This window comes from Sphingomonas sp. GM_Shp_2 (genome assembly GCF_026540875.1).
GTDB classification, from domain to species: domain Bacteria; phylum Pseudomonadota; class Alphaproteobacteria; order Sphingomonadales; family Sphingomonadaceae; genus Sphingomonas; species Sphingomonas carotinifaciens.
In genome coordinates, this window is sequence record NZ_JALNUQ010000025.1 from 1 (window position 1) to 50,151 (window position 50,151).

Genomic DNA, 50,151 nt, shown 5'->3' on the forward strand with positions numbered 1-50,151 from the left:
GGCCGGTGGCAAACGGGAAGCTGACGGGCAGGCGGCCCGACGGCTCGGCGCGGCCGAACAGGATATCGGCAACCGCGTGGCCCGTCTGGGCCCCCAGAAACCAGGTAGCAAGGATCGTAGGGGCATCGCGCACCGCGCCCTCGAGCGCCAGCGCGCGGCCGTGACGCAGCAGGATGACGAGCGGTTTGCCGGTGGCGGCCACCGCTTCGGCCAAGGCCTGTTGCGCAGACGGCACGGTGATCGCGACGCGGCTGTTGCCCTCGCCCGACATGTCCGCGCCCTCGCCGATGGCGAGCAGCACCACGTCCGCCGCGCGCGCCGCCGCCACGGCGCGGTCGATACCGCCGGGCAGGGGATGGTGAATGCCACTGCCCGGCTCGACGGCAAAGGGGCGGATCGCGGTGGCGAGGTCGACCCCGTCCTCCGCGCGACCGGCGAACGACCAGGGGCCGTTCAGATGCGCGCGATCGGCCCCGAACGGACCGATCAGCGCGACGCGGGTGGCGGGGGCGAGTGGCAGTACCGCGCCCGCATTGCGCAGCAGAACGATGCTGCGCGTCGCCGCCTCGCGCGCAAGGGCGGTGGGCGGCGGGGCGGCGGGCTCGCGGAGCCCGCGAAAGGGATCGTCGAACAGGCCGAACGCGTCCTTCAACGCCAGCACGCGGGCGACGGCGCGGTCGACCACGGCAACCGGCACCGCGCCGCTTGCCACCAGGGCGGGGAGGTGACGCTGGAACAGTCCGCTCTGCATCGACATGTCGATGCCCGCCAGGATGGCGAGGCGCACGGCATCCGCTTCGTCCGCGGCGACACCGTGCGCGATCAGCTCGCGGTCGGCGTCATAATCGGACACGCAGACGCCGGTGAAGCCCAGATCCTCGCGCAGGATGTCGGTCAGCAGGTGGCGATTGGCGGTGGCGGGAATGCCGTTGAAGGCGGTGAACGCGGCCATCGTCGCCGCGGCCCCGGCGCGAAAGGCGGCGGCGAAGGGCGGCAACACCACCTCGCGCAGATGCGCGTCGCTCATGTCGACCGCGCCATATTCCATGCCGCCGCGCACCTCCGCATAGCCGGCGAAATGCTTGGGCGTGGCGGCAAGCGCATCGGCGCGGGCAAGGCCGGCGCCCTGGAAGCCGCGGACGCGCGCCACCGCCAGTGCGACGTTCAGCGCCACATCCTCGCCCGCGCCCTCCGCGACCCGACCCCAGCGCTGGTCACGCGCGACATCGACCACCGGGGCGAAGGTCCAGTGGATCCCCGCCGCGCGCGCCTCCACCGCGACGGCGCGGGCGACGCGCCGCGACAGGTCGACATCGAAGGCGGCGGCTTCGCCGAGCGGAATGGGGAAAATGGTGCGGCAGCCATGGATGAGGTCGGCGGCGAACAGCAGCGGGATGCGCAACCGGCTGGCCAGTGCCGCCTCCTGCGCGCGGATCGCCCCTTGCGCGCCATAGCCGTTGAACAGCATGCCGATGCGTCCGGCGCGGATGTCGGCGAGTTGCGCCGCGGCCCCTTGCGCATTCACCACCGGGTTGAACACCGCGCCCACGGGGCGGATCTCGTCGTTGAAGCAGGAAAGCTGCCCCGCCTTCTCTTCGATCGTCATGCGGGCGATAAGCGCGGCAATGCGGGTCGCGGCGGCGCCGGCGGGGCGGGGGACCGCGGCGGCGGCGGCGAGCAGCCCGGCGCGGGCGAGCAGGGTGCGGCGATCGAGCACCCGCGCCGCGGTCACGGTGCCGGCGGCTGCAGCGCGAGGAACACCGTGCTCCACAGTTGCGCGGCGTTGGATTCGTCCGCGTCCCCCGACTGCGCGCCGAACGGGGCGACGCGGTAGCCGCCGTCCCGGTAAGCCCAGGACCAGAGTTCGGAGGTGCGCACCTCGCCCGCCGACTGGATGGCGCGCCAGAGTTGCGCTCGCGCTGCCAGCGCCTTGGTGCGGACGGCGGCGGGCAGGTCGGTGCGCGCGATCTGGCGGTTCAGCCCTGCGGCCAGCACCGCCTGTTGCCAGGACCAGACGACCGTGCCGTGATAGGCGCCGGCGCCGAAACGCGCCTGCACGTCGCGCGTGGCAAAGGCGGGGTTGGCGACGAGCAGGCCGACCGGCGTCATCAACCCGGCGGGGAAGGGGCGCATCATTGCGGTCAGCGAGCGGTCGAGCGCCGCGGCATCGGGATCGGTGAAAAGCAGCGCAAAGCCGTCATCCGAATGCAGCACCGGCACGGGCCTGCCATCCGCCATCAGCGACAGGGCGTTGAACGTCACCGGCGCGGTCCCGAGCGCGGCAAGCGCGTCCTGCGCGGGGACGCCCACCTGTCCGGCATAGTCGCCCACCGCCTTGGCGGCACGGTCCGCAGGGATCGTGACCGCGAACAGCGGGGGCGCGGCGCGGTGCCATGCCGCGGCCTGCGCACCTGCCCTGCCGATGGTGGCGCGCTGGGCGGGGGTGCCGAAGGACTTGAGCAGCCCGGCGCGGTCGATCGCGGCGATCGCATCCAGCGCAGCGGGCACCCATACCGCATTCACGTCATAGGCGTAGCGGCCACGCCCCAGACCTTCCTCGCTGTCGCGCCATTGCCCGGTCAGGCGGTCGCCCTTCAATCCGACAAGGCGGTCGACACCGGGCGATGCGGCAAAGGCGGCGGTACGCTCCACCACCCAGGCGAAGTTCGCCACCAGCCGGTCGCCTTGCGTCCGGCCGGCGGCATCGCGGCCGTTCAGAAAGCTCGCCGCACGCGGGGCGCCGCGCCCGAGCAGCCAGGCACTGGCGACGGGGGCGAGCATGAAGTCGTCATCGACCATCGCATAGTCGTAGATCGGCGTCGCGACGCGCCCGCGGCCTTCGCGCATGTTGCGCAGCACGGCGAACTCGCCGATATCCTCCTCATGCGCGACCTCGCCATTGGCGGCGAGGCGGGCGAGCACCGCGCCCAGCCCGGCCTCCACGGCGGCGGGTTGCAGCACCGGCATCAGCAGGCGCAGGCTCATCAGCGTGTCGCGGCCGAAATAGGTGTCGAACCGCCATGATCCCGCCAGATATTTCTCGCGATAGGACAGGAATTGCAGCGCGTTGCGCGCGCGCATGTCGCTGCCCGCCTGTGCGTTCAGGAGGGCGGAGCCGGCGAGCGGGGTCAGCGGCGTCTCGCCGGTGGCGGCGGTGATCGCCAGCGTGATGCGGCCATCGGGGCCGGCTTTCACCCGGTCCCCCTCGATCCTGGTGCCGCGCAGGCCCGATACCGACAGCGCATAGCCGGGGGCGCCGTCCAGCCGGTCCCGCGCCCATGTGCCCGCGCGGCCGGCGACCAGTATCTCCGCAGGCGCCTTGCCCAGCGCCTCATAGTCGCGCAGCACGCGTACCGATGACAGCACCGCCTGCCGGAAGCGCAGTTCCGGGGCATCGATGCTCGCCACCGCCCGCAGGCCGTGAAGCCTCGCCGATGAATACGGGGTCGGCGCCTGATCGAGCCGCCATGTCACGGGCTTGGCGGTCTTCTCGAACCACAGGCCGGTGCCGCTGTTGCCGGCGGGAAAGGCGACGAGGATGCGCGGATCGCTGCCCGAGCGGAGCAGCAGATGCGCCGCCACCGGCCCCTGGCGCAGGAACGCGTTGATGTTGCGCCCTTCGTCGATGCGAAACGCCAGGGGGGCTTGCTGCGCGACCGCGGTGGCGGCGGTGATGGCAAGCGTGGCGGCGAGCACGAGGCGGATCATCAGGCGTCCTTTTACAGCTTTGCCCTCTCCCCGGTGGGGAGAGGGATATGGCGGCCCCCCCTGAAGGGGAGGGGAGGAGACATCAGAAATCGAACCGCAGGCTGGCGACCGCGTTCCGCCCGTTGATCGGCCGCGCGAAATAGAAGTTCGATCCCGTATTCTCGTTGAACCCGCCGCGCGGATTGCCCTCGGTCAGGCCGACGGCGTTGCCGATATTCTCCACCGAGGCGTTGAAGGTGACGCCCGGCGCGACATTGACCATCACGCCGGCCGAAAACAGGCTGTAGCCGGGCAGTTCGAGCTGGTTTGAGATATCGGCATAGATGCGCCCGATCCGCCGCCAGCTGCCGTAGATCTCGCCCAGACCGTTGGGCAGCACGATGGCGGGGGTGACCGCGACGTTGATCGCGGGCGTCCGCTCCGGCTTGTTGCCGTCGAACCCTTCCACCTGGGTGCGCAGGCCTTGCGCGATCTGGTTGATGTCGATCGGGTTGCCGCCCTGGAAGGCAGAGAGCGAGCGGATGTCGATCTTCGACTCCTGGATCACGCCCACCGCCTGGACGCGGAACCAGTCGACCGGCCGCACGGTCACGTCGAACTCGCCGCCCCAGACCTTGATGCCGGAATTGGCGGTAAGCTGCTGCGTCACCGTCACGCCGTTCACCGTCGTCTGCACGTCGCGCGATTGCGGGTAATCGAGGAAGTTGGTGTAGAAACCGGTCACCGATGCCTGCACCAGCCGGCTGGAATAGCGCAGGCCCGCTTCGGCGAAGCGTAGGTCGGTCGGACGGTTCTGTTCCTGCGCCTGGAAGCCGGTGGCGTAGCGGCCATAGACGGCGAAACGGTCGGTGATCAGATAGTTGGCGCCCAGCGTCCAGGCGATCTTGTTGAACTCGCGACGCTGGCGCGAGTAGGTGCCGTCGAAGCTGCCGCCGCCATATTGGGCGATGTAGTTGTTGGCGATGATGGTGTCGTTGTCGGTGATCAGCACGCCACCGGGGGTGAAGACGCCTGCACCCGCCACCGGCACCTGTCCGACCGTGTTGCCGCCCAGCCGGTTGAACACGAAATGTTCGAAGCGGATGCCGCCGTCGATCCTGAGCTTGTCCCACAGCGTCAACTGGTCGGTGGCATAGGCGGAGATCGAGGTGAACTTGGCGCGGCTCGGCCCTTCGCCGAAGGTGCCGTAGTTGAGGAAGCCGTTTTCGGTCAGCGAGCCGACCACGCCGTTGGCGGCATTGAGGGCCACCACGTCGACGCGGCGCGCGCGGTTGCGCACGTCGGTCAGGAAGGTGGCGGCGCCCACCGCGTCGTTATACCGGCTGGAGCGGGTGAAGAGCCCGCCGATGGTCAGTGAGTTGGTCGGCGTCTGCCAGGTGATGCCGGTGTCGCTGTTGAATTCCTTCACCGACGCGCGGTTGTTGCCGATCACGCTTTCGGCGATCAGGCCGTTGCCGTTGAGCGCGTTGAGCGCGGCATCGCCGCGGACGATCTGCCCGGTATCGACATAGCGCAGGCCGAGGCCCGTGGCGCCCGCCGGCGCGAAGCGGGTGAGCGTCTGCACGCTGGTCGCATTCAGCCCGGTGCCGGTGGTGCGCAGCCGTTCGGAGGCGAGTTGCAGCGCGGAATTGTCGTAGGAGAAGATCGAATTGAAGTCGGTGCCGAAGCGCGTGTAGCGGCCACGCGCGAAGAAGTTGAAGTCGCGTCCGAAATCCTGGGTCAGGTCGTAGCCATAGGACTGCGCCCTGGTATGCACGCCGTCCGTCAGGTCGATGTCCTTGAACGACGCGCCCGTGGTCGGCGTGGTGCGCACCCGGACCTGGCCGAAGTCGCGGCTTTGCAACAGGCCGTGGGTGGCGGACAGGCCGGGGATCGACTGCGGATCGCCGACACCGGTCACCGGGATCGGCACGTAGAAGATGTTATGGTCGTCCACCACCTTGGCGGACAGGGTCAGCCGGCCGCTGTCCCAGCGCTGCGAGATGGCGGCGCGGAACAGGAAGCCCTGATTGGCGTCATAGCCGGGATCGCGGATGCCGTCGTCGCGGCGGTAGAAGCCGCCGATCGCGATCGCGGTGTTCTCGGCGATCGGCTTGGTCATGAAGGCGTCGACGCGCGCGGTGGCAAAGCTCGACGTGGTAAGCTGAAAGGTGCCGCCCGCCTTGTCGAAATCGGGCTTGCGGGTGATGAAGTTGATGGTGGCGCCGGCGCCGTTGACGGTCAGGATGCCGGACGCGCCCGAGCGCACCGCCTCCAGCCGGTCGATATAGACTTCCTGCTTCAGGATCGTGTCGGACAGCGCATTGATGTAGAAGACGGGCAGGCCGTCCTCCTGCAACTGTACGAATTGCTGCCCGCCGCCGGCGAGGCCTCGTACCGAGAAGTTGTTCGACACTTCGCCGCCCGATCCTTCGACAAAGATGCCGGGAACCAGTTCCAGCGCCTGTGCGGTCGATCGCGGTGCCTTGCGGTCCAGATCCTCGCGCGTGGCGACGGTGATCGCGGAGGAGGAGGTCAGCACCGTCTGGCCGCGGGTGCGCGTGCCGGTGACGATGATCGCGTCCAGCTCGTTGTCCGCCTGCTGCGTCGGGGCCTCGCCGGGCTGGTTGACGGTGTCGGCCTGCGGGGCGCCGGGGGTGGCGGTGCGGGGGGCGGCGAGGATGGCGGTGCGTCCGTCGAACGAGGCGACGGCGAGGCCGGCCGACCCGGCGACGCGGCGGAGCGCCTGCGGTACGGCGTAGCTGCCGCGCACCGCGGCGATGCGGCGGCCGCGCGTCGCTTCCTCGGGCGCGAGCACCTGGATGCCGGCCTGCCGCGCAAAGGCGACGATGCCGCTGGCGGCGGGCTGCGCGGCGATGTCGAAACGCCTGGTCTGCGCCGCGGCGGCGGCCGGGCTGGCGACGACGATGGCCATCAGCGATGCGGCGGTGAAGGTGGCACGAAGCGGCATGTGAAGATCCTCCCCTCTGGTCTGGCGACGCATCTGCGTGCGTCTCGCGAGGGTAGATGGACGGCCGGGCGATTTCCGTCCGGACCGGATCGAATTAATTCGGATCAGTTCCCCCGGAGCAGCCGGATCGCCTCCCCGTCCCGCTCGACGCGCGCATCGGTCATCGCCGCGGCGGAGCGGGCAAAGCCGTCAACATCGTCGGTGCGGAACCAGCCGACGATGCGGCGATCGGCCAGTCCGGCCTCCACCGACAATTGCTGACGGTTGTATCGGTTGAACTCGGCCGCGGCATCGCCCAGCGTCATGCCGTCCAGCACGATCTCGCCGCGGCGCCAAGCCAATGCCTCGTCGATGCGCGCGGGCGCCACCTGCGCCTCGTCCGCGCCGCGATCGTCGCGAACGACGGCGCGCGACCCGGCGGTCAGGTTGAGGAAGCGCGCCGGCGCGTCCACCGACCAGACGCGCACCCGCCCCTCGTTCACCACCACCTGCGCCCGTCCCGCCAGCCGGCGCACGGAAAAGGCCGTGCCCACCGCCTGCACCCGCACCGCCCCCGCCTCCACCACGAAGGGGCGCGTGGTGTCGTGCGCCACCTGGAACCAGGCCTCGCCGCTGTCCAGCATCACCCGGCGCGCATCGCCCGCGATCGCCACGCGCGACCGGCTGTCGGTGTTGAGCAGCATCGTCGACCCATCCGCCAACCGCGCCGGGCGCCGCTCGCCGATCGCGGTCGCGAATGCCTGCGCCGGATCATGCTGTATCCACCAGCCGAACCCGGCAATGCCCGCCGCCGCCAGCCCCGCCGCGCCCGCCAGCCAGCGACGGCGCGACATGGCCGGCAGTTGGGCCGGCGGTTCGGCCGCGGCGGCGGGCAGGCCGGACAGCGACGTCCACAGCGCCTGCGCACGGATCAGCGCCCCGCGGTGGCGCGGGTCGGCGGCCAGCCACGCGTCCAGCCCCGCATCCGGCCCGCCGCGGTCCAACCGCGCGACCCATGCAGCGGCGGCGGCGTCAATGGCGGCGGCGGAGGGGCGTTCGTCCATGTCTCATCCGTTGGCGCGTCGGCAGTTCGGCGCGCTCGTCCTCGCTCAACCCCGCCAGCACGGTGCGCAGGCTGCGGGCCAGGTCATTCTCCACGATCGTCTCGGTCACGCCCATCCGCTCGGCGATCTCGCGCTGCGACAGGCCGTCCAGCTTGCGCAGCCGCAGGATCGCGCGCGCCCGGTCCGGCAGCGCACCGATCAGCGCCTCGACATGACCGAGCAGCCCGCGCCCCGAAACGATCCGCTCCGGATCCAGCTCGTCCGCGATCAGGGCGGGCTCGATATCCGCCAGCGTTCCCGCCGCCTCGATCCGCACCACGCGCGTCCGGCGGATCTCGGCCAGCACGACGTTGCGTGCGGTCTGGAACAGATAGCGTCGCGGGTCGGCGATATGGGCGAACCCGTCCAGTTCGGCGAGGCGGCAATAGCTTTCCTGTATCACGTCGTCCGCCTGATGTTGGGGAAAGGCACCGCGCAGCCATCGACGCAGCGCCGGTTCGTGCGGCAGCACCTCCTGCGCGATCCATAGCAGCAATGGCGTGTTCGCCCGGCGCATCGTCCCCCTCGTCCATCCCACGATGCATGGGCGGTCCGTTTCCGTCGCAAGCGCCGCAAAATAGGGGCAACCGGGCGCAGGGCAAAGGTCCGTTCCGGCGGGCGACGCGTTGGGGCCAGGTTTTCAGGAGGATGCCCATGACCCGCAACCATCCGACCAAGGTCGTCATCACCGGCGCGTCGAGCGGGATCGGCGCCGCAACGGCAGAAGCCTTTGCCGCGCGCGGTGCGCAGCTGGTGCTGGCGGCGCGCAACAAGGGCGCGCTGGATCTGGTGGCCGAGCGATGCCGTGCGGCGGGGGGCGAGGCGCTGGTGATCCCGACCGACGTCACCGATGCCGCGGCGGTGCAGGCGCTGGCGGCGCGGGCGCGCGAGCATCTGGGCGGTATCGACCTGTGGTTCAGCAATGTCGGGATCGGCGCGGTCGGCCAATATCACGCGGTGCCGATGGAAGCGCACCGGCAGGTGATCGAGGCCAATCTGATCGGTCACATGCACGATGCGCATGCGGTCCTGCCCATCTTTCTGGAGCAGAAGCGCGGCATTTTCGTCAACATGATCTCGATAGGCGGGTTCCTGGCCGCACCCTGGGCCGCGGCCTATGCGGCGAGCAAGTTCGGGCTGCGCGGCTTTTCCGAAGCGCTGCGCGGCGAAGTCTCGGGATATCGCCACATCCATATCTGCGACGTGTATCCGACCTTTGTCGATACGCCCGCGATCGCGCATGCAGGCAATTACACGGGCGGCAAGACATCGGTGCCGCCGGGCGTGCTCGATCCGCGCACCGTGGCGAAGGCGGTGGTGCGCCTTGCCGACCGGCCGCGCAACACGACGGCGGTGGGCGCGCCGGCGGCCTTCATGAAGATCACGCAGTTCGCCACGCCGAACCTGAGCGCGGCGATGATGAACGGTTTCATGGGGCGGTATTTCGCCAAGGCCGATCCGGTGCCCGTGACCGGCGGCAATCTGTTCGCGCCGCCAGCGGACGACGGCGCGGTCGATGGCGGTTTCCGCCGGCCGGACCAGCGCCGCGCCGGGATGGTGGTGGCCGGTGCCGGCGTGGCGCTGCTCGCCGGCTGGCTGGTCGCGCGGCGTGGCTCCGGGGGCGAGAGGACGTAGCAGTCACCACTCCCCCGAAGGGGAGGGGCTTTGCGGATCACCGGACGGTAAAGGCACCCACCTCCGCCACGGTCAGCTTGCCCGCGGGCACGGCGGTGGCGGCAAAGGACAGGCGCAGGAAACGCGCCCGGCGCGCCGTGTCGAAGGTCACGCGCTGGGTGGCGAGCGCATAGGCGATATTGCCGAACTCGCCCGCCGCACCGGGCGTCCACGTCTTGCCGTCCATGCTCGTCTCGCAGACATAGCCGCGCGGCGGTGCGGTGTCCTTGGCGACGGTGCGCGACGGCGTCAGGCTGAAGCCGGCGAGCATCTGCGTGGCGCCCAGGTCGATCGTCACCTGCGCCGGGGCCGCCGCGCTGGGGGCGGGGACGGTCCAGCGCGTCGCCGCCTCGTTGTCGATCAACGCCTCCGCACCCGTCCCCGATGCGGCGACGATGCGCCAGCCCTGCTTGGCAAGGATCGTCGGATCGGACGAGCGCACCGGCGCGACCGGTACCGGCGCCGCCTGTCGGAACAGGGCGATCTCGCTGATCGCGGGGCAGGCGGGGGCCTCCACGATGCGCAGGCGCAGGCGCCGCGCGGTGACGGGCTTGGGCAGGCGGATGATGCGCTGGGCGGAGATGCACTCGTGCTCCGCCACCTGGCGCCAGCCCTGGCCCTCGTCCAGATCGACCGCAAAGCGCGTCACGCGGACGCCGAGCGGCAGATATTCGCGCAGGCGGATCACGTCGAACGGCTTGCCCGGCGGCAGGTCCAGCGTCAGGCTGGGCGTGGTCACGCCGTCCGGCGACGACCAATAGGTGTCGCGGTTGCCGTCCAGCACGCGGGCCGCGGCAAAGGCCGCACCGCGCTCATGACTGGCGCGCGCGACGGCGCCTTGCGCGAGGTTCGTCGCATAGGTCCTGGCCTGCGCGTCGCCGAAGCTTTTCAGCACCGCGACATCGTGTGCGTGCAGTTGGCCGGTGCGGTCGGGTGGCAGGTTGAGGTTCAGGTTCGTGCCGCGGCCGACCGATTCGTCGTACAGGCGCAGCAGACGCTGAGGATCCTTGACCTTGGCATCCTCGTCGGCGTGGTAGAACCAGCCCGGCCGGATCGACACGTCGGTTTCCGCCGGCCACCATAGCGGCGCGCCGCGCACGCCCGAATTGCCCTCCAACTGGACATAAGGGTGGTTGGGCATGGTCGGCCAGCAGGGATCGCCCGCAATGCCGTCCTCATTGCCCACCCAGCGCACATCGGCGCCAAGCGGATCGAAGGTGCAGGCCATCGGCTGATGCTGGTGAACGAGCGCGATCATGCTGGGCCAGTTGTAATAGGCCGGCGCGTCGATCTTGCGCGTCTCGCGCGCGCCGCCGTAATAGCCGTCGCCGCCATTGGCCCCGTCGAACCAGAATTCGAACAGTTCGCCGTAGCGCGTGCAAAGCTCGACGATCTGCGCACGAAAATAGTCGATATAGCCCTGCCGGCCATAGTCGGGATGGTTGCGGTCCCAGGGCGAGAGATACAGGCCGAAGGCGAGGCCGGCACGCCGCGTCGCCCGCTCCATCTCGCCGACGATGTCGCCCCGGCCGTTCTTGTACGGGCTGTTGCGGATGCAATGTTCGGTCAGCTTCGTCGGCCACAGGCAGAAGCCGTCATGATGCTTGGCGGTCAGGATGATGCCGCGCATGCCGCCCGCCTTGGCCGCGGCGACAATCTGGTCGGGATCGAAGTCGCTGGGGTTGAACAGCGTCGGGCTCTCGTCGCCGTAACCCCATTCGCGATCGGTGAAGGTGTTGATCGAGAAATGGACGAAAGCGTACTGCTCGCGCGCATGCCAGGCGAGCTGGCGCTTCGACGGCGTCGCCCCCCAGGGCTTGGGCGCGCCTGCCGGCGTCTGCGCAAAGGCGGGCGTCAAGGCGGGCAGGGCCGCCCCGGCGGCACCGGCGGCGATCAGCGAGCGGCGGGTGAGATCGGTCATGCGAGGCTCCGGCATCAGGCGGGGGTGCGGCCGAACGAGGGCGGCCGGTCGGCAAGCGCGCGACCGAAGCCGGGTTCGGGCGTCGCGCTCATCGTAAAGGTCAGGCGGCCGCCCTTCACCAGATCGGCATGGGAAATCCAGCTTTTGGTCCAGGGGCGGCCGTTCCACTGCACCGATTTCACATAGGGCGTCGTCGGCCCGTTGCCCGGCGCCTCGACCACCAGCTTTCGGCGGCCGGGCAGCGTCAGCGTCGCGCGTTCGAACAGGGGCGAGCCGAAGACATAGACCGCCTCGACCGGATCGACCGGGTAGAAGCCGAGCGCGGACAGCACGAACCATGCGCTCATCTGTCCGCAATCGTCGTTGCCGATGATGCCGTCGGGATCGTTCTTGTACATTTCGGTCAGCAGGCGGCGGACCATGCCCTGCGTCTTCCACGGTGCGCCGACATAGGCATAGAGATAGGCGGCATGCTGGTCCGGCTCGTTGCCATGCGCATATTGGCCGACCAGCCCGGAAATGTCGGGCGGCGCGTTCTTGGGCAGCGTGGAGGGCGCGTTGAACAGCGCATCCAGCTTCGCCTCGAACGCGCGCTCGCCGCCCATGTGCGCGATCAGGCCATAGACGTCGTGCTGGTTCAGGAAGGTCGCCTGCCAGCCATTTGCCTCGGTATAGTCGCGCCACCAGGGTTTGGGCATGTGGCCGAGCTGGATCGGATCATAGTCCTTCCACCATGTGCCGTCGTCGAAGCGGGGGCGGGCAAAGCCGATCGCGGGATCGATGACGTTGCGCCAGTTGCCCGACCGCTTGAGCAGGCGGTCCGCCTCCGCCGTCCGGCCGGCGGCACGCGCGATTTTGGAGGATGCCCAGTCGTCATAGGCATATTCCTGCGTGCGGCTGACGCTTTCGAACCATTTGTCGGCGGGCACATAGCCCTTGGCGTCATACAGGTCGCGGCCCTTGGAATTGTCGAGGTCGCGCATGGTGAAGTCGAACGATCGTTTGGCGATGTTGGGCCAGGCGGCGGCGTAATCGGCCTTGATCCCCTTGGCCTGCGCCTCGGCCAGCACCGGCACCGCATGCCAGCCGATCATCGTCCCCGTCTCCACGCCCTGAAGCGGCCAGACGAGCGGCCCGAGCGGGCTTTGGGCGGTCTGGCGGATCATGTCGGAGACCAGGCTCTGCACCCGGTCGGGCGCGACGATGGTCAGGAGCGGATGCAGCGCGCGGTAGGTGTCCCACAGCGAATAGGTCGAATAGGCGCGCTCGCCCGCGGGCAGCGTGTGGACCTGCCGGTCCATGCCGACATAGCGGCCGTCGACGTCGGAGAAGAGGGTGGGGGCGAGCAGCGCGTGGTAGAGCGCCGAGGTCATGATCGTGCGCTGGTCGGGCGTGCCGCCCTCCACCGCGACCGCGTCCAGCTCGCGCGCCCAGGTCTTGGCGGCATCGCGGCGTACCGTGTCGAAGTTCCAGTGCCGCGCCTCGGCGGCCAGATTGCGGCGCGCGCCGTCCACATCGACGCCGGAGATGCCGCAGCGGATCAGCACCGGCTTCGCGCCGGCATCGTCATAATGCAGCACCGCCTTCACCCGCTTGCCCTGCACCCCGGCGGCGCCGGCCGGCTGCTCGGCATCATTGTCGCCGTAGAAGGTGATGCGGTCGGGCTTGCGCGACAGCTGCATCGCGAAATGGATGCGCCGGCCCTTGGCCCAGCGATGGACGCGGCGGCCGCCGGTCAGCGTGCCGTCCGCATCGACCGCAAGGCTGGCCTCGTCGATCAGGGGCGCGGCGTCGGACTTGTCGAGGATCAGGTGCGACAGGTCGACCAGGATATGCCCGGCGCCGGCCGGGAAGGTGTAGCGGTGCCAGCCGGTCCGCTCGGTCACGGTCAGCTCGGCCCGCACGCCCGATTCCAGCGCGACCCGGTAATAGCCGGGTTCGGCATGCTCCGCCGAGAAGCGCTGTCGATAGCCGGCATCGGGGTTGCCGAGCGGGCCGGGGAGCAGCTGCACGGGCCCGCGCGTCGGCACCACCAGCACGTCCAGCATGTCGCCGATGCCGGTGCCCGACAGGTGCGTATGGCTGAACCCCATGATCGAGCCGTCGCCATGATGATAGCCCGAGCAGGTGTCCCAGCGCTCCACATCGGTATCGGGCGACAATTGCACCATGCCCGACGGCAGGGTGGCGCCGGGATAGGTGTGGCCGTCGCCGCCAGTGCCGATGAACAGGTTCGCGCGGGGCCGCGCCGGCCGCGCGGCAAGGGCGGGCAGGGGCATACCCAGCGCCGCGGCGGAGGCGAGCAGGCTGCGGCGGGAGACGGTGCCGGGCTTGGTCATCATCGATGGTCCTGCTGATGAAGGAAAAGGGCGCAGGCGATCACAGCGCTTCGCTCAGGATCGCGGGGTTGGTGCGGGCCAGCGTCACGATCAACTGGCCGAACAGGCCGTTGGTCCAGGCGAACCAGTGGCGGGTGAACTTCGAGGGATCGTCCTGAAAGAACGCCTCGTGCATGAAGCCGGTGTTCGCATCGGTATCGCGCAGCGTCTTCAGGCAGGCGCGGATGGTCGCTGCGTCGTTCGTCGACATGGCGCGCATGATCAGCGACATGGGCCAGATCCAGCCAAGCCCGACATGCGGCCCGCCAATGCCTTCCCCGGCCGTGCCGCGGAAGAAATAAGGGTTGGCATCGCTCCACGCCGCCGCCTCGGTCCGCCGCCACAGCGGATCGTCCATCGGCACGCAGCCGAGATAGCCGAGCGCGGACAGCGAAGGGACGTTGGCATCGTCCATGAAAAGCGCGTTGCCGAAGCCATCGACCTCATACGCCCAGACCTCCGACCCGTCGCGCAGGCGCATCGTGCCCCACTGACGCAGCGCCGCCTCCACCTCGTCGGCGAGCGCGGTGGCGTCACGGGCGAGCGCGGCGTCGCCGCGCGCCTCGTTCGCGACCACCGCCATTTCGCGCAAGGTCGTCACCGCGAACCAGTTGGACGGGATCAGGAAGAGATATTGGGTCGCATCGTCCGACGGGCGGAAGCCCGAGGCGATCAGGCCGACCGGGCGCATCGGGTTGCCCCAGCCCTCCAGCGGCATCGTCTCGGTATTGCGGTCGGAGGTGCGCAGGAAGCTGTACGGCCCGCGATTGTCCTTGCGCTGTTGTTCGCGAAAGGTGCGGATCGTGGCGCGTGCGCCCTCGCTCCAGGTCGCGTCGAACGGGCGCTTGTCGCGGGTCGCCTGCCAATATTCATAGGCGAGGCGCATCGGGTAGCAGAGCGAGTCGATCTCCCACTTCCGCTCTGCCACGCCCGGCTTCATCTCGGTCCGGTCCTTTTGCGACCATTCGAGGTTGGACGGTGCGGTCGGGTCCTCCATGAACGCATTGGCATAGGGATCGATCAGGATGCAGCGCGCCTGTCGCGCGATCAGGCCGCGGAACAGTTCGGCCAGCTTCGCATCCTCGCGCGCCAGATGCAGATAGGGACGCACCTGTGCCGAGGAATCGCGCAGCCACAGCGCGTTGATGTCGCCGGTGATGACGAACGCGTCGGGGCCGCCGTTCGCGGTGCCCATCTTCACCGTAGTGTCGAGCGTGTTCGGGTAGCAGTTGCCGAACATCCAGCGCAGCTTGGGATCGCCGATCCGCTTCGACACGCGCGCAATCTCGCGCTCGACCGCGGGGCTGGTGAAGCGACGCTGGCCCGGCGCGGGGCGCTTGGACGGCAGCGCAGGCGCGGCGGCGAAGGCGGGTGCGGCGGCGAGCGCGCCCGCGCCCGCGACGAACTGGCGACGGTCGACGATCACTTGGGCAACTCCGTGTCCGCACCCGTTACGCTGAACGACACCCACTGGCCGGGCGCCTTTTCGGGCTGACCACCACCGATCCACAGGCGATAGTCGCCCGGCACGACATGGCGGCGCCCGTCGCGGTCGACCACGCTCATCGCGCGCGGATCGAGCGTGAAGCGCGCGGTGACCGTCTTGCCGGCCTTGGGCGCGACGCGGGTGAAGCCGACGAGCTGGCGTTGCAGCACCGGCGCGGTCATCGATCCCGGCCTTTGTGCGGGCGGCACCAGATAGGCCTGCACCACCTCCTCGCCGTCGCGCGCGCCAGCATTGGTGACGCGCGCGGTGACGGTCAGGTCCTGACCCGCAGCGACGCTGGCCGGCGCCTGCACGCCGTCATAGCCGAAGCGGGTATAGGACAGGCCGTGGCCGAAGCCCCAGAGCGGCGTGCCCGTGAAGTAGCGATAGGTGCGCTCCTTCATCCCGTAATCGACGAATGCGGGCAGGTCGGTGGTCGTCTTGTAGACGGTGACGGGCAGGCGGCCCGACGGGTTGGTGGCGCCCGTCAGCACCTCGGCCAGCGCGGTGCCACCGGCCTCGCCCGGATACCAGACGGTCAGCACCGATGCCGCCAGCGTCGGGTCCACCGCGACCGCGCTGCCGCTGGCCAGCACCAGCACGATCGGCTTGCCCGTCGCCTTCAGCGCGGCGAGCAGCCGTTGCTGCGCCGGCGGGATCATGATGTCGGTACGGTCCCCGCCGACAAAGCCCGGCACCTGCACCTGAAGCGCCTCGCCCTCCAGATCGGGGGACAGGCCGCCGACCACCACCGCGACGTCCGCGCTCTCGGCCGCCTTCACGGCCTCGGCGATCATCGGTGCCTCGGGCGGCAGCCAGAGCAGGCGGAAGCTCTCGTCCTCGCTGGCGTGGTCCAGCACCAGATCGAAGGGCTGCGGGCTGCCGTCGCTGTCCCAGGCGATCTCGACGCGCCCCTTGGGAACCGCGCCATCATGCAGCACGCGCCCGCCGATCGACAGGCGCGCGGTGTCGTGCGTCCTGCAATCCTTCCAGCACTGCGCCTGATCCAGCATCAGCCGATACGCACCCGGCCCCGGCGGAGTGATCGTCCCCGTCCAGCGGCCGACCCAGCCGGTCGCCGGCAGGCCTTCGACCGGGGGCACGCGGGTGATGTCCAGGTCGACCTTGCGCGCGTGCTCCGTCTTCACCACGCGGCCGCCGACGCTGTAGGTCGCGGTCAGGTCCTTCAGCGCGGTTTCGGGCAGCACCACCGGCGCGCCGTCCGCCAGCACCGACCCTTGCGCATAGGCGACCTGGCGGAACCTGGCGCGAATACCCTCCAGCGGGGTGACGGGATGCGCCGTGGTGCCGTGATAATTGGCCTGCAGCACGCCCAGATCGTCGGCATTGGCGCCGATCACCGCCAGTCTGGTGTCGGGCTTCAGCGGCAGGCGATCGCCCTCGTTCTTGAGCAGCACGATGCTCTTGCGCGCCGCCTCCAGCGCCAGCGCGCGGTGGGCGGGGGTGCCGATCTCGCTCGGCTTGATCCGGCTCCATGGGCTGGTCGCGCCGAGCGCGATGCCGAGCGCGCGGCGGGCCTCCAGCGCGCGGGTGAGCGCGGTATCGACCTCCGCCTCGGTGACGAGGCCGCGGCGGACCGCCTCGGGCAGCGCGGCATAGGCGTTGCCGCAGTTCAGGTCGTTGCCGCCCTTGATCGCCGCCGCCGATGCACCGGCGCCGTCCAGGCGGTAATGGTGGAACATGTGGATGTTGGCCACCGCGTCGCAATCCGACACGGTGAAGCCCCGGAACCCCCAGTCGCGGCGCACCCGCACGTTCAACAGGTCGTCACTCGCGCAGGCCGGCGTGCCGTGGATCGAGTTGTACGCGCACATCAGCGAGCGTGCCTTGCCGTCGATCACCGCCATGCGGAAGGCGGGCAGATAGGTCGCCTCGACATCCTGCGGGGAGGGGTCGACATCGAAACCGTCGCGCCCGGCCTCCGGGCCGCTGTGCACCGCCAGATGCTTGGGCGTGGCGATCACCTTGGGATGGACGGGGTCCGGTCCCTGCAACCCTTGCACGAAGGCGACGCCCAGCCTGCCCGTCAGATACGGGTCCTCGCCGTACGTTTCCTGCCCGCGGCCCCAGCGCGGATCGCGGAAGATGTTGATGTTGGGCGACCAGATGGTCAGCCCTTCATAGATGCGGCGATCGGCCCCGGCGGGCCTGGCGTTGAACTTCGCGCGCGCCTCGGTCGCCACCACGTCGCCGATCCTGTTCACCAGCGCGGTGTCCCAGGTCGCGGCCATGCCGATCGCCTGCGGAAAGACGGTGGCATGGCCGTTGCGCGCCAGTCCGTGCAGCCCCTCGTTCCACCAGTCATAGGCGGGCAACCCGGCCTCGGCATCGGCGGGCGCGGTGCTTTGCAACTGCGCGGCCTTTTCCTCGATCGACATCGTCGCGATCGCGGTCGCGACGGGGTCTGCGGTTGCGAGCAGCAGCCAGATCATTTGCGGTTCCCCAGAGTGCGCAGCGTGAGCGCCTTTTTCAGTGTGGCGGGCGAGGCATCGGACGCGACGGTCAGCGTGCGGCTTTCCCCCGGCAACAGGTCGAACCCGTCATCGGACGGCTGGGCCGCCACCGCGCCGAAATCGAGCATCACCGCGCGGGCGAGATTGGTGGCGGTGATCGTCACCTCGCGCCCCTGCCAGCGGATGGAAAGGCCCGGATCGGGCCAGGCGATCGCCTTGGGCTGCACCCGCTCGACGATGCGGCGGCTGACCACCTGATCGCCGACCAGCAGTTCGGCAACGCCGTAGCTCGCCTCGGGCGCAGCACCCGCGAACAGGTCGGCATCCGGCACCACCGCGGCCTCGGCCGCCGAGAGCGGGGCCAGCGTCGCGTCTCCGGTCCGCTCGCCCAGCATGCGCCCGTCCAGCCCGAAGCCGCGCACCCGCCAGCGTGCCGCAATCGGGGTGGTGGCGTCGGAGACGAGCGCGATGCGGGTGGCCGCGTCCTTGCGCTCGGCCACGATCGCCTGTGGTGCGAAGAAGCGCTTCGCCTCGTGATGCAGCAGCTTCCACTGGCCGTTATAGTCGATGCTGGACCAGGACACGACCGGCCATACATCGTTCAACTGCCAGTATAGCGAACCCATCGTCACCGGCCGGCAGGCGCGGTGATGAAGCGCGGCCATCGCGATCGCCTGCGCCTGATTGACCTGTGCCAGATAGGCGAAGTCGGCAAAGTTCTTCGGCTCGCCCAGACGCTCGCGGATATAATGCATCAGGCGGGCATTGCCCTCGCCCGCCAGGAACTTCTGGTGCGCCTTCATCACCGGGCTGTCGAACGTCAGGTCCAGCGTGCCGGCGAAATCCTTGATCGTCGACAGGTCGGGCGTGCCCTGAAACCCATATTCGGACATGAAGCGCGGGCAACTGTCCAGATACCGCTCGACCGGCTTCGACCCCGACCACACGTCCCAGAAATGCCGGTCGCCATCGGCATCGGTATCCACCGGACCCTCGTAATCGGTGGAGGGCGAACCCGGCCAATAGGGCACGCCGGGATCGAAATCGCGCACCGCCTGACGCAGCACGCGGTCGAACAGCACCGCCATGCCCGCGCCGATCCGTTCCTGTTCGTCCGGGCCGACCCGCTTCTTGAACGCCTTGCGGTCGGACCAGTTCTCCCAGCCGGCCAGCACCTCGTTGCCGCCCGCCCACAGCACGATGGAGGGATGGCCGGACACGCGCGCGACCTGCTCCTCCGCCTCGATCCGCACGCTTTCGCGGAATTCCTTGTCCGGCGGCGTCACCGACCCGCCGAACATGAAGTCGGACCAGATCATCAGGCCGAGCTCGTCGGCGGCGTCGAAGAACGCATCGGGCAGGTAATAGCCGCCACCCCAGATGCGGATCATGTTCATGTTGACCGCCTTGGCGTCGGCCAGCATCCGGCGCATGCCCTCGGCGGTCACGCGCGAGGGGAAGCTGTCGAACGGGATCAGGTTCGCGCCCTTGGCAAAGATCGGCGTGCCGTTCACCTTGAAACCGAAGCTGCCGTCCTTGCGGATCAGTTCCACAGTGCGCAGGCCGATGCGGCGCTGGGCGCTGTCGCTGGCCTGTCCGTTTTCCACCAGCGTGCCGGTGACGCGGTACAGGGCCTGTGCGCCATATCCCACCGGTTGCCAGCGCTGCGGGTTGGCGATGGTCAGCGGCACGCTGATCCGGTTGGTGCCGGGGGCCAGCGTCACCACCTGTTCGGCATTGACGGCCGCGCCGTTCGGCCCGGTCAGGCTGGCGCGCACCGTGGCGGGGCCGGCGGTGTCCGCCACCACCTCGAAATCGGCGGCCAGCCGCGCCTCGGCGTCGTTCAGCGCGATCTGATTGACCCGGAACTGCGCGACGCGTGCATCGTCCCACGCCTCCAGCTTCACCGGCCCCGACGGGCCGACGTTCAGGATGCGGGGACCCCAGTCCCAGCCATAATGATATTTCGCCTTGCGGATATAGGGCGAGGTCTGCTTGCCCTTGGGCTCGTCGCCGAAGAAGCTGTCATATTCGCCGGGCAGGGGGTTCGCCTCGGCCAGCACCCTGGGTTGCAGCGTCGCGATCGGCGGGGCGAAGCGGATGGTGATGGTGTTGCGGCCCGGCTTCAGCCACGGCTTGGCATCGACGCGCCAGGTGCGGTGCGCGTTATCGGCCTTCAGCACCGCCTGCCCGTTCACCGACACGGTGGCAAAGGTATCCAGCCCCTCGAACACCAGATCCAGATGGTCGCGCGCCGCCATGTCGGCGCTCACCTCCAGCGTGCGGACATATTGCCAGCCGGTGCGGCCGACCCACTGGATCGCCGCCTCGTTCAGCCCCTTGAACGGATCGGGCACGCGCCGGGCGGCGATCAGGTCCTGCTGCACCGTCCCCGGCACCCGCGCCGGCAGCCACTTCGCCTCGCGCGGGTGCGCCTTGGCCGCGGCGGCATCCGCCGGGTCGATCCGCACCGTCCAACCCTCGTTCAGCGACACCACCGACTTGGGCGCCGCCACCGCCGCGGTGGAGGCGAGCAGCAGCGGCAGGGCGAGCATCCAGCCGCGCATCACTGCGCCTCCGTCAGCGTCATGCGTTCGACGGTATAGATCGGATCGCTGGTCGGCGCGGTGAATTGCAGGCAGATGTCCTTGTCTCCCTTATCGCTCTGGGTGGCGTCCATCATGGGGAATTGTCCTGAAAAGCGCATGCGCTGCGGCGCGGTGGCGGGGTCGGGCAGGGGGAAGCTGCCGGCGATGATCGGCTTTGGCGCGGTGCCGCCGTCCGCGGCGGCGCGGCAGCCGACCAGCACCAGCAACTCGCCATGCGGGGTGACGTTATAGTGTCGGCGGACCTGGTCGAAATCATGCGCCAGCCCGTAATGCCGGGCAAGGCGCGCCACCTCGATCGTGTAGCCGCGGGCGAGGTCGACCGGCGCTTGTTGATAGGCGGTACAATTGTCGAAGATGTTGACATTGTAGGCCGGCCCGTTGGCGGTCGCATCCGGGGTCAGCGCGACGCGCAGGTTCAGCTTGCCGTTCGGGCAGGCGGCCATCTCCGAACTCGTCCGCGTCAACAGCGCCGCGCGCGCGGTGGCGAAGTCGCGGGGGGCGGCCAGCCGATGGCCATCGGCGGCAAAGGGCGCGGCGCGGATCGTCGCACCCGGCTTCATCGTCAGCGCACCCGTGTAGCGCCTCGACCGCGCACCCGGCTCGGTGCCGTCGAGCGTGTAGCGGATGGTGCCCTGCGGCGCCTGTTGCTCCAGCGTCACGCGGACATTGTTCGCGCGCAGCGCCTGTCCGGGGCTGTCCGCCAGCCGGTATTGCACCGCAAGCGCGCTGTCCGCGACCTCGATCCCGGCGCGCGTCCAGCGCTGCATCTGCGGCACCAGCCTTGATACGAAGCCGGGGAAGTCGCGCGGTCGCTGGATCCAGCCATTTTCCGCGATCGCGGCAATGCGCGGGAACACCGCATGCTGCACCTGCCAGGGGGTGACGAAATATTCGCTCCACCCGTTCATCTGCACGCCCAGCACATGGTGCGCCTTGTCCGCCGGAATGCCCGCCGGCATCGGATCATAGGCATAGACGTCGGCCAGCGTCTTGATCTCCGACCAGCGGCCGGGCGGCTCGGTGGCCTGGCGGCTCTGCATGCTGTCCAGATACAGGATCGGCGCCGGGGACAGCACCACGTCGTGATCCTGGCGGACCGCCTCCACCGCGCCCTTTTCGCCGCGCCACGACATCACCGTCGCAGACGGCGGCAGGCCACCCTCCAATATCTCGTCCCAGCCGATCAGCCGGCGGCCCTTGGTCGCCAGATATTTGCCGAACTCGTCGATCACCCAGCTTTGCAGGCCGTTTTCGGTGGTGATGTTCAGCGCGCGCATCTGCGCCTGCACCTCGGGCGAGCGTTCCCACTGGTCCTTCACCGCCTCGTCGCCGCCGAGATGGATATAGGTGCCGGGAAACACGTCGATCAGCTCGTCCAGCACGTTGCGGATGAACGCCATCCCCGCCAGATTGGGGTTCAGCAGATAGGGCATCACGCCCCATTCGTTGCTGACCGGCGGGCGATTGCCCAGCACGCCGATCTCCGGATAGGCGGCGACCAGCGCCTGGGCGTGGCCGGGCAGGTCGATTTCCGGCACGACCGTGATGCCGCGATCGGCGGCATAGGCGACCAGGTCGCGCAACGCGTCCTGCGTGTAGAAGCCGCCATGGCGCGTCGCGGGCGCCGGGCCGCCGGTGGAGGGCGGCTGACGCCAGGCGCCGATCTCGGTCAGCTTCGGGTAGCGCTTCACCTCGAACCGCCATCCCTGATCGTCGGTCAGGTGCAGGTGCAGTGTGTTGAGCTTCACCGCCGCCATCTGGTCGACGATGCGCTTGATCTCGGCGATCGGCTGGAAGTGGCGCACCGGATCGACCAGAAGCCCGCGCCAGGCGAAGCGCGGCGCGTCGTCGATGGTGACGGCGGGTACGCGCACCGGCTTGCCCATCGCAGTGTCGGGGCTGAGCAACTGGGCGAGCGTCATCGCGCCGTGGACGAAGCCGGCGGGCCGGGACGCGGTGATGCGGATACCCCCCGGCTGCACCACCAGTCGATACGCCTCCGCCCCCGCAATCGCATCGTCCTGCGCGAATATGATCCGGGCGTCACCCTCGGCCGGCGCCAGCGCGATCCCGCGTACGGTGCGGACATGATCGACCAGCAGGCGCGCCGCGGCCTGCGCCTGCGGTGCCTGCGCCGAAACCGTGGAGCCGGCGGATATGGTGATGCTGCCCGAACCACGGACGGTGGTCTGGGGCATCGGCAGCAAATTCAACGGCGTCTGCGCCGCGGCGGGGGCGGTGAGCGCCAGCACCAGTCCCAATCCGATCCCCGATCCGATCGATGCCGTCGTTGCCGCCCGCATGCCTGCCCCTTGGTTCCGTTTTGGTATTAGGAGGTATCATGCAGAAGACGCGCCGGTACGTCCATGCCCCTGACCCAAAAAAACCGGTGCCGGCCGCGTCGGGAAAACGCGGCTGGCACAACAGGTTACACGCGGGGAAAACCCGAGGGGTTACATGCGGAACGATACGCTGCCGACAAAGGTGCGCCCGTTCTTGTAGAAGGCCGAGGGCCGGTCGCGCGTGCCGCTATATTGCAGATACGTCTCGTCCAGCAGGTTCTGCGCATTGACTGTCAACGTGATGTTCTTGGTCAGGTTGAGCGAGGCGGACGCGTCGAGCTGGCTGTAGGGCGCCACCATCTCCTCCGATCCCAGCCGCCCGATCGTGCGGAAATAGGAGGTGCGATAATTGTAGCTGACCCGCGCCTGGAACGGTCCGCTTTCGAAATAGGGAATCACGTTCACGGTATGCTTCGACAGATAGGGCAGGTTGAGTGCCCCGTTGATGCCCGCGATCGTCGAGGTCGAGCTGTCCTGATACGAATAGTTCGCCTGCAGGCCGAACCCGCCCCAGATTTCGGCCTGACCGTTGACCAGCACGCCGTTCACCTTGGCCTTGCCGCCGTTGATCGGCTGGTTGACGTTGTACGTCGTCAACTGGTTGCGCAGCGAATTGAAGTAGACGGCATTGGTACGCGTGTTGATGATATAGTTGTCGATGTCGCGGCGGAACAGTTCCAGCGACAGCAGCGCACCGGCACGCGGATACCATTCCGCGGTCACTTCGTAATTGGTCGACTGGTACGGCCGCAGGTTCGGGTTGCCGCCGCCGCCGTCCAGCGTCACGTCGTTGAGCGAGGTCGCCGCCGCCAGGTCCTGGTAGCGCGGCCGCGAGATCACCTTGGCCACCGACCCGCGTACGATCACTTCCGGCGTGATCGTGTAGATCAGGTTCACGCTCGGCAGGAACTTCAGGTAATCGGTCGAGACGCGCGTCGGCACCGGCTGGGGATTGACCACGTTGCTCAGCGTCGTGGCGTAGTTGGATACGTCGCGGGTATAGACCAGCCGCCCGCCGATATTGCCGCGCAGTCCGCCCTGATCGAAATTCGCCTGGATGTAGGACGCGGCCACCGTCTCCTTCACCCTGGTCGATGCGCCGATCTTGGTGACCAGCGGGCTGTTGATCGAATTGGCGAGGATATCGATCACCGACTGTTCGGGGAGATTCAGGAACTGCGTCGCGCTGCCCGATCCGCCGCTGCCGTCGAAGACGCCACCGGGGGTGACGCCTGTGGTAACCCCGAGCTGCGCGGCGGTTTGCGAGCTGGTCTTGTAGGTGTTGATGCCGCGGGCGTTGATGCGGTTGACGTGATCGGTCACGCGCGCGCCGATCAGCAGCTCGGTGAACACGCCGCCCAGCGGCACCGTGCCGTCGAAGCCGCCGAAGATGTCGCGGTCGGTGGTGACGCTGTAATCCAGCCCTCCGATCTGCGCGGCGTTCAGCTGCGCCCCGTTTACGATGACGGGGCGGCCCTCGATCTGCGCCGGGTTGTTGTTGGGGTTGGTGAAGTAATTTGCCGGGTTGGTCAGGTCGCCGGTGAAATTGACCTCCGCCGATGTCGGCGTGATCGCGTAGCTGAACGGCAGGCGGGTCTGCACGTTGAACAGATATTCGGGATTGCGCCCGCCGGTCGCCTTGCTCCAGCCGCCGGCGAACGACACCTTGGCGCCGTCATCACCTTCCCAATCGGCAAAGAAGTTCAGATTGTCGGTCTTCAGCTTGGTGCGACGGACCAGGGTATCGAGCTGCGCGCTCTGGCTGTTGGCCGCGCCGAAGCTCGCCTGCGTCACCACGCCGTTGGATACGGTTGCGGATTGCAGGACGTCTCCGGTCCATGCGCCGGGGATGGTGTACATCGCCTGGCTGTAATTGTTGTAGTTGCCGTCGATGTGCAGGCCGTTCAGCGTCAGCGTCAGGTTTTCGGCCGGGCGATACTGCACCGTGCCGGCGATGCTGGCGCGCTGGCGCTGCTGCTGGAAATAGGCGTAGTTGATGCCGAAGGGCGAGGCAGCGGCATAGAGATCCTGGATCGTGCCGCCGTTGATCGTCGCATTCGGATTCTTCAGGGACAGCGCGCCGGTGGTCGCGTCGCGATTGACAAACGGGCTGTTGCGCGTGCCGTCGGCATTGGGCGCGATATTGTCGTAGCCGAAGAATTCGACACCGGCGCGCACCATGTTCTGCTTGTCATAGGTCGCCGCGACCAGCACGCCGAAGGTTTCGGCATCGTTGCGCCAGCTATACAGGCCCGAACCGCGGATATTCCCCTTGTCTGCGCGGTCGTTATACAGATAGCCGCCCGACGCGAAGATCGAATTGGCCTCCAGTTCCAGGGGCCGGCGGGTGCGCACGATCACCGTGCCGCCCAGGCTGCCTTCCTCGATCCGCGGCTCCGGCGACTTGTAGACTTCCAGCCGGTCGACCAGTTCGGGGGCGAGCAGCGAATAGTTGAAGGTCCGGCTGCTGGGGTCGTTGTCGTTGCCGCCCCAGTCGGCCGATGCCAGACCGTGCCCGTCGAGCAGCATGCGGTTCAGGGCCGGGTCGGTGCCCAGAATGGCGACCTTCTCACCCTCGCCGAAGCGGCGGTCGATCGACACGCCGGGGATGTGCGCCAGCGACTCCGCGACGTTGCGGTCGGGGAACTTGCCGATGTCCTCGGCCGAGATGGCGTCGACCACGGCGTTCGCGTTGCGCTTCACCTCGATCGCCTGGCGAAGGCTGCGGGCATAGCCGGTGACGACGATTTCGCCGTCCTCGCCCGCGGTGCCATCTCGGGCCGCCGGGTCCTGGCCGGATGCGGCATTGCTCGGCGCGGTGGTGCTGGGCGGTGTTGTCGGCGCCTCCTGGCCTTGCGCGGCCGTGGCGGCCAGTCCGGTCATGGCCGTCGTCATCAGGATCCAGTGGCGCAACCGCATCGTCATTCCCCTTCCATGGAGAGGCGCCCAGCTGCGCTGCTCCCCGATCTACCGCCGCATGGCTGGCGGCTTTCCCTGCCGGTTCTTGACGGTCAGGGGTCCGGCCAGCGGTATAACCAAAATATACCATATGCGCTACAAAAATTCATAAAATTGACTTAAAACCGCCGGGTAATAATAAGTAGCTGGAGGGTAACGAATTAATCCGCCGCGCAACATGAGCCTTTCGGGGAATGTGTGTTGGATTGGAATGCTCGCCGGATCCGTCGGAGCAGTTGTTCCCCGGCGTGCCATTCGGTAGGTTCGCCCTTCATGGCGGCGCATCGCGATCGCACGACACCTGCCGTGGGGGCGGTGGGACAAAGGGAGACGGGAATGGCTTTTTCGGACGAGGTGGGGCGGTTCCGCGATGGCAATCCATCTCCGCTCTATCTCCAGCTTCAGCAGCTGATCCGCGACGCGATCGGCCGAGACGTGCTGGTGCAGGGCGATGCGATCCCCGCCGAACGCGATCTCGCCACCGAATATGACGTGTCGCGCATCACCGTGCGCAAGGCGATCGGCGGCCTGGTCGAGGATGGCCTGCTGACCCGCCGCCGCGGCGCCGGCACCTTTGTGGCAGGCCGCGTCGAAAAGAGCTTTTCCAAGCTTTCCTCCTTTTCCGAAGACATGGCGGCGCGTGGCAAGGCGGCGTCCAGCGAATGGATCAGCCGTGCCGCAGGCACCGTCAGCCCGGAGGAATCCATGGCGCTCGGCCTGTCGCCGGGCGCGCCCGTGTATCGTTTCCAGCGCATCCGCTATGCCGATGACGAGCCCATGGCGCTCGAATTCTCCACCATCGCCGGCTATTGCCTGCCCTCGGTCCAGGCGGTCGGCGACTCGCTGTATGTCGCGCTGGATCAGGCGGGCAGCCGTCCGGTGCGCGCGCTCCAGCGGCTCCGCGCCGTGCCCTTCGGCCCCGAACATGCGCGCATGCTGGGCGTCGATGCCGGCCAGCCCGGCCTGTTGATCGAGCGACGCGGGTTCCTGCGCGACGGTCGCGCCGCCGAGTTCACCCGGTCCTATTACCGCGGCGACGCCTACGACTTCGTTGCCGAACTGTCCGACCTGTAGGGGTCGATGCCCGAGGAGTTTCCGCTCTTGAATCGCCGTCAACTGCTCCTCACCGGCGCCAGTGCCGGTGCCGTTCTCGCGCTGCCCGTTCAGGCCGCCCCCCGCAATCGCCGGATGGGGGAGGCGGGTGCCCTGCCGATGCCCGCGCCCGGCAATACGCTGCCCCCGCCGCTGCCCGTCCATGATGCGAACAAGACCCGCATGGAGCGCGGCTGGCTGTTCCACGAAGGCGACATTGGTGATCCCGTGCTGGATTCGCACAACGCCACTTATCTCAGCGTCAAGGCCGGCAATGCTCAGGGTGCCGCGGCGATCGACCATGACGACAGCGACTGGGCGCGCATCCGCCTGCCGCACGACTGGGCCAGCGCACAGCCCTTCGAGGAAAGCGCCAACGTCGCGCAGGGCTATCGCCGTCGCGGCATCGGCTGGTACCGCCGCCGCTTCGCGCTCGACCCCGCCGACCGGGGCAAGCGCCTCGAACTGCATTTCGACGGCATCGCCACCAATGCGACGATCTGGCTGAACGGCAGCACGGTGGCGCACAACTGGTCGGGCTATAACAGCATCTATATCGACCTGACGCCGTTTGCGCGTTTCGGCGAGGAACTGAACACGATCGCCATCCGCGTCGATGCGAACGCTATGGAGGGCTGGTGGTATGAAGGTGCGGGGCTTTACCGCCATGCCTGGCTGGTCCGCCGCGCGCCCGTGTCGATCGCGACCGACGGCGTCCACTGCGATCCGCGCCGCGGTGCCGGGCGCTGGCAGGTGCCCGTCGCCGTCACGCTGAACAGCGTTGCACGCGAGGCGGCGACCGTGACGGTGGAGGCGCAGCTGCTCGCCCCCGATGGCCGTCTGCTCACCCGTGCCGAGACGCCCGCCACCGTCACGCCCCTGGACGAGGCGGTCGCAACGCTGACGCTGGATGCCGGAACCCCGGTCCTGTGGTCGGTCGAGGCGCCGACGCTCCACACCGTCGTCACCCGCGTGCTGGTGGACGGCGCGGCCGTCGACGAGCGCCGCACCCCCATCGGCTTCCGCACCATCCGCTTCGACGCAGGCGAAGGCTTCTTCCTCAACGACCGGCCGGTGAAGCTGAAGGGCGTGTGCCTGCATCAGGACCATGCCGGCGTCGGCACCGCGATCCCCGACAGCCTGCACCGCTGGCGGCTGGAACGGCTGAAGGCGATCGGCTGCAACGCGATCCGCTGCTCGCACAATGCGCCGTCGACCGAGTTTCTCGACCTGTGCGACGCGATGGGCTTTCTCGTCATGGACGAGAACCGGCAGTTCAACCCCGCGCCCGACTATATGGCGCAACTGCGCTGGCTGGTCCGGCGCGACCGCAACCACCCCTCGATCATCCTCTGGTCGGTGTTCAACGAGGAACCGATGCAGGGGACGGAGGCCGGCGTCGAAATGGTCCGCCGCATGGCGCATGAGGTAAAGGCGCTGGACGACAGCCGCCCGGTCACCGCGGCGATGAACGGCGCATTCTTTGAACCGAACAGCGTGTCCAGCGTCGTCGACGTGACCGGCTTCAACTATTACCAGAACGACTACGACCAGTTCCACCGCCTCTTTCCCGACCGGGCGATGACCAGTTCGGAGGATACCAGCGCATACGAGACGCGCGGCGCCTTCCACAGCGATCCCAAGGCGCATGTCATCAGTTCCTATGATGACGAGGCGGCAAGCTGGGGCGACACGCATCGCAATACCTGGCGCAAGATCATGGAGCGTCGCTTCGTCGCGGGCGGCTTTGTCTGGACCGGTTTCGACTATCATGGCGAGCCGACCCCCTATGCCTGGCCGACCATCTCCAGCTTCTTCGGGGTCATGGACCTGTGCGGTTTTCCCAAGACCGCGACCGACATCCACGCCGCGCACTGGGTGGACGACCGCCCCGTCGTCGCAATCGCGCCGCACTGGACCTGGGGCGGCAAGGAAGGCCAGCCGATCCGCCTGTTCGTGACGAGCAACGCCGAAACGGTCACCTTGCGCGTAAATGGCCGCGATCTCGAACCGCAACAGGTCGACCGGATCATGGGCAATGAATGGACCGTGCCCTACGCCCCCGGCCGGATCGAGGCGATCGCGATGCGTGGCGGCCGCGTGGTGGCGACCGCGGTGCAGGAAACCGCCGGGCCGCCCGTCGCGCTCCGCCTGACGCCCGCGCGCAGCGTCATGGCCGGTGACGGCGAGGATGCGCAGGCGATCACCATCGATGCGGTCGATGCCAAGGGGCGCCACGTTCCCACCGCCAACCTGCCGACGCGCTTTTCGGTCGAGGGTGCCGAGATCATTGGCATCGGCAATGGCGATCCCAACAGCCACGAACCCGAAAAGGGCAATGCCCGCTCGCTGTTCAACGGCCTTGCCCAGATCATCATCCGCGCGGACAGGGGGGGCGGCCGCGTCAGCCTTCGTGCCGAGGCGGAGGGCCTGTCGCCCGCGCGCCTGATCATCACGCGCCGCCCGGTGGCCGAGGTCGCGCAATGGCCGGAAAGCTTCGGCGGGCAGGCCTTGCGCGAATGGCGTCGCTCGCCCGCCTCCGCGACGAAGCCGGGTCCCGACGCCGCACCGCCCGACGGCGACAACAACAGTTGGGCCTTTGCCCGTGCCGGGAATGGCGCCAAGCCCGATCCCGCCGGCAACTGGCGCGCCTGGCGCACCATGGTCACCCCGTGGAAGCGCATCGCGGCGGAGGGCGGCATGCTCCGCTTCCGCGAGATCACCGGCCGCGCCGAACTCTACGCCGATGGCCGCCGTCTCGCGACCAAGGATAGCAGCACCGCCGGCCCGCTGGAGGCGCGCCTTCCGGCCGGCTCAGGCGTGCGCACGATCCTGTTGGTGGTGGAAGGTGCCGGCATCACCGGCCCGGTGACGCTGACGGTGGAGTGATCAGGCTACGCCCTCTCCCCAGACGGGAGAGGGCTTAGACTCTCAACCCGCGACGAACCGGTCGGCATCGCCCAGCAGATGCACGACCCCGGTCGCCGGTCGCGCCACCGCCTTCACGCCGAGCTTCGCCAGCGCCGCGTCATCCACGGCCCCCGCAACCTCGACCCGCACGCGCCCGGCATGGACGCTGGCGGCACCGACCTTGCCACCCAGCGCGTGCACCAGGGCCGGGGTCAGTTGCACGGCCTTGCTGGTCTCCGCCTCGGCCACCGGAGCGACGGCCATGGCGCCACCTCCTGCCGCCAGCGCATCGCGTATCTCCGACGCCACCGTGTCGGCGATCGGGCCGACCACCACCTGGAGCGCGGTGGCGGACGGGCGGATGATCCCCCGCGCGCCCAAGGCCTTCAACGCCGCCTCGTCCACCACGTCCTGATCGTTCACCACCAGCCGCAGCCGGGTCGTGCACGCGCCCACGTCGCGCAGGTTCGCCGCGCCGCCCAGGGCCTGGGCGAACGCCGTCCCGCGCTCGCCGGCCGCGACCGGCGCGACCGCGGTGGCTGCGCCCTCGGCGATCGGCTCCCGGCCCGGCGTCTGCAAGCCGAAGCGCCGGATGGCGAAGCGGAAGATCGCGTAATAGGCGAGGGCATAGGCGGCCCCCACCGGCAGCAACATCAATGGCTTGGTCGCCTTGCCGAAGTTCAGCGCATAGTCGAACAGCCCGGCGGAGAAACCGTACCCCAGCTTCACCCCCAGCGCGTTCATCACCGCCTCCGCCGTACCGGTCAGCACCGCATGCACCGCATATAGCGCCGGCGCCAGGAACATGAACGAAAACTCGATCGGCTCGGTCACCCCGGTCAGGAATGAAGTGAGCGCAAGGCTGAGCAGCAACCCGCCCACCGCCTTGCGCCGTTCCGGCAACGCCTCGTGATACATCGCCAGACAGGCGGCAGGCAGGCCGAACATCATGACCGGGAAGAACCCGCTCATGAAGCCGCCCGCGGTGGGATCGCCCGCGAAGAAGCGCGTCAGGTCGCCGGTCTTGCCCTGGAACTCGCCGACCGAGAAATAGGCGACGTTGTTCAGGATGTGGTGCAGCCCGGTGACGAGCAGCAGCCGGTTGAGCAAGCCAAAGGCGAACAGCCCCGCGCCACCCGCCGCGACCACGCCCGCCGACAGCGCGTCCATGCCGGCGCTGATCCACGCATAGCTGATGCCGAGGATGAGGGCGAGGCCGAGGCCGGCGAAGCCGGAGGCGATGGGGACGAAGCGGCGTCCGCCGAAGAAGGCGAGGTAGTCGGGCAGCTTCAGGTTGGAGAAGCGGTTGTAGAAGCTGCCGCCGATCGCGCCGGCGATGATGCCGACGGGCACGTCGAACTTGGCGACGGTGGTCGCCTTCCACGCCTTCTCGACGGTGGCGCGCAAGCCCTCGGGCACGGTGGCCAGCACGTCGGGCGGCACCACGAACAGCGCCTGCGCGCCGGCGGTGGCGACGAGGTAGCAGACCAGGCCGCCCATCGTCGCCGCGCCGTTGCCGTCCCGGGCGAACCCGGTCGCCACGCCGATCGCGAAGAGCAGGCCCAGATGCGCGAAGATGGCATCGCCCGCCGCGCTGACGAACGCGATGTCGAGCAGGTCGGGCTGGCCGAGACGCAGCAGCAGCCCGGCAATGGGCAGCACCGCGATCGGCAGCATCAGCGCGCGGCCCAGTGGCTGCAACGCTCCCAGAATGGCCCTCATGCGCCCAACTCCCCTTCGAACTTGCGTGCGAGCGCGCGCACCTCGGCGGCGGTCGCGCAGGCCAGCGCCGCCTGTGCGTGCGCGCGGGCGGCCGCCATGTCGAGCGCTGCGACCAGCGCCTTGATCTCGGGCACGGCGGCGGGCGCGGCGGACAGCTCGGTCACGCCCAGCCCGACCAGGATCGGCACCGCCAGCGGATCGGAGGCCAGGCCGCCGCACACGCCGGTCCAGCGGCCATGCACGTTCGCGCCCTTCACCGTTTCCCCGATCAGGCGCAGCACGGCCGGGTGCAGCCCGTCGAGCGCGCCGGCGACGCTGGCATTGCCGCGGTCCATGGCCAGTGCATATTGCGTCAGGTCGTTGGTGCCGATCGACAGGAAGTCCGCTTCGCGCGCCAGCAGGTCGGCGGTGACGGCGGCGGCGGGCGTTTCGACCATCACGCCCAGTTGGACGCGCGAGCCCGCCTCGATCCCCTCCAGCACCGCGCGGACCCGGCGCAGTTCGTCGACGCCCGCGATCATCGGCACCATGATCCGGCATTGCCCGACCGGTTCGACCGACAGGATCGCGCGGATCTGGTCCTCCAGGATTTCGGGGTGCGCAAAGCCGACGCGGATGCCGCGCAGGCCCAGCGCCGGATTCTCCTCCGGCGGGATGGGAAGGTAGGGCGCAGGCTTGTCGCCACCGATGTCGAGCAGGCGCACGATCAGCGGCCGGCCGTCCAGCGCGGTGGCCACCGCCTGATAATCGGCAACCTGTTCCTCCAGGCTGGGCGCCGTGTCGCGTTCCAGGAACAGCAGTTCGGTGCGAAGCAGGCCGCAGCCCTCCGCGCCGTTCGCCACCGCGACCCGCGCATCGTCGGCGGAGCCGCAATTGGCGAACAGCTCGATCCGCGTGCCGTCGCGCGTCCGGCAATCCTCACCGGCCCGTGCCAGCGCATCGGCGCGGCGGCGCTGCGCCTCTGCGATACGCGTCTCGGCAGATGCCAGCGTGTCGGCCGACGGCGCGACATGGATCAGCCCGCCGCTGGCATCCAGCACGACGCGCGTTCCCGCGGCCACATCGCGCAGACCCGCGCCGATCGCGACCAGCGCCGGCAACCCGCGCGAGGCGGCCAGGATCGCGACGTGCGAGGTCGGCCCGCCACGCTCCACCGCGAGTCCCGCGAGCCGGTCGAGGTCCAGCCCCATCAATTGCGACGGCAACAGATCGTCGGCGACCAGAATCGTGCCCGGCGCCAGGTCGGCGCGCGTGTCCTCCACGCCCATCAGGCGCGCGATCAACTGCCGCTCCAGATCGCGCATGTCGTCCGCGCGCTCGGCCAGCCGCCGGTCGCCACCGGCACGCAAGGCATCCGCCTGCGGCCGGATCGCGCCGCGCCAGGCATGGCCGGCGCTCTGTCCCTGCGCGATGCCGGCGAGCGTCGCCTCGATCAGCACAGGGTCGTCCAGCATCGCGGCATGCGCCTCGAAGATCGCACGGGCCGGCCCCGTCGCGCTCGCGCTGCGCGTCGCCAGTTCCTCGGCCAGCGCGCGGCGTGCCGCGTCGAAACAGGCTTCCTCGGCGGCGATGCCGGCGCCCTCGACGGGCAGAGACAGGTCCTCCGCGTGCCACAGGGCGACGGTGCCGATCGCCAGGCCGGGCGCGGCGGTCACGCCAGCCAGCGCGCCTTCGGGAAGCTCCGCCAGGACGGGCGCGGGCGGCGGCGGCGGTGGGGCAGGGGCGGGCGCGTCCTCATGGATGCCGCTCAGGATCAGTTCGGCGAGCGTGGCCACCGCATCCTCGGCATCCGGGCCGGTCGCGGTGATCGTCACCGTGTCGCCATGCCCGACCCCCAGCGCCAGCAGGCCGATCGGGCTGCGCGCGCTGGCGCCGGTGCCGTCCTTTTCCAGCGTCACCTCGGCAGCGAACCGCTTGGCGAGGTCGGCGATGCGCGCGGCGGGACGGGCGTGGATGCCGTGGACCAGCGGCACCGCGATCACCCGGCTGGCGCTGGCGCCCCCTTGCGCGGCGGTCGTGGCGGCCACGTCGGCGCGCGCCACCAGCGTCATCAGCGGATCGCCCACCGCGACCATGCCGGCATCCGCGCGGTGTTCGATCGCGAAGCGTTCGCCGTTGGTCACCACGATCGGCGTCACCACCGCGCGCGCCTCGCGCACCACCATGTCCAGATCGAACCGGATCAGCGCCGCCCCGCACGCCACGCGGTCACCGGCCTTTACCACCGGTTCGAAGCCGCGCCCGGCCAGCGCCACCGTGTCCAGCCCGATATGGATCAGTAGTTCGGCCCCCTCGGGCGTCACCAGCGTGATCGCATGGCCGGTCGGCTGAACGGTCACCACTTGCGCGTCGCACGGCGCGACCAGCATGCCCGCCACCGGATCGATCGCGATCCCGTCGCCCAGCATCGCCTCGGCAAAGACCGCGTCGGGGACGTCCCGAATGGGGCCGGCCCAGCCCTCCAACGGCGCAAACAGGGGGATGGTGGCCATGATATCTCCGGGAAACGCGATAAGGGGTGGTCAGGCGACGGGTTCGTCCAGCGGCAGCGCCGCCGGGGCGGCGATCGGCTCGCCACCGATCCAGGTACCCGCCGGGGTCAGGTCCGCGGTCAGGTACACCCAGTCGGCATGCTGGCCGGGGGCGATCTGCCCCCGCTCGGCGGTCAGGCCGAGGAACGCCGCCGGGCTGGTCGCCGCCATGGCGGCCGCCTGTTCGGGCAACAGGCCGAGACGCGTCACCGCGCCGCGCACCGCGCCCGCCATGTCCAGGTCGGAGCCGGCCAGCGTGCCGTCGGCACCGACGCAGCGCCCGTCCTCGACATGGATCGGCTTGCCCTGCAGCACGAAGTCCTTGGAAGCGGCGCCCACGCAGGGCATCGCGTCCGACACCAGCATGAACCGGTCGAGCGGCCGGGCACGCAGCGCGATGCGCAGCGCCGCGTCATCGACATGGAAGCCGTCGACGATGATCCCGCAATAGACCCGCTGGTCGTCCAGCGCGGCGCCGACCACGCCCGGCGCACGGTGGACGAGCGGCGACATCGCATTGAACAGGTGCGTCACGCCGGTCACCCCGGCATCGAACGCGGCGCGCGTGGTGGCATAGTCGGCATCGGTATGGCCAATGCAGACCAACACGCCCGCCGCCACCAGCGCCTCGATCTGCGCGGGCGACACCCGTTCCGGGGCCAGCGTCACCATGACGCGGCCGGTGCGGCGCTGCGTCAGGATCGCCATCAGTTCGTCGTCGAGCGGCTGGAAACGGCTGGGATCGTGGATGCCCTTGCGGCTCAGCGCCAGCACCGGCCCCTCGACATGGGTGCCCAGCACGCCGGGAACGCCGGCGGCGATCGCCGCATCGGTGGCGTCCAGCGCGCGCGCCACCACCGCCGGCCGATCACTGATCAGTGTCGTCATCAGGCCGGTGGTGCCATAGGGTGCGTGCGCGGCGGCGATGGCGGCGATGCCCTCCACCGTGGGTTCGTCGTTGAACAGCACGCCGCCGCCGCCATTCACCTGCGTGTCGATGAAGCCCGGCATCAGCCAGCCGCCGCGAAGGTCGGTCGCGTCCTCGCCGTCGCCGACATCGCCGGTGACCGCGACGATCACGCCGCCTTCGACGTCGATCGTCGCCCGGGTCAACACGCCGCTGGCCGTGACGATATGGCCGTTGGTGAAGCGATGCAGCGTCATAGCGTGCGGGTGACCTTGCTCAAATGGCGCGGGGCATCGGGGTTGAGCCCGCGGGCCACCGACAATGCGTTGGCCATGCGATAGAAACTCTGGATCATCAGTATGGGTTCGATGGCCGGATGGTCGGCCAGCGCGGGCAGTGTGCCGCCGCCCTTGGCATCGGCGAGCAGCACGCGGGCGCTGCGCGTCGTGAACTCCGCCGCCGCCTCGCGCACGCCGTCGCCCGCGCTGTCGGACGTGGCAAAGGCGATCAGCGGGAAACCGGCATCGACGATCTCCATCGGCCCGTGGCGCACCTCGGCCGCGCTGAACCCTTCGGCGTGCAGCGCACAGGTTTCCTTGAGCTTCAGCGCCGCTTCCTGCGCGATCGCCAGGCCGAAGCCGCGGCCGATGACGAACAGGTTGGTGGCATCGACCAGGGCCTCGCGGCCAGCGCTCCAGTCACAACTCCAGGCCTGGGCCAGCCGGTCGGGCAATGTCCGGACGGCGGCCTTCAGCGCATCGTCCCCGGCCCATTCCGCCGCCAGCAGCGCCAGCGCGGCGAGCGCGGTGATGTACGACTTGGTCGCCGCGACCGACTTCTCGGGGCCGGCCATCAACGGCACCAGCGTGTCCGCCGCCTCCGCCAGTGGCGAGGTCGTGTCGTTGACCAGCGCCACGACATGCGCGCCTGCGGCCTTTTGCGCCGCGACGCTGGCCAGCAGGTCGGGGCTGCGCCCGCTTTGCGAGATCGCGATGCACAACATCGCCGGGCTGGTGACGCTGGCTTCGTACACCGACGCGACCGACGGCGCGGCGGAGGCGACCGGCACGCCGACCAGCGTTTCGATCAGATATTTTCCATAGGTCGCGGCATGGTCGGACGAGCCGCGCGCGCACGTCACCACCACGGCGGGCGGTGCTGCGCGCAGCCGGGCGCCGAGCGCGGCCAGCGTGTCGCCATTGGCGGCAATCAGGCGACGTACCGCCGCGCTCGCCTCGGCCGCCTCGGCGTGCATCAGCGTGTCCGTTTCGCTGCGGGTTGCGATCTGCGGATCATCCGTCATGGCAGGCGCGCTGGCTCCTTGTCGGCCAAGAATGGGGTGCGCGGGCGACCGGCAGGCGCTTGGCGACAAGCCTCGGGCCGAACGACGCGCAGGCGGTCACCGCCGTGGCAAACCGCTCGTTGGGAAGCGTAAGTCATATATTGGTATTATTCAAGCGCACTTCACCATCTGCGCCAGGGTGGCGACGATTCCCGCGTCGGTTTCCATGCGTTGCGCGGCGGCAAAGCCGAACCGCACCAGCGTGTCGTCGCCTTGCGCCACGGCGCGCCGGCACGAGGCGTGGAGTTCGCGCACCCCGGTCGCGAGGATCGCCTGCGCGGTGGCGGGGGACACGCCGCTGCCCGCCAGGATGCCGATCCGCCCCGCCGATCGTTCGACCAGCGCGGCCAGAGCCGCTGCGCCGTCCACCGCCTTCACCGCCCCGCCCGAGGTCAGCACCCGGTCGAAGCCGAGTGCGATCGCATCGTCCAGGGCCGCGGCCATGTCCGGCACCAGATCGAACGCCCGGTGCAGCGTCAGCGACAGCGCGCTTCCGCGCGCCGCCCCCAGTTCGCGCGCCAGCGCCACCCACGCGGCCAGCGTATCGGTGTCCAGCGTGCCGTCCGCCCGGCTCGCGCCGATCACCACGCCCGCCAGCCCGGCCTCCGCTGCGCCGCGGATGTCATCGGCGACCAGCGCCCGGTCCGCCGCGTCGCAGACGAACCCGCCCTGGCGCGGGCGGCACAGCAGATGGACGGGCAGGGGGGCCGCCGCCGCCGCGCGGATCAGCGAGGCCGGCGGCGTCAGGCCGCCGACGCCCAGCGCGCTGCACAGCTCGATGCGGTCGGCGCCGCCCGATGCCGCCGCGGCGATCCCGGCGGCATCCTCGACACAGACCTCCAGCCGGTATGTCATGCCTTGAACAACGATGGCGCCTTCAGCACCGTCGTCCGCCCGGCGGTGTCGGTCACCGCATAGGTGAAGCCGGGCAGCAGGCAGAAGGCGCCGATCCGCCCCCTGGTATCCATCGCCAGGAAGCCGACCTGCACGCCCTTGATCGCGTCGCGGCGCAGGGCCGCGATGTGGCGCACCACTTCCTCGCACGCCGCCTGTGGGGCAAGGCCGGCGCGCATCGAGGCGACGACGCGGGCGGTGCCCGATACGCGCGTCACTTCCTCGCCCAGCCCGGTGGAGGTGGCGCCGCCCACGCCGCGCTCGACATAGAGGCCGGCGCCGACCTGCGGCGAATCGCCGACCCGGCCGCGCATCTTGAATGCCATGCCCGATGTGGTGCACGCGCCCGCCATCCGGCCGCTGGTGTCGCGCGCCAGCAGGCCGATCGTGTCATGATCCAGCGCGCCGCCGGGCGTGCGGTGGGGGGGCGCGGCGCCATAGGTGCCGACCTCGCTGTTGGCGACCGGGCGATACCGCGCGGTGGTCAGCCATTTGCGCCATTCCGCCTCGGCCTCCGGCGTCAGCAGGTTCTGGCGCGGAAAGCCCTGGTCGCGCGCAAAGCGCGTCGCGCCTTCGCCGACCAGCATCGTGTGGGGCGTCTTCTCCATCACCGCGCGCGCCACGGAGATCGCGTGCATGGTCTCCTCCAGCGCCGCCACGGCGCCGACGCCGCCGGCATCGTCCATGATGACCGCGTCCAGCGTCACATGCCCGTCGCGATCGGGATAGCCGCCATAGCCGACCGAATGGTTGCTCGGGTCCGCCTCCGGCACCTTGCCGCCGGCCTCCACCGCATCGATCAGCGTGCCGCCCGCCTTCATCGCGGCAAAGGCGGCATCGTTGGCGGCGGCGCCGAAATCCCAGGTCGACACGATCAGCGCCGAACCGGCGGCGTCCTTGCCCGCCGCCCGCGCGCCGCCCGCCATCGCCGCGGCGGCGCCCATCCCGCCCAATACCGATGCTTGAAGTACCGATCGCCGCGTCGTCATCGTCATCCCCCTTGGCCCGGATCGTCCACCGCGCCTTGTCCCAAACAATGCATGCCTTGTCCCTGGCTGCAACATTTAAACTGCATTGGTCTACCCAAAGGTATCAATGAGGTATTGACTGACAAGAGAATCTCTCGAAAACATGGCTCTCAACCCACGGAATTGAATCAACAAAATGTGGGGCAAGGGGTTCGAGATGGTTCTGAAGCAGTCTGTATCGATCATGGCGCTGGCGGGGTCGCTGGTCCTATCCGCCGTGCCGGCGCTGGCGCAGCAAGCGTCCAATACCGATCCGGCGACCACCGATGCGGTCGAGCAGTCGGCCGAGACGCGCGCTGCCGCGATCGGCGGACAGCAGGCCGCGGCACCGCAGGAGGATGGCGAGGGCCAGACCCTGGTCGTCACCGGCACGCGCATCCAGCGGCCCAACGTCGCGTCCGCCGCGCCGATCACCTCGGTCACCACGCAGGACATCAAGGCGCAGGCGCCGCTGAACGTCGAGGAAGTGCTGAACCGCCTGCCGCAGGTCGCACCGGACAGCCAGCAGAACTATCAGGATTCGGACGGCCGCCAGCGCATCAAGCTGCGCAGCCTGGGCTTTGAGCGCACGCTGTTGCTGATCGACGGCAAGCGCCTGGGCACCCAGAACGGCCAGGACGCCGGCATCATCCCGCCGTCGCTGCTGGAGCGCATCGACGTGCTGTCGGGCGGCGCTTCGTCGGTCTACGGCTCGGACGCGGTCGCCGGCGTCGTCAACTTCATCCTGCGCCCCAGCTTCGAGGGCGTCCGGCTGGATGCGAACTACAGCTTCTACAACCACAACAACCGCGACACGCTGGTCTCGCCGATCGCGCGCAACAATTCCTTCACCTCGCCGCGCGGGCTGACCAACGATGGCGGCCGGTCCGACATCACGCTGACCGCCGGCAAGAAGCTGTTCGGCGACGCGCTCAGCCTGATGGGCTTCGTCAACTATCGTCAGGCCGACGTGGTCGACTATTCGGCGCGCTCCAGCTCGCCCTGCCAGCTGGTCGAAAACGGCAAGGACGGTCCGCTGTCCTGCACCCTGTCCACCTATTCGCCCAGCGGCTACATCCAGCCCGCCGGCACCGTGAACAACGGCGCGCAGTTGGTGAACAACCCCAACGGCACGCGCACCTTCGTGCCCTATGGCGCAGGGCCGGGCAACGCCGCCAACCCGTATGACGGCTATTCCTACCAGCGCCAGCTCGAACGCTGGAACGCCGGCGGCTTCGCCACGCTGCAACTGGGTTCGGATACCGAACTGTACGGCTCGGCGATCTGGTTCCGGGACAAGTCCTACAACCGCTATCCCAACCGCATCCTCAGCTACACCGCCTATGGCACCACGCCGTATCAGGTGAATTGCGACAATCCGTTCCTGTCGGGCGCGCAGGCGACGACGCTGTGCGGCGCGCAGGCGGGCTCGGCCACCGCGACCGCGCCGCTCGACGTGCGCTATCGCTTCAACGACCTGCCCTATGTGCTCGACGAATATGTCAACAAGGGCATCCGCGCGACCGCTGGCATCCGCGGCAAGGTGGGCGATGCGTGGACCTATGACGTCGGCGGCGTCTATGCCCGCAACCAGCAGACGATCACCGCAGGCGACATCCCCGATTACACCCGCGTCAACCGTGCGCTGGACGTGGTCAGCGTCAACGGCACGCCCACCTGCCGCTCGGTGGTGAACGGCACCGACCCGTCGTGCGTGCCGCTCGACGCGTTCCGCGCCGGCGTGCCCGGTGCCGCGGTGATGAACTACCTGCTGACCGGCGACCTCCAGTCGCAGGGCAGCGTCGGCGAGCTGTGGGACGTGGTCACCAGCGTGACCGGCGATCTCGGCAAGTATGGCGTCACCTCGCCTTTCGCGGAGGACGGCCTGGCCATCGCGCTCGGCGCCGAATATCGCAAGGACAGCTTCCGCGGCTATGCCAACGATCTGTACCGCCAGTTGAACGGCGGCGAGGACTTCTCGACCTCGCAGGACGTGTGGGAATCGAACATCGAGGTGCAGGCGCCGCTCGTGCAGCGCAAGCCGTTCGCCCATCTGTTGCAGGTCAACGGCGGCTTCCGCGTTTCGAAGTACAGCTCCAACCCGCAGACCTTCAACACCTGGAAGGCCGAGGCGCTGTGGGCGCCGGTGTCGGACCTGACCTTCCGCGCCTCGTTCAACAAGGCGCAGCGCGCGCCGACCGTGATCGAGATCCGCCAGGCGCAGAACATCAGCTACGGCACGCAAGGGGGGTCGCAGAACGACTTCTGCGCGCCCACCCGCACCACCGATCCGGCCACCGGCCAGGTCGTGTACGGCACGCCCATCGCCTCGCGCGAAGTGTGCCGCGCCACCGGCCTGTCGGACGCCCTGTACGGCAGCACCTCGCTCATCTGCCCGAACGACCAGTGCACCACCCGCTCGGGCGGCTTCGTCGCCGACCCCGAAACCGCCTATACCCAGACCTATGGCCTCGTCGTGAAGCCCAGCTTCATCCGCGGCCTGATCTTCTCGGTCGATCGCTACCGCATCAAGATCAACGACTCGCTGGGCTATAACGACTACAGCTACTACACCGACGGCTGCCTGCGCTCGGGCGGCGACCCGTTCTTCTGCTCGGGCATCGTCCGCAACGCGGCCGGCAACCTCTTCTCGCCGGGCGCCACCAACCCGACCAGCGGCTTCATCCGTCAGGGCACCACCAACTATTACCAGTCCATCGCCCGCGGCTGGGATTTCCAGAGCCAATACACGCTGAACGCGGGCGGCGCCGGCCGCTTCGACTTCAACTTCAACGGCTCGCTGACCACCTTCGCCGGTGGCCAGGATTCGCCGATCCAGCCGCAACGCAACTGCGTGGGCTATTATGGTAATGGTTGCGGCCAGTTGCTGCCCAAGTGGTCGCATAATTTCCGCACCACCTGGAGCACGCCGGACAACGTCTTCAACGCCTCGTTCAACTGGCGCTATGTCGGCTCGCTGACCAGCGCCAACAATTCGGGCGACGAGGCGATCGGCGGCACGCCGGAGCGGGCACGCGCCACCTTCTACCGCATCGATCCGCAGAGCTATTTCGATCTGGCGCTGACCTTCAACATCGCCCGCCAGTTCGCTTTCCGGATCATCGCGAACAACCTGTTCGACAAGGTGCCGCCGATCCTGCCGAACTCGTACGACATCGCGCTGGCACGCAACAACACCATCCCCGCGCGCTACGACTCGCTGGGCCGCCAGATCGCGATCGGCACCACGATCAACTTCTGATTCCTTCCAAAAAGCTCCCCCCTCGACCTGCCGGCACCCCCCGCCGGCAGGTCTTTTTTTTGTCCGCGTTGCGAAGGTGCCACACCGATCCATCGGGTCGTGATCATTGTCGTTCGTTGAAAAGGCAGGAATTATCCTGCCAAGACATTTTGCACGGCCGGTCGGTGGAAATGAAAAATATGACTGGTAATCAACTTCTTGCGACGTAATCTTTTGAAAGATTGTCAGCATTTCCTGAATAGGACAAGTCCACTGCTGCACATGTATTATATCGGTATTGACGAGGTGACGTAATATCCCGGACATCTTCCCCAAGCCGCAGCACAAAGCACTGGCGGTAAAACAGGGGAAGACATGCTCAAGCAATCGGTATCATCGCTTGCGCTGGCCAGCGCGTTGATGATGTTCGCTGCGCCCGCCTGGGGTGCACAGACGACCAGCCCGTCCACACAGACCTCCAACGACGACGCAGACGGTGATGATGCCGATCAGGGGGGCAGCGCACAGGGATCGCTCGCCGCCGAAGCGGCCGACACCCGCGCCGCCGCGATCCGCGGACAGGCCACCGCGACCGACGACGGCGTGCTGATCGTCACCGGCACGCGCATCGCCCGGCCGAACACCAGCTCCGCCTCACCGATCACCTCGGTCACCGCGCAGGATATCCAGGCACAGGGTCCGCTGAACGTCGAGGAGGTGCTGAACCGCCTGCCGCAGATCGCGCCGGACAGCCAGCAGAACTATCAGGACTCGGACGGCCGCCAGCGCCTCAAGCTGCGCAACCTGGGCTTCGAGCGTACGCTGGTGCTGCTCGACGGCAAGCGACTCGGCACGCAGAACGGACAGGATACGAACATCATTCCCGCTTCGTTGCTGGAGCGGATCGACGTGCTGTCGGGCGGTGCCTCGTCGGTGTACGGCTCCGACGCGGTTTCGGGCGTCATCAACTTCATCCTGCGCAAGGATTTCGACGGGCTGCGCATCGATGGCAACTACAACTTCTACAACCATAATAATCGCGAAACATTTGTCACGCCGCTGGCACGTACCAACGGCTTCGCGACGCCACTCGGCCTGACCAACGATGGCGGCCGCGCCGACATCACCATCACCGCGGGCAAGAAGATGCTGGACGATCGTCTGCGCGTCTCGACCTTCTTCAACTATCGCACCGCGGATCAGGTCAACTATTCCGACCGTTCCTATTCGCCCTGCTACATCCAAGAAACCGTTCGCAACGGTCCCGTGGCCTGCACGCCGCTGTCGAGCTATTCGTCCAGCGGCTTCATCCTGCCGCGCGGCGGCCCGACCGCGGGGCAGTCGTTCGTCAACAACCCGAACGGTTCGCGCACCTTTGTCGCCTTTGGGCCGGGGCGCGGCAATGCGGCCAACCCCTATGAGTTCACGCCGCTCCAGCGCGAGTCGGAGAGCTTCACCGGCGGCGCCTTCTTCAACTTCAAGATCGCGCCGGAGGTGGAGGTCTACGCCGACGCGCTCTGGTTCCGCAACGAATCGCGCAACGGGTCGCCGCTGCGGGTCTACAGTTCCACGGTCTTCGGCTCGACGCCCTATCAGGTGAACTGCGACAATCCGTTTCTGTCGGGCAGCCAGGCGAATACCCTGTGCGGCACCAATGCCGGGCGGGCGGGGACGTTCGCGCCGCTGGACGTGCGCTATCGTTTCGATGGTCAGCCGCTTCAGACCAATACCTTCATCAACAAGGGTATCCGGGCCACCGGCGGCGTGCGCGGCAATGTTGGCGAGGCGTGGACGTATGACATCGGCGGTGTCTATGCGTTCAACCGCATGGATACGGCCTACGCCCGGTTCTCGGACCCGGTTCGCGTCAACCGCGCACTGGACGTGGTGAACGTGAACGGCACGCCGACCTGCCGTTCGGTGGTGACGGGCACCGATCGCGCCTGTCTTCCCTTTGATGCCTTCCGTGCTGGCTTCAACGATACCGCGGCGATCAACTATATGTTCGGCGGGGCTACCGACGGCGCCGTCAACAGTGGCGGCGAACTGTACAACGTCATCTCCACCGTCACCGGCGACCTTGGCAAATACGGCATTACCTCGCCCTGGGCGGAAGACGGCCTCGCGATCGCGCTGGGTGCGGAATATCGCGAGGACCGGTTCTTCTCCGGTGCGAACGAGGCATACCGCGTGCAATATGGGAACAACGAAGCCGATCTTCGCCAGCATGTCTGGGAATCGAACATCGAGATCCAGGCGCCGTTGATGCAGGACCGGCGCTTCGCGCATCTGTTGCAGGCGAATGGCGGCTTCCGCGTGTCGAAGTACAGCACCAACCCCTCGGTCTTCACCACCTGGAAGGTGGAGGGGCTCTACGCCCCGGTCCGCGACATCACCTTCCGCGCATCCTACAACAAGGCGCAGCGCGCCCCGACCGTGATCGAGATCCGGCAGGCGACGCAGCAGACGTACCGCACCTTGGCCGTGACGGACTTCTGCGCCCCGACCGTCAATGCCAACGGCACGCGCGGCGCACCGATCGCCTCGCGCGAGGTCTGTCGCGCGACCGGCCTGTCCGACGCGCTGTATGGCAGCGAAACCCTGATCTGCCCGGACAATACATGTACCGCGCGATCGGGCGGCTGGACCGCCGATCCGGAAACCGCCTACACGCTGACCTATGGACTGGTACTCCAGCCCAGCTTCATTCCGGGCCTGTTCTTCTCGGTCGATCGCTACCAGATCCGCCTCAACGGTTCGCTGGGGTATCAGGAAGCGAGCTATTTCGCCGAAGGGTGCGTGGCGTCGAACGGCGATCCGTTCTTCTGCCGCGGCGTCGTGCGTGATCCGGTGACCGGCATCCTGTACAATGCCCCGGGTACCAACCCCACGTCGGGCTTCTTCCGCGAGGGGACGACCAATCTGTACAGGACGCTGGGCAATGGCTGGGACTTCCAAGGCCAGTACACCTTGCGCATGCAGCAGGCGGGACGCATCGACCTGAACTTCAACGGCTCGCTGACCACGCTCGCTGGTGCTCAGGATTCGCCGTTGCGTCCGCAATATAACTGCGCCGGCTATTTCTCGAACGGCGTCGCTTGCGGTCAGTTGATCCCGAAATGGTCGCACACGATGCGCACCACCTACACGACGCCCGATTCGGTGTTCAACATCTCGTTCAACTGGCGCCACACCGGGCCGCTCACCAGCGCGGACAATTCGGGCGATCCGACGATCGGCGGCACCGCGGCACGCCGGCGCACCACCTATTTCCGCATCGGTGCGCAGGACTTCTTCGACGTATCCATGGCGTTCAATGTGTCGCGGCAGTTCGCGCTGCGCCTTGCTGCGAACAACGTGTTCGATCGCGATCCGCCGATCATCCAGAACTCGCGTCAGGCCGCGTTGACCTTCAACAACACACTGCCGCAGCGTTATGACGCGCTGGGTCGCCAGATCGTCATCGGCGCGACGATGAACTTCTGACGTCGTTCACGCACCGATCGCGGTATTGGGAATGAGAAGGGGCCTGTCGGCATGTGCCGGCGGGCCCTTTTTTGCGGCCGCCGCCGCTCCGCGCGTTAACTCGCCCTTGATGGATCCTGATCCAGTTCACCCTTGATACACAAAGGTTTTCGGGGGCGATACGACGTGAATTCTCTGCCAATATCCAAGAAGATCGGCGGAGCCTTTGCGCTCGTCGTGTTGGGCGTGCTTGTCATGATGGCGGTGCTGTGGGGCGCCTTCGCCAGGATCGAAGCGACCAGCCACCGCAGCGTTCTGGCACAGGACATCTTTACCGAGGCGCTGGCGATGGAGATCGCCATCCTGCGCCAGAACAGCCAGGTGCGCGGCTTTCTCATCACGCGTGACGAGAATTATCTGAAGCAATATCGCGAAGCGCGCGAGGATGGCATCGCGTCCGCCGACAAGTTGCAGGCGATGCTGAAGCAGCAACCCGAACAGGCGCGTCAGGTGGCCAGTTCGGCTGCCAAGATCGCCGACTGGCGCCAGCAGATCGGCGAGCCGCTGATCGCGCAGGCGCGTACCGATCCTGCCGCCGCGCAGGAGGTGCTGCGTGCGTCCAGCAAGACCGTGACGATGCTCCCCGTCCTTGCGCCACTCCGTGCGCTGCGTGCCGACCAGGCGGAGCATATGGTGGCGGCGCGTGACATGCGCGATGCCGCGATCAGCACCGGGCGCTGGGCGCTGGTTCTGGGCGGCCTTGCCCTGCTGGCGGCGGCGATCACCCTGTCGGTCCTGCTTGCCCGCTCGCTGGCGCGGCCGATCGTGCGGCTGACCGGCGTCATGGATACGCTGGCGCGCGGCAATCACGGCGTCACCGTCACCGACGAGGCGCGCGGGGACGAGATCGGCGTGATGTCGCGCTCGGTGGTGGTGTTCCGCGATGCCGCGGTCGCCAAGGCGCGCGCCGATGCCGAGCAGCAGATGGTGGTCGATCAGGTCGGCGCCGCGCTGGCGCAACTCGCCGAATCCGATCTGCGTGCCCGGCTTCAGGACTTTCCGGCGTCCTATGCCTCGCTGGAACGCGACTTCAACACCGCCGTCTCGCGCCTGTCCGCGGCCCTGGCGGGTGTGCGCGGCAACACCAGCGGCATCGCCGCCAGCACCGCCGAAATGCATGCCGCCACCGACGACCTCGCGCGCCGCGCCGAGCAACAGGCGGCCAGCCTGGAGGAAAGCTCGGCCGCGATCAACGAGATCGCCGGTGCCGTCCGCCAGACCGCCGATCAGGCGCGCGCCGCCGAGACGATCGTGCACAAGGCGAGCCGCGACGTGAACACCAGCGAGGAGATCGTGCGCCGCACCGTCGCCGCGATCGGTGACATCGAACGCTCGTCCAACGAAATCGCCGAGATCATCGCGCTGATCGACGGATTGTCCTTCCAGACCAACCTCCTCGCCCTCAACGCCGGGGTCGAGGCGGCACGCGCCGGCGAGGCGGGCAAGGGCTTCGCCGTTGTCGCGTCCGAGGTGCGGGCGCTGGCCGAACGCTCGGCAGAAGCGGCGCGCGACATCAACGCGCGCATCACCGCCACCGTGCAGCGCGTGCGCAGCGGCGTCGACCTGGCGCAGCAGACGGACCAGTCGCTGCGTGCGATCACCACCGGCATCAACGAGATCGCGACCTTCGTCACCGCCATTGCGGGCAGCGCGGGCGAGCAGGCGGCCAGCATCCAGCAGGTGAACCTGGCGATCGGCGAGATGGACACCGCGACGCAGGCGAATGCGGCGATGGTCGAGGAGGTGACCGCCGCCGTCCGTGCCCTGACCGACGAGACCGGCATGCTCGAACAACAGGTCCACCGCTTCCGCGTCGACGACCGGGACGCCCCGGCGCCCGCCGCCCCGCGTGCCCCAGCGCCGGTCGCGAAGATGCCGTCACCGCGCACCGCCCGCCCGGCCCGCGTACAGGGCAACGCCGCCCTGAAGCTCGACGACGACGATTGGAGCGCGTTTTAGGATGGGGATGACGAGGGTGGCCCATCCGCCACCCTCGTAACGCAGGTGATCGCTTCCTATCTTCCGGCTCTGGCCTCCCGAGCGGAACGGAAGTAGAACTCGCCTCATGTCCCTGACCAAGATTTCGGTGCGCGGCGCGCGCGAGCATAACCTCAAGGATGTCGATATCGACATCCCCCGCGACACGCTGACGGTCATCACCGGCCTGTCGGGCTCGGGCAAGTCCAGCCTCGCCTTCGACACCATCTATGCCGAGGGGCAGCGCCGCTATGTCGAGTCGCTGTCGGCCTATGCGCGCCAGTTCCTGGAGCTGATGCAGAAGCCCGACGTCGATCATATCGAGGGCCTGTCGCCCGCCATCTCGATCGAGCAGAAGACGACCAGCCGCAATCCGCGCTCGACGGTGGCGACCGTTACCGAGATCTACGATTACATGCGCCTGCTCTGGGCGCGCGTCGGCATTCCCTATTCGCCCGCCACCGGCGAGCCGATCGCCGCGCAGCAGGTCAGCCAGATGGTCGACCGGGTGATGGCCCTGCCGGAGGGGACGCGCCTCTACCTCCTCGCCCCCGTCGTTCGCGGCCGCAAGGGCGAGTATCGCAAGGAACTGGCCGAGTGGCAGAAGGCGGGCTTCACCCGCGTGCGCATCGACGGCGAGCTGTACGACATCGAGGAAGCCCCCGCGCTGGACAAGAAGTTCAAGCACGACATCGAGGTGGTGGTCGACCGCCTCGTCGTGCGCGGCGACCTTGCCACGCGCCTTGCCGACAGTTTCGAGACCGCGCTGAAGCTGGCCGACGGCCTCGCCTATGTCGACCCCGCCGATCCGGTCGAGCCGACCACGCCCAAGTCCGCGGTCCTCGGCGACCACGCGCCGCCGGGCCGCATCGTCTTTTCCGAACGTTTTGCATGCCCCGTCTCGGGCTTCACCATTTCCGAGATCGAGCCGCGCCTCTTCTCGTTCAACGCGCCGCAGGGCGCGTGCCCGGCCTGCGACGGCCTGGGCGAGACGCTGCTCTTCGACGAGGATCTCGTCGTCCCCAATCACGACCTGTCGATCAAGAAGGGCGCGGTCGTGCCCTGGGCCAAGTCCAATCCGCCCAGCCCCTATTACATGCAGGTGCTGGGCAGCCTCGCGCGCGAGTTCGGCTTTGCGCTCGACACCGCCTGGAAGGATCTCGACCCCAAGGTCCAGTCCATCATCCTGCACGGCACCAAGGGCAAGGCGGTCACGCTGACCTTTGTCGACGGCAAGAAGTCGTATGACGTGAAGAAGCCGTTCGAGGGCGTGATCGGCAACCTCAACCGCCGCATGCTCCAGACCGAGAGCGCCTGGATGCGCGAGGAACTGTCCAAATACCAGTCCTCCAAGCCCTGCGACACCTGCCACGGCGCCCGCCTCAAGCCCGAGGCGCTGGCGGTGAAGATCGCCGGCCGGGACATCGCGCACGGCACCCGCCTGTCGGTGGTCGATGCGCTCGCCTTCTTCACCGACATGCCGAACCACCTGTCGGACCAGCAGCGCGCAATCGCCGAACGCATCCTGAAGGAGATCGTCGAGCGGCTCGGCTTCCTCAACAATGTCGGCCTCGATTACCTGAACCTCGACCGTACCTCGGGCACGCTGTCGGGCGGTGAGAGCCAGCGCATCCGCCTTGCCTCGCAGATCGGCTCCGGGCTGTCCGGCGTCCTCTACGTGCTCGACGAGCCTTCGATCGGCCTGCACCAGCGTGACAACGACATGCTGCTCGCCACACTCCGCCGCCTGCGCGACCTCGGCAACACCGTGCTGGTCGTCGAGCATGACGAGGATGCGATCCGCACCGCCGATTACGTCATCGACATGGGGCCGGGCGCCGGCGTCCATGGCGGCGAGATCGTCGCGCACGGCACGTTGAAGCAGCTGCTCAAGTCCAAGACCTCGATCACCGCCGACTACCTCAACGGCACGCGCGAAGTCGTCGTCCCGCCCAAGCGGCGCAAGGGCTCGGGCAAGCAGTTGACCGTGCACAATGCCACTGCCAACAACCTGACCGGCGTCACTGCGTCGATCCCGCTCGGCACCTTTACCTGCATCACCGGCGTGTCGGGTTCGGGCAAGTCGAGCTTCACCATCGACACGCTCTATGCCGCCGCCGCACGCCAGTTGAACGGCGCGCGCATCCTGCAGGGCAAGCACGACAAGATCACCGGGCTCCAGCATCTCGACAAGGTCATCGACATCGACCAGTCGCCGATCGGCCGCACCCCGCGATCGAACCCGGCGACCTATACCGGCGCCTTTACCCAGATCCGCGACTGGTTCGCGGGGCTCCCGGAATCACAGGCGCGCGGTTACAAGCCCGGCCGCTTCTCCTTCAACGTGAAGGGCGGACGGTGCGAGGCGTGCCAGGGCGATGGCGTACTCAAGATCGAGATGCACTTCCTCCCCGACGTCTATGTCACCTGCGACGTGTGCCATGGTGCGCGCTACAATCGCGAGACGCTGGAGGTGAAGTTCAAGGGCAAGTCGATCGCCGACGTGCTCGACATGAACGTCGAGGATGCCGCCGCCTTCTTCGTCAACGTGCCGCCGATCCGCGACAAGATGGCGATGCTGGTCGAGGTGGGCCTGGGCTATGTCAAGGTCGGGCAGCAGGCGACGACATTGTCGGGCGGCGAGGCGCAGCGCGTGAAGCTCGCCAAGGAACTCGCCCGCCGCGCCACCGGCAACACGCTCTACATCCTCGACGAGCCCACCACCGGCCTGCATTTCGAGGATGTCCGCAAGCTCCTGGAGGTCCTCCACGCGCTGGTTGAACAGGGCAACACCGTGGTGGTGATTGAACATAATCTGGATGTGATCAAAACCGCCGACTGGATCGTCGACCTGGGACCGGAAGGCGGCGTCAAGGGCGGCGAGATCGTCGCCGCCGGCACCCCCGAAACCGTCGCCGCGGAGCCCCGCAGCTACACCGGCAAATATCTGAAGCCGTTGCTCGACAAGGGCACGCACGCCCAAGCCGCCGAGTAACATCTAATCCCTCTCCCCGCCGGGAGCATCAGGTAAACAGCGCCCCGCGCTGTTTAGTCCATGCCGGGGGCATGGACGACCTGATGCTGGAAGGGGCCCGCCGCGAAAGCGGTGGGAGGGTGAGGGGCAGACCAGCAGTGCAGCGCTGCTTGGCAATCCCTCACCCGCTCCACGGCTAAAGCCGCGGCTCCCCTCCAGCATCAGGTCGCCCATGCTCCCCGGTAGGGGAGGGGGTTAATTCGCGATCCCCGAACGCCCCCCCCACGACGACCCGTGCCGGCCGCCAGCCAATCCCGCCACGTCGATGCATCAAACCCCTCCCACCCGCGTTCTTCCACCCGCAAGCCATCACCGTGGAGGAAGAATTGAGCATCTTCGGCAAGATCAAGACCGCCATTTTCGGCGAACACGGCCCCCTTGGCGGCC

At 68.4% G+C, this 50,151-nt stretch carries 26 protein-coding genes; 7 read left to right on the forward strand and 19 right to left on the reverse strand.

From position 1 onward, the window contains the following. From OXR08_RS10310 to OXR08_RS10330, 5 genes are all read right to left on the reverse strand, one after another. Positions 1 to 1,606, reverse strand: a 1,606-nt coding sequence (locus tag OXR08_RS10310) for a glycoside hydrolase family 3 N-terminal domain-containing protein (RefSeq protein WP_267349611.1), incomplete at its 3' end; no start/stop codon positions are given. Between the two features lie 122 nt (positions 1,607 to 1,728). Continuing rightward, positions 1,729 to 3,708, reverse strand: a complete 1,980-nt coding sequence (locus OXR08_RS10315; protein ID WP_267349569.1) for a hypothetical protein — start codon at positions 3,706 to 3,708, stop codon at positions 1,729 to 1,731. A gap of 82 nt (positions 3,709 to 3,790) precedes the next feature. Continuing rightward, positions 3,791 to 6,658, reverse strand: a complete 2,868-nt coding sequence (locus OXR08_RS10320) for a TonB-dependent receptor (RefSeq protein WP_267349571.1) — start codon at positions 6,656 to 6,658, stop codon at positions 3,791 to 3,793. Between the two features lie 104 nt (positions 6,659 to 6,762). After that, complete coding sequence (locus OXR08_RS10325) at positions 6,763 to 7,701, reverse strand: FecR domain-containing protein (protein WP_267349573.1); 939 nt, start codon at positions 7,699 to 7,701, stop codon at positions 6,763 to 6,765. Next, complete coding sequence (locus OXR08_RS10330; protein ID WP_149682266.1) at positions 7,670 to 8,257, reverse strand: sigma-70 family RNA polymerase sigma factor; 588 nt, start codon at positions 8,255 to 8,257, stop codon at positions 7,670 to 7,672. The genes OXR08_RS10325 and OXR08_RS10330 overlap by 32 nt, the downstream gene beginning before the upstream one ends. Before the next feature lie 137 nt (positions 8,258 to 8,394). Here OXR08_RS10330 and OXR08_RS10335 point away from each other — a divergent pair, with 137 nt between their 5' ends. After that, complete coding sequence (locus OXR08_RS10335; protein WP_267349574.1) at positions 8,395 to 9,375, forward strand: SDR family oxidoreductase; 981 nt, start codon at positions 8,395 to 8,397, stop codon at positions 9,373 to 9,375. A gap of 37 nt (positions 9,376 to 9,412) precedes the next feature. Here OXR08_RS10335 and OXR08_RS10340 read toward each other — a convergent pair whose 3' ends face one another. The 7 genes from OXR08_RS10340 to OXR08_RS10370 form a co-directional block, all read right to left on the reverse strand. Then, a complete protein-coding gene (locus OXR08_RS10340; protein WP_267349575.1) occupies positions 9,413 to 11,335 on the reverse strand; it encodes an alpha-L-fucosidase in 1,923 nt (640 codons plus the stop codon). Between the two features lie 14 nt (positions 11,336 to 11,349). Next, on the reverse strand, positions 11,350 to 13,677 hold the full coding sequence (locus OXR08_RS10345; RefSeq protein ID WP_267349577.1) for a GH92 family glycosyl hydrolase: 2,328 nt from the start codon (positions 13,675 to 13,677) through the stop codon (positions 11,350 to 11,352). A gap of 37 nt (positions 13,678 to 13,714) precedes the next feature. Beyond that, positions 13,715 to 15,139, reverse strand: coding sequence for a glycoside hydrolase family 125 protein (locus OXR08_RS10350; RefSeq protein WP_267349578.1), 1,425 nt, complete (start codon positions 15,137 to 15,139; stop codon positions 13,715 to 13,717). Continuing rightward, positions 15,136 to 17,652 carry a glycoside hydrolase family 3 C-terminal domain-containing protein gene (locus OXR08_RS10355; protein WP_267349579.1) on the reverse strand — a complete coding sequence of 839 codons (2,517 nt, stop codon included), beginning with the start codon at positions 17,650 to 17,652 and terminating at the stop codon, positions 15,136 to 15,138. The genes OXR08_RS10350 and OXR08_RS10355 overlap by 4 nt, the downstream gene beginning before the upstream one ends. Beyond that, the gene (locus OXR08_RS10360; protein WP_267349581.1) at positions 17,649 to 20,240 is read right to left on the reverse strand and encodes a glycoside hydrolase family 2 protein; all 2,592 of its coding nucleotides are present in this window, start codon (positions 20,238 to 20,240) and stop codon (positions 17,649 to 17,651) included. Before OXR08_RS10360 ends, OXR08_RS10355 begins: the two co-directional genes overlap by 4 nt. Continuing rightward, positions 20,240 to 22,585, reverse strand: coding sequence for a family 20 glycosylhydrolase (locus OXR08_RS10365; RefSeq protein ID WP_267349583.1), 2,346 nt, complete (start codon positions 22,583 to 22,585; stop codon positions 20,240 to 20,242). The genes OXR08_RS10360 and OXR08_RS10365 overlap by 1 nt, the downstream gene beginning before the upstream one ends. A 150-nt stretch (positions 22,586 to 22,735) precedes the next feature. Then, the gene (locus OXR08_RS10370; protein ID WP_267349585.1) at positions 22,736 to 25,519 is read right to left on the reverse strand and encodes a TonB-dependent receptor; all 2,784 of its coding nucleotides are present in this window, start codon (positions 25,517 to 25,519) and stop codon (positions 22,736 to 22,738) included. 399 nt (positions 25,520 to 25,918) lie between these two features. Here OXR08_RS10370 and OXR08_RS10375 point away from each other — a divergent pair, with 399 nt between their 5' ends. Beyond that, the gene (locus tag OXR08_RS10375; RefSeq protein WP_267349587.1) at positions 25,919 to 26,656 is read left to right on the forward strand and encodes a GntR family transcriptional regulator; all 738 of its coding nucleotides are present in this window, start codon (positions 25,919 to 25,921) and stop codon (positions 26,654 to 26,656) included. A 27-nt stretch (positions 26,657 to 26,683) separates the two neighbouring features. Continuing rightward, on the forward strand, positions 26,684 to 29,563 hold the full coding sequence (galA, locus tag OXR08_RS10380; protein ID WP_267349589.1) for a beta-galactosidase GalA: 2,880 nt from the start codon (positions 26,684 to 26,686) through the stop codon (positions 29,561 to 29,563). A gap of 42 nt (positions 29,564 to 29,605) precedes the next feature. Here the strand turns inward: galA and nagE are convergent, their stop codons facing one another. The 6 genes from nagE to OXR08_RS10410 all read right to left on the reverse strand — a co-directional run bounded on the left by nagE (position 29,606) and on the right by OXR08_RS10410 (position 37,969). Then, on the reverse strand, positions 29,606 to 31,306 hold the full coding sequence (gene nagE / locus OXR08_RS10385) for an N-acetylglucosamine-specific PTS transporter subunit IIBC (protein ID WP_267349590.1): 1,701 nt from the start codon (positions 31,304 to 31,306) through the stop codon (positions 29,606 to 29,608). Next, positions 31,303 to 33,798, reverse strand: coding sequence for a phosphoenolpyruvate--protein phosphotransferase (ptsP, locus tag OXR08_RS10390; RefSeq protein WP_267349592.1), 2,496 nt, complete (start codon positions 33,796 to 33,798; stop codon positions 31,303 to 31,305). Before ptsP ends, nagE begins: the two co-directional genes overlap by 4 nt. Before the next feature lie 30 nt (positions 33,799 to 33,828). Next, positions 33,829 to 35,001 (reverse strand): N-acetylglucosamine-6-phosphate deacetylase, encoded by a 1,173-nt coding sequence (gene nagA, locus OXR08_RS10395; protein ID WP_267349594.1) that lies wholly within the window; start codon positions 34,999 to 35,001, stop codon positions 33,829 to 33,831. After that, positions 34,998 to 36,047, reverse strand: coding sequence for an SIS domain-containing protein (locus tag OXR08_RS10400; protein WP_112381931.1), 1,050 nt, complete (start codon positions 36,045 to 36,047; stop codon positions 34,998 to 35,000). The genes nagA and OXR08_RS10400 overlap by 4 nt, the downstream gene beginning before the upstream one ends. A 150-nt stretch (positions 36,048 to 36,197) precedes the next feature. After that, the gene (locus tag OXR08_RS10405) at positions 36,198 to 36,941 is read right to left on the reverse strand and encodes a copper homeostasis protein CutC (protein WP_267349597.1); all 744 of its coding nucleotides are present in this window, start codon (positions 36,939 to 36,941) and stop codon (positions 36,198 to 36,200) included. After that, positions 36,938 to 37,969, reverse strand: a complete 1,032-nt coding sequence (locus OXR08_RS10410) for a N(4)-(beta-N-acetylglucosaminyl)-L-asparaginase (RefSeq protein WP_267349599.1) — start codon at positions 37,967 to 37,969, stop codon at positions 36,938 to 36,940. Before OXR08_RS10410 ends, OXR08_RS10405 begins: the two co-directional genes overlap by 4 nt. A gap of 196 nt (positions 37,970 to 38,165) precedes the next feature. On the opposite strand from OXR08_RS10410, the gene OXR08_RS10415 reads away from it, so the two are divergent. The 4 genes from OXR08_RS10415 (at position 38,166) to uvrA (ending at position 49,725) form a co-directional block, all read left to right on the forward strand. Then, on the forward strand, positions 38,166 to 41,249 hold the full coding sequence (locus OXR08_RS10415; protein ID WP_267349601.1) for a TonB-dependent receptor: 3,084 nt from the start codon (positions 38,166 to 38,168) through the stop codon (positions 41,247 to 41,249). Positions 41,250 to 41,648: 399 nt separating this feature from the next. Continuing rightward, complete coding sequence (locus OXR08_RS10420) at positions 41,649 to 44,714, forward strand: TonB-dependent receptor (protein ID WP_267349603.1); 3,066 nt, start codon at positions 41,649 to 41,651, stop codon at positions 44,712 to 44,714. Positions 44,715 to 44,879: 165 nt separating this feature from the next. After that, the gene (locus OXR08_RS10425) at positions 44,880 to 46,712 is read left to right on the forward strand and encodes a methyl-accepting chemotaxis protein (protein WP_267349605.1); all 1,833 of its coding nucleotides are present in this window, start codon (positions 44,880 to 44,882) and stop codon (positions 46,710 to 46,712) included. A gap of 106 nt (positions 46,713 to 46,818) precedes the next feature. After that, positions 46,819 to 49,725: an excinuclease ABC subunit UvrA gene (uvrA, locus tag OXR08_RS10430; RefSeq protein ID WP_267349607.1), complete on the forward strand. Its 2,907-nt coding sequence runs from the start codon at positions 46,819 to 46,821 to the stop codon at positions 49,723 to 49,725. Between the two features lie 200 nt (positions 49,726 to 49,925). Here uvrA and OXR08_RS10435 read toward each other — a convergent pair. Then, positions 49,926 to 50,151: hypothetical protein (locus OXR08_RS10435; protein ID WP_267349609.1), on the reverse strand; the 226-nt coding region annotated here is incomplete at its 5' end.

Coding starts and splice junctions, on each gene's coding strand:
- OXR08_RS10315 (WP_267349569.1), bottom strand. CDS start 3,708: ATGATCCGCCTCGTGCTCGCCGCCACGCTTGCCATCACCGCCGCCACC.
- OXR08_RS10320 (WP_267349571.1), bottom strand. CDS start 6,658: ATGCCGCTTCGTGCCACCTTCACCGCCGCATCGCTGATGGCCATCGTC.
- OXR08_RS10325 (WP_267349573.1), bottom strand. CDS start 7,701: ATGGACGAACGCCCCTCCGCCGCCGCCATTGACGCCGCCGCCGCTGCA.
- OXR08_RS10330 (WP_149682266.1), bottom strand. CDS start 8,257: ATGCGCCGGGCGAACACGCCATTGCTGCTATGGATCGCGCAGGAGGTG.
- OXR08_RS10335 (WP_267349574.1), top strand. CDS start 8,395: ATGACCCGCAACCATCCGACCAAGGTCGTCATCACCGGCGCGTCGAGC.
- OXR08_RS10340 (WP_267349575.1), bottom strand. CDS start 11,335: ATGACCGATCTCACCCGCCGCTCGCTGATCGCCGCCGGTGCCGCCGGG.
- OXR08_RS10345 (WP_267349577.1), bottom strand. CDS start 13,677: ATGATGACCAAGCCCGGCACCGTCTCCCGCCGCAGCCTGCTCGCCTCC.
- OXR08_RS10355 (WP_267349579.1), bottom strand. CDS start 17,652: ATGATCTGGCTGCTGCTCGCAACCGCAGACCCCGTCGCGACCGCGATC.
- OXR08_RS10360 (WP_267349581.1), bottom strand. CDS start 20,240: ATGCGCGGCTGGATGCTCGCCCTGCCGCTGCTGCTCGCCTCCACCGCG.
- OXR08_RS10365 (WP_267349583.1), bottom strand. CDS start 22,585: ATGCGGGCGGCAACGACGGCATCGATCGGATCGGGGATCGGATTGGGA.
- OXR08_RS10370 (WP_267349585.1), bottom strand. CDS start 25,519: ATGACGACGGCCATGACCGGACTGGCCGCCACGGCCGCGCAAGGCCAG.
- OXR08_RS10375 (WP_267349587.1), top strand. CDS start 25,919: ATGGCTTTTTCGGACGAGGTGGGGCGGTTCCGCGATGGCAATCCATCT.
- nagE (WP_267349590.1), bottom strand. CDS start 31,306: ATGAGGGCCATTCTGGGAGCGTTGCAGCCACTGGGCCGCGCGCTGATG.
- ptsP (WP_267349592.1), bottom strand. CDS start 33,798: ATGGCCACCATCCCCCTGTTTGCGCCGTTGGAGGGCTGGGCCGGCCCC.
- nagA (WP_267349594.1), bottom strand. CDS start 35,001: ATGACGCTGCATCGCTTCACCAACGGCCATATCGTCACGGCCAGCGGC.
- OXR08_RS10400 (WP_112381931.1), bottom strand. CDS start 36,047: ATGACGGATGATCCGCAGATCGCAACCCGCAGCGAAACGGACACGCTG.
- OXR08_RS10405 (WP_267349597.1), bottom strand. CDS start 36,941: ATGACATACCGGCTGGAGGTCTGTGTCGAGGATGCCGCCGGGATCGCC.
- OXR08_RS10410 (WP_267349599.1), bottom strand. CDS start 37,969: ATGACGACGCGGCGATCGGTACTTCAAGCATCGGTATTGGGCGGGATG.
- OXR08_RS10415 (WP_267349601.1), top strand. CDS start 38,166: ATGGTTCTGAAGCAGTCTGTATCGATCATGGCGCTGGCGGGGTCGCTG.
- OXR08_RS10420 (WP_267349603.1), top strand. CDS start 41,649: ATGATGTTCGCTGCGCCCGCCTGGGGTGCACAGACGACCAGCCCGTCC.
- uvrA (WP_267349607.1), top strand. CDS start 46,819: ATGTCCCTGACCAAGATTTCGGTGCGCGGCGCGCGCGAGCATAACCTC.